Genomic DNA, 54,532 nt, shown 5'->3' with positions numbered 1-54,532 from the left:
GGGGAGTCCAGCAGGTAGCAGGAGGACATCTGCGGGTGCCGGGTGCCGGAGTTGAAGAGCGTGGGGGAGGAGGGCAGATAGTCGAGCCGGCTCATCAGCCCGTACAGCGCCGCCACTTCGTCCACGGCGCGCTGCGACTCGTCCTCGGCCAGCCCGGCCGCGACCCGCAGCATGAAGTGCTGCGGCGTCTCGATGACCTGACGGGTGTGCGGGTGGCGCAGCAGGTAGCGGCTGTGCAGGGTCCGCAGCCCGAAGTAGCCGAAGCGGTCGTCCGCGCCGTCGGCCAGCGAGCGCTCCACCAGCGTGTCGAGGGCAGCCGCGTGGGTGGCGACGAACGCGGCGGTACGGTCCGCGATCAGGCCCTCGCGGTGCCCGACGGCTACCGAGGCGGAGAAGGAGACCGCGCCCTCGCCGGCCGCCTCGTCCGCGATGGCGAGGGTCAGCAGCCGGGCGGCGAGCCGGGAGTAGGCGGGGTCCTCGGAGATCAGCCCCGCGGCGGCCTCGGTGGCCAGCGACCGCAGCTCGGCCTCGTCGGCGCGGGCGCTGCGGCCACGCAGCGCGGCGGCGGCGACCCGGCCGGGGTCGGTGGCGGGCAGATCGGCGGTCAGGTCGGTCAGGGTCCGCAGCAGCGCGGTACCCGGTCCGTCCTGTGCGGCGGCCTCGGACTCGGCTGCTGCGGACGCGGCGACTGAAGCCGGATCGGCTGGCGCGATGGTCACGTGGTGCTCTCCCTCGCTCGGCTCTGGGCCGGCGGGGAACGGGGCAGCCCTGCGGAAGCACACCCGGGGCAGGGCAGCACTCCGCACGGCGTCCACCGGCCCAACCGCGAGGCCCGGACGTCTGGGCATCCGGTTCGGTCGAGCCGGATGCGCTGCCGGCAGGTCATCGGACTGACTCGGGGGTGCACAAAAGCGCACTGAATACACCGTTGCGGGACAGTTCCGGATTCGCACCGGATTCCCCTGCGGCGACAGCGAGGACGAGCATACATGTGGGGGCTGCCCGATGACGCAGCCCCCATATGTTGTGTCGCGCGTTCGAGTCGGGCCCACAGAACGGGCCGTGCGGCCCTTTCCCGGGCCGGTCGGCCGGATCACGCCGACGGCCCGCCGCGCCCCGTTGCGGGGGGCTCGACGGGCCGTCGGAAGGCCGTGGGCGGCGGTCGTCAGTGGCCGCCCGGAGCCCCCGCGGTGGCCGGCGGGAGCTCGGTGGCGACACCCGGGTCGCCCGCGTCGGCGGTGTAGTCGGCCGGGGAGGTCTCGTCGGTCCCGGCGGGTGCCTTCAGGGCGTTCAGGACGAAGGTGAGCACCACCGTCACCACCACGTTCAGCACGAACGCGGTGAGGCCGATGTAGCCGATCTCGCCGATCCCCGGGATCTCCTTGGACGAGCCGCCGAAGTGCGCCTGGGTCGGGCTGGCGACCCCGTACGCGGCCACCGTCCCGTACACCATGCCGGCCGCCCAGCCCGCGAGCAGTGCCCAGCGGTGGAACCAGCGGGTGAACAGGCCGCCGACCAGGGCCGGCATCGTCTGGAGGATCCAGATGCCGCCGAGCAGCTGGAAGTTGATCGCGACCGTCTTGTCCATGGTGAGGACGAAGGCCAGCGCGCCGACCTTGACCAGCAGCGACACCAGCTTGGAGACCTTGGTCTCCTGCTCCGGGGTCGCGTCCGGCTTCAGGAAGTCCTTGTAGATGTTGCGGGTGAACAGGTTGGCCGCGGCGATCGACATGATCGCGGCGGGTACCAGCGCGCCGATGCCGATGGCGGCGAACGCGACGCCCGCGAACCAGTCCGGGAACATGTCCTCGAACAGCTGCGGGATGGCCAGCTGGCCGTTGTCCACCTTGATGCCGGCGGCGATGGCCATGAAGCCGAGCAGCGCCAGCAGACCCAGCATCAGCGAGTACAGCGGCAGGATCGTGGTGTTGCGCCGGATCACGTTGCGGCTGCGACTGGAGAGCGTCGCCGTGATCGAGTGCGGATACATGAACAGCGCCAGTGCCGAGCCCAGCGCCAGGGTGGCGTAACCCCACCGGCCCGCCTCACCGGGCGCGAGTCCGGCCACCGGTTTCCCGGCCGCCTCGTTCTTCTGCGAGAACGCCTCGCCCGCCTTGGCGAAGATGTCGTCGAAGCCGCCGAGCTTGATCGGGATGTAGATGATCGCCACCGCGATGACCAGGTAGATCAGCCCGTCCTTGACGAACGCGATCAGCGCGGGCGCGCGCAGCCCGGACGAGTAGGTGTACGCGGCGAGCACCGCGAACGCGATCAGCAGCGGCAGGTCCTTGACGAACCAGTGGGTGTTCTCGCCGCCGCCGACGCCCATCACGTCCAGCACCGCCTGGATGCCGACCAGTTGGAGCGCGATGTACGGCATCGTGGCGAGGATGCCGGTGACGGCGACCGCCAGCGAGAGGCCCTTCGAGCCGAAGCGCCCGCGGACGAAGTCCGAGGTGGTCACGTACCCGTGCTTGTGCGAGACCGACCACAGCCGCGGCAGGAAGGTGAAGATCAGCGGGTACACGAGGATCGTGTACGGCACGGCGAAGAAGCCCGCCGCGCCCGCCGTGTAGATCAGCGCGGGAACGGCGACGAAGGTGTACGCGGTGTACAGGTCGCCGCCCAGCAGGAACCAGGTGACCCAGGTGCCGAAGGACCGTCCGCCCAGGCCCCATTCGTCGAGGCTGGCCTCGTTCTCGGCCCTGCGCCAGCGCGCGGCCAGGAAGCCCATGACCGTGACGGCCACGAAGAAGAAGATGAAGACGCCGAGCGCGACGCCGTTCACACCGTCCTTCATGCCGACGCACCTCCCTTGCGGGCGCGCTGGTCACGCTGCCACAGCTTGTACGCGGTCATCGTGAGCGCGGTGGAGAGGAGTACCCAGAGCATCTGGTACCAGTAGAAGAACGGAATGCCGATGAAGGTGGGGTCCACCTTCGCGTACGAACTCACCCAGAGCATCGCCACGAAGGGCGCGACGAGGCAGAGGGCGATGACCACTCTCACCGGTGTGACGGTCGGTGGCTTTCCTTCTGTGTCTGCTGGCATGCGGCGACTCCGTCCCCTCGCTGATCACCTTGTGATGCGCAGGAAATCTAGGGGAGGGCTCCGGTCACCGTCACCCCCTGCCCGCATTTCGGTCCGGCAACGGTCGGTCGATCGGGTATCCGTGCTCGAAATCCGGCCAGATGTACGGTGGTTGGTCCGTACCAGGCCGTGCGAAAGGCCCCCGCGGAGTGATGCGTTCCACGGGGGCCTTTCGGTGGTGCGGACTCAGTCCGTGGGCCGCTTCAGGCGCGCCACGAACTTGTACCGGTCGCCGCGGTAGACCGAGCGCACCCACTCCACCGGTTCGCCCCGTCCGTCGATCGAGTGCCGGGAGAGCATCAGCATCGGCAGGCCCACGTCCGTACCGAGCAGCCCGGCCTCGCGCGGGGTGGCCAGCGAGGTCTCGATGGTCTCCTCGGCCTCGGCCAGCCGGACGTCGTACACCTCCGCCAGCGCGGTGTAGAGGGAGGTGTACTTCACCAGCGAACGGCGCAGCGCCGGAAAGCGTTTGGCCGAAAGGTGGGTGGTCTCGATCGCCATCGGCTCGCCGCTGGCGAGCCGCAGCCGCTCGATCCGCAGCACCCGGCCGCCCGCGGTGATGTCGAGCAGCCCCGCGAGGGTGTCGTCGGCCGTCACATAGCCGATGTCCAGCAGCTGGGACGTCGGCTCAAGACCCTGGGCGCGCATGTCCTCGGTGTACGAGGTCAGTTGCAGGGCCTGCGAGACCTTCGGCTTGGCCACGAAGGTGCCCTTGCCCTGGATGCGCTCCAGCCGGCCCTCGACGACCAACTCCTGGAGCGCCTGGCGCACGGTGGTGCGCGAGGTGTCGAACTCGGCGGCCAGGGTCCGCTCCGGCGGCACCGGAGTGCCCGGCGGCATGGTGTCCGTCATGTCGAGCAGATGTCGCTTCAGCCGGTAGTACTTCGGGACGCGCGCCGTCCGCGTGGCCGCGCCCGTCTCGTTCTCCGTACTGCCCCCGTCGGCACCCATGGTCCGCCCTCCCGACGCTTGCGTTGCTGCCGTCACCGGCTCCTCCGTCTGTCGCGGCTCACATGGTGGCACGGTCCGGTCACGGCTGGTCGCCCTCCCTTAGGTGTCGGTCCTATAACGGACGCGAGTGCACTTCTTATACACCCTTGACACCCCTAAAGGTCTAGGCCAAGCTCCCCGTACTGGTCTAAACCATTAAAGACCAGGTCCAGCCCCAGCAGTACTCGTCGAATGTCTTCGCGGTGGGCGGGGTTGCAGTATCCCTGAGGAGGGTTTGGCGTGAAGCGCAAGCTCATCGCGGCGATCGGCGTCGCGGGCATGATGATCGGCCTTGCGGCGTGTGGGTCCGACGACGGCGGCGACAGCGGCAAGAAGGCCGGTCCGGACGCGTACAAGGGCCAGACCCTGACGGTGTGGACGATGTCCGGCTCGAACCCGGACGGTTGGACCAAGACGGTCACCGAGGAGTTCGAGAAGAAGACCAAGGCCAAGCTGAAGATCGAGGTCCAGGACTGGAACGGCATTCAGCAGAAGGTCACCACCGCCCTCTCCGAGTCCAACCCGCCGGACGTCCTGGAGATCGGCAACACCCAGACCCCGGCGTACGCCAAGACCGGCGGCCTCGCCGACCTCGGTGACCTGAAGAAGGAGATCGGCTCCGCCTGGGCCGACGGCGTCAACCAGCCCTCCATCTACGACGGCAAGCAGTACGCCCTGCCGTGGTACGTGGGCAACCGCGTCGTCATGTACAACAAGAAGGTCTTCAAGGACGCCGGCATCACCGAGACGCCGAAGACCCGCGCCGACCTCTTCAAGGCCTTCGAGGCCATCGAGAAGAAGGGCGACGCCGAGCCGGTCTACCTGCCCGGCCAGAACTGGTACTTCTTCGACGGCCTGCTCGTCGGCAAGGGCGTCGAGCCGGTCAAGAAGGAAGGCGACAAGTACGTCTCCAACCTGGCCGACCCCAAGGTCGGCGAGGCCATGGAGCTGTACAAGAAGTACCAGTCCTTCTCCAAGGCCCCCAAAGACAAGGACGAGGCCACCCCGCAGCAGGCCGAGGTCTTCGCCAAGGGCAAGACCGGCGCCATCTTCGCGATGGGCTACGAGGCCGGCACGGCCATCAAGGCCAACCCGAAGCTCAAGGACGACATCGGCTTCTTCACCATCCCCGGTGAGACCGCCGACAAGCCCGAGGGCGTCTTCCTCGGCGGCTCGAACCTCGCCGTGGCCGCGGGCAGCAAGAACCAGGACCTGGCCAAGGAGTTCCTGAAGATCGCGCTCTCCGAGAAGAACGACGGCGCGCTCATCAAGGAGGCCGGCTGGTCCCCGAAGAACGACGCCATGCAGAAGTACACCGTCGGCCAGCCCGCCGCCGAGGCCGCCGGTCCGGCCGCCGCCAAGTCCGGTGGCACCACGCCGCTGATCCCGGAGTGGGCGCCGGTCGAGAACCCCCCGAACCCGATCAAGACCTACATGACGCTGGTTCTGCAGGGCAAGTCGTCCGCCGAGGCCGCCAAGCAGGTCGAGGGCGAGCTCAACAAGCGCCTCAGCCAGCAGCAGTAGTCGCAGAAGCGCGTCCCGCGCCGGGGCGGCGGGTCCAGACCCGCCGCCCCGGCTGTACGCACCGTTCCGTGTAGGGCTTTGTTGGAAGAGATGGCGAGCATGGCAGTGCAGACCGAACCCTCGGATGTGGCCAAGACGGCCGCAGCCCGCGGGCAGGACGGGAAACCACCCGTCGGGCAGCACGGGGGCAGCAAGCGGAAACTGGGCATCGGCGCAGCGCCGTACCTGTTGATGGTCCCCGCACTCGCGGTGACGGCGCTCTTCCTCGGGTACCCCCTGGTGAAGAACGTCATGCTGTCGTTCCAGAACCTCAATATGGGACAGCTGATCCAGCATGTCACCGAGTGGAACGGCTTCAAGAACTACCAGGAGATCCTCACCGGTGAGGACTTCTGGCGAGTCACGCTCCGCACGATCGTGTTCACCGGCGTCAACGTCGTCCTGATCATGGTCTTCGGCACCCTGATCGGTCTGCTGCTCGCCCGCCTCGGCAAGCGGATGCGGTTCACGCTGTTGATCGGCCTGGTGCTCGCCTGGGCGATGCCGGTCGTGGCCGCCTCCACCGTGTTCCAGTGGCTGTTCGCCTCGCGCTTCGGCGTGGTCAACTACGTGCTGGACCACCTCGGCTGGCACTCGATGGCCGAGTACAACTGGACCGGATCGCAGTTCTCCACGTTCTTCGTGGTCACCCTGCTGATCGTCTGGCAGTCCATCCCGTTCGTGGCGATCAACCTGTACGCGGCGACCACGACGATCGCCAAGGAGCTGTACGAGGCCGCCTCGCTCGACGGCGCCGGCGTCTGGAAGAGCTTCACCTCGGTGACGTTCCCGTTCCTGCGGCCCTTCCTCTACGCCACGACCTTCCTCGAAGTCATCTGGGTCTTCAAGGCGTTCCCGCAGATCTTCACCCTCAACGAGGGCGGCCCCAACCGCCTCACCGAGACGCTGCCGGTCTACGCCTTCGTCGAGGGCGTCGGCAACCAGCACTACGGCATGGGCGCGGCGATCTCGCTGCTGACCATCCTGATCATGCTGGGGCTGACCTCGTACTACCTCCGCATCGTTCTCAAGCAAGAGGAGGACGAGCTGTGAAGCGCTCACTGTTCGGCCGCATCTGGCCCAACGCGACGGCGATCATCCTCTTCGCCGGCCTGGTCTTCCCCGTCTACTGGATGTTCAGCACGGCGTTCAAGCCGACCGGCGACATCATCACCGAGAAGCCGGTCTGGTTCCCGACCGACGTCACGTTCGAGCACTTCAAGACGGCGTACCACGCACCGGACTTCCTGAAGCTGGTCGGGAATTCGCTCACCGTCACCCTGCTCGCCGTGACCTTCTCGCTGATCATCGCGCTCTTCGCGTCGTTCGCGCTGGCCCGGATGCGGTTCAAGGGCCGCAAGGGCCTGATCCTGGTCTTCATGATCGCCCAGATGGCGCCGTGGGAAGTCATGGTCATCGCGATCTACATGCTGGTCCGCGACGCGGACATGCTCAACAGCCTGGTCCCGCTGACCCTCTTCTACATGGTGATGGTGCTCCCCTTCACGGTCCTGACGCTGCGCGGATACGTTGCCGCGGTGCCCAAGGAACTGGAGGAGTCCGCCATGGTCGACGGCTGCACCCGCCCGCAGGCGTTCGTCAAGGTGATCCTGCCGCTGCTCGCCCCCGGCCTGATGGCCACCTCGCTCTTCGGCTTCATCACCGCGTGGAACGAATTCCCCCTGGTCCTGATCCTCAACAAGGACCCCGAGGCCAAGACGCTGCCGCTCTGGCTCTCCCAGTTCCAGAGCCAGTTCGGCGACGACTGGGGCGCCACCATGGCGGCGGCCTCGATCTTCGCCATCCCGATCCTCATCCTGTTCGTCTTCCTGCAGCGCAAGGCCGTCAGCGGCCTCACCGACGGTGCCGTGAAGGGATAACGCCGCCATGACCACCCTGATATCCGCCACCGACACCGTCACCCGCGACGCGCTCGCCGTCCTGCAGCCCGGATTCACCGGCACCACCGCCCCGGACTGGGTGCTGCGCCGGGTCGACGAAGGACTCGCCTCCGTCGCCCTGTTCGGCCGCAACATCCGCACGCCCGAGCAGGTCACCGCGCTCACCGCCCAGCTCAGGGCCGAGCGCGACGACCTCCTCGTCGCCATCGACGAGGAGGGCGGTGACGTCACCCGCCTGGAGGTGCGCACCGGCTCCTCGTTCCCCGGCAACCTCGCCCTCGGACACGTGGACGACCTCGCCCTGACCCGCGCGGTCGCCCAGGAGCTCGGCCGCCGGCTCGCCGAGTGCGGCGTCAACCTCAACTGGGCGCCGTCCGCCGACGTCAACTCCAACCCCGGTAACCCGATCATCGGCGTACGGTCCTTCGGCGCCGACACCGCACTCGTGGCCCGGCACACCGCCGCGTACATCGAGGGCCTCCAGGCCGCCGGGGTCGCCGCCTGCACCAAGCACTTCCCGGGGCACGGCGACACCGCGATCGACTCGCACCACGCGATGCCGCGCATCGACGTGGACCTGGAGACCCTGCACGCCCGTGAGCTGGTGCCCTTCCGGGCTGCCATCGCGGCGGGCTCCAAGTGCGTGATGAGCGCGCACATCCTGCTGCCGGCGCTCGACCCGGACCGCCCCGCGACGGTGAGCCCGCGGATCCTCACCGGGCTGCTGCGCCAGGAGCTGGGCTACGACGGCCTGATCGTCACCGACGCCGTGGAGATGCAGGCCATCGCCGCGACGTACGGCATCGAGCAGGGCTCCGTCCTGGCGATCGCCGCGGGGGCCGACGCGCTCTGCGTGGGCGGCGGCCTGGAGGACGACGGCACGGTGCTCCGGCTGCGCGACGCGCTGGTCGGGGCGGTGCGCAGCGGTGAACTTTCCGAGGAGCGGCTCGCCGACGCGGCCGCACGGGTACGCGCCCTCGCGTCGTGGACGCAGGGGGCCGCGGGGGCCGGTTCGGGGCCGGGCGCGGCAACGCAGGAGGGGACCGCGTCCGGCACCAAAATCGGCTCCGACATCGGCCTGGTCGCCGCCCGCCGGGCGGTCCGGGCGACCGGATCCGCCGCGCCGCTGACCGAGCCCGCGTACGTCGCCGCGTTCACCTCGGCGTCGAACATCGCCGTCGGCGACGAGACCCCCTGGGGTGTCGCCGCGGAGCTGGGCCGGCTGCTGCCGGGCACGGAGACCGACACGTACAGCAGCGAGACCGGGGCGCCCGCCGCCGCGGTGCTGCGGGCGGCGGGGGAGCGGCGCATCGTCGTGGTGGTCCGCGACGTCCACCGCCACGCCTGGATGGGCGAGGCGCTCGACGCCCTGGTGGCCGAGCGTCCCGACACGGTCGTCGTCGAGATGGGCGTACCGCAGGCCGCCCCCAGGGGCGCCCTGCACATCGCCACCCACGGCGCGGCCCGCGTCTGCGGTCTCGCGGCGGCGGAGATCGTCGTCAGGGGCGCGGCAGGCCCCACGGTCTGAGCACCGGGTGTGATGCGGGCGGGGGGCCGCGTCACACCCGTCCGCAGTCCGTGCGACGGCATACGAGAGGGCCGGGGCACCCGCGGTGGGTGCCCCGGCCCTCTCGGGTGTGTCCGAAGCTCTACAGGCCCTGCCACGACGGCTTGGCCGCGTACGTGGCGCGGAAGTAGTCCGCCAGCTTCAGCTTCGACGCGGCGGCCTCGTCGACCACCACCGTCGCGTGCGGGTGCAGCTGGAGCGCCGAGGCGGGCACGACCGAGGCGACCGGCCCCTCCACCGTCAGTGCCACGGCGTCCGCCTTGCCCTCGCCGGTGGCCAGCAGGATCGGGTGACGGGACTCCAGGATGGTGCCGATGCCCTGGGTGATCACGTGGTGCGGCACCTGCGATATGTCGTTGTCGAAGAAGCGCGCGTTGTCGACCCGGGTCTGCTCGGTGAGCGTCTTGATCCGGGTGCGGGAGGCGAGCGAGGAGCACGGCTCGTTGAAGCCGATGTGCCCGTCGGTGCCGATGCCGAGGAGCTGGAGGTCCACGCCGCCGGCCTCGGCCAGCGCCTTGTCGTACGCCAGGCAGGCCGCCCGGACGTCCTCGGCGGAGCCGTCGGGGCCCATGAAGGACGCCTCGGACAGGCCGAGCGGTTCGACGACCTCGCGCAGCACCACCGAGCGGTAGGACTCGGGGTGGCCCGCGGGCAGCCCGACGTATTCGTCGAGCTGGCAGATGCGCGCCCGCGAGGCGTCGACGGCGCCGGAGCGGACCCTGGCCGCCAGCGCCTGGTAGATGGGCAGCGGGGTCGAGCCGGTGGCAACGCCGAGAAGTGCGTCGGGCTTGCGGCTCAGCAGGGCGCCGATGGCCTCCGCGATGAGTTCGCCGCCTGCCTTGGCGTCCGGGACGATGACAACTTCCACGCTGGGCCTGCCGATCTGAAGAGTGGAGTCAGGTGGTATAGACCAATAGGCTTCCAATCTAGCAGAACCCGGTAACGCGGGCACGGCCGGACGCACCCGGGCCGGCCGCGGTCCGCTGGCGGCCCTTTGGGGCCCCGTGGTCGGCTGGCCCGAACGGTGTTGCCGACGCACCTGGAGCCCGCTGGGAGGCACTCGACATGTCCGCCACTTCTGCGGCCCAGGAGAGCGAGCAGCCGGGCCGGATCATGTCCGGCGAGATGGCCGAGCAGCCCGCGATGCTGCGGCGCATCCTTGACGAGGGCGCCCCCAGGATCCGCGAGACGGCCGCCGGGATCGCGGCGAGGAAGCCGCGCTTCGTCCTGCTCACCGCCCGGGGCACCTCGGACAACGCCGCGCTGTACGCCAAGTACCTGCTGGAGATCCGGCTGGGCCTGCCCTGCGGCCTGGCGTCGATGTCGACCACCACCGCGTACGGCGCCAAGCCCGATCTCCGGGACGTCCTGGTCGTCACCGTCAGCCAGTCCGGCGGCTCGCCCGACCTGGTGGACTCGACCAGGGCGGCGCGCGAGGCCGGTGCGATCACCCTGGCGGTCACCAACAACCGGGACTCGCCGCTGGCCGCCGTATCCGAGCACCACATCGACATCCTGGCCGGCCCGGAGAAGGCCCTGCCGGCCACCAAGACGTACACCGCCTCGCTGCTGTCCCTCTACCTCTTCGTGGAGGGGCTGGCCGGCGGCGACGGCTCGGCCGCCGCCGTCCTGCCGGAGCGGGCCGGGGAGATCCTGGCCCGCAGAGCCGAGGTCAAGGCCCTGGCCTCGCGCTACCGGTTCGCCGAGCGCATGGTCATCACCTCGCGCGGCTACGGCTATCCGACCGCCAAGGAGGCCGCCCTGAAGCTGATGGAGACCAGCTACATCCCGGCGCTCTCGTACTCGGGCGCCGATCTGCTGCACGGCCCGCTCGCCATGGTCGACAACATCTCCCCGGTGATCGCCGTGGTCACCGACGGCCGGGGCGGCGAGGCGCTCCAGCCGGTCCTGGACCGGCTGCGCGGCCGCGGCGCGGACCTCTTCTGGTCGGCCCGAAGGCCCAGGTCGAGGCGGCCTCCGCGGGCTTCGTGCTGCCGACCGCCGGGGTGGCCGAGGAGGTGCAGCCGGTGCTGGAGATCCTGCCGCTGCAGATGCTGGCGTACGAGGTGACGATCGCCCGCGGGCAGGACCCGGACGCGCCGCGCGCGCTGGCCAAGGTCACCGAGACCCGCTGAACGGCCTCCGGGAACACCCGCGGGCCACGGCGCCGGGACGGGACCCTCGGCCCGTCCGGCACCGCAGCCCGGAGTAAGACCGGCCGTCACGGCCGGTCAGGCCGGCCGGCGGTGTGCGGTGCCCCCGGCCGGGGGAGAGGTACCGGCGCGGTCAGGGCAGAGAGCGCGGTACCTCGATCCGCCCTCCTGTGCGGGGAGAGCGGAAGCTCTGTCTTCAGCATTGTGGACTAGACCATTCGCCCGTGTCCATCCGTCGGAGGGCCGTAATTTTCCGGGCCCCTCACCTTGCACGTACGGTCCGGTCGTTCGGTTCGGAACCATTGCCCGTCCGCGGGTACGCTCGCACACGTGCCCTCCATGAACGACCTCGTCCGCCAGCACACAGCCCTCGGTGACACCGACCTGGAGTGGCTGCACCTGCTGGTCTCGGAGTGGCAGCTGCTCTCCGACCTGTCCTTCGCCGACCTCGTGCTCTGGGTGCCCACCCGCGACGGTACCCGTTATGTGTCGGTGGCCCAGATGCGCCCCAACACCGGCCCCACCTCCTACCAGGACGACATGGTCGGACACCTGGTGCCGCGCGGCCGCCGCCCGCTGCTGGACGCGGCGCTGGACGAGGGCCGGATCGTGCGCGAGGGCGACCCGGAGTGGCGCGAGGAGGTGCCGGTACGGGTCGAGTCGATCCCCGTACGCAGGGAGGGCCGGGTCCTCGGGGTGATCGCCCGTAACACCAACCTGCTCACCGTCCGCACCCCGTCCAGGCTGGAGCTCACCTACCTCCAGTCGGCCTCCGACCTGGCCCAGATGATCGCCGCGGGGTCCTTCCCCTTCCCCGGCCAGCAGGTCGACATGGACGCCTCGCCGCGCGTCGGCGACGGGCTGATCAGGCTCGACGCCGACGGGGTCGTGCAGTACGCCAGCCCCAACGGCCTCTCCGCCTACCACCGCCTCGGCCTCGCCGCCGATCTGGTCGGCCAGCACCTGGGCGGCATCACCGCCGAACTCGCCCCCTCCCGGGGCCCGGTGGACGAGGCGCTGGTCAAACTGGCCAGCGGCTACGCGCCCCGGGAGTTCGAAGTCGAGTGCGCGGGCGGGGTGATCCAGCTCCGGGCGATCCCGCTCAAGCCCAAGGGCGTGCGCATCGGCTCCCTGGTCCTGCTCCGGGACGTCACGGAACTCCGCCGCCGCGAACGCGAGTTGATCACCAAGGACGCCACTATCCGGGAGATCCACCACCGGGTGAAGAACAACCTCCAGACCGTTGCCGCCCTGTTGCGGCTCCAGGCCCGGCGGATGGACTCGGTGCGTGGCCGCGAGGCGCTCAACGAGGCGGTACGGCGCGTCGGTTCGATCGCCATCGTCCATGAGACGCTGTCCCAGAATCTGGACGAGCGGGTGGAGTTCGACGAGATCGCCGACCGCGTCATCGCGATGGTCGCCGAGATCTCGCCGGGCAAGGTCACCTGCCGCCGGACGGGACGCTTCGGCATCCTCGACGCCGAAGTGGCCACCCCGCTGGCGATGGTGCTCACGGAGGTCCTGCAGAACGCCCTGGAACACGCCTTCACCCTCGCCGAGTCCGGCACCGTCGAGGTGTCCGCGGTGCGTGGCGGTGCCTCCGCCGGGACGCGGCTGCTGATCACGGTCCAGGACGACGGATGCGGTCTGCCGGAGGGCTTCGACCCGCAGCGCGCCGGCAATCTGGGGCTCCAGATCGTCAGGACGCTGGTGGAGGGCGAGTTGGGCGGGACCTTCGGCATGGTCCCGGCCCCCGAGCGCGGCACCCAGGTCGTGCTCGACATCCCGGTCCGGTCCGAGAAGTAGCTCCGTCCGCGAAGCAGCCCCGTCCGCCCCGCCGGTACGGGCGGGGCGCCCCGAACACAGCAGCGAGCCCGGACCGTTGTTCACGGTCCGGGCTCGCTGGTCATGCATGCGCTTCGGGGGTACTGCGCGCTGCGACTCGGGGGGCGGGGTTGTGCGTACGCTCTGTACGCGCCGCCTGGCTGAGGCTCGTAGCGGTGGCGTCGGTCAGGCGCTGGCGTTACGCGCCCGGTTGCGAGCGGCGCGGCGCTTCATCGCGCGGCGCTCGTCCTCGCTGAGGCCACCCCAGACGCCGGAGTCCTGGCCGGACTCGAGCGCCCACTGCAGGCACTGCTCCATGACGGGGCAGCGACGGCAGACGGCCTTGGCTTCCTCGATCTGCAGCAGCGCAGGACCGGTGTTGCCGATGGGGAAGAACAGCTCGGGGTCTTCCTCACGACAAACGGCGTTGTGACGCCAGTCCATGGCTGCTACCTCTCCTTGGTATTACATACTGTTGCTTGTGAATGTGAACGCTTTCACGAATCCCCCCGCAGACGACAGGCCGACGCCCAGATGAACTGGTTGTGGTCTGTGAAGTGAGGAGGGGTTCTGGCTCTCAGTGGAGGCCGGTGTTGCGGGCCGTCCCGATCGCCATGTAGAGATTCGCAAACCTCAGCGGCGGATACAACCCCTTCTGGAAACTTTTTTTGATTCCTCGGTGTCGACTAGGTCACAGCCGTACTTCTATGGGGTGGAGCCCAGCCCAAACGTTCGAGTTAAAGGACTTTGGTCCCTTCCACTCACACAATCACACGCAGTGCACGGCGTACGCCTGTGAACGTCACACTTGTGCGCACTCCCAGGTGGTCGCCGTCCATCTGGAAGGGCAGCGGAACCTTTGAATGCAAGGTGAAGTCCGTGAGGTCGTGAAGTGAAACGGCGTGCTTGCCGGACGGGCCCTTCTCCGGGCTCGAAGTGAGCAGCTGGGTGCCGTACCGGGCGACCGACGGAGTGGAGAGCCGCTTCAGCCCGAGCACGTCCAGTCCGGTGTCGAAAGTGGCCTTCGGGGACGCGTACAACGGACGATTGCCCAGGTAGGACCAGGGGGCGGTGTTGGAAATTATGGACAGCGCCAGATCGGTGACCGGATCCTGCCCCGGGGTTTCCAATGTCATCACGCCATGCCTGCGGTGCGGCTCGTCGATGAACTGCCGGACCACCTGGCGTACGTAAAGGGCGTGCGTCGAGCGCTTTCCGCGTTCGCGTTGCTGTTCGACCCGGCCGACCACGCCCGCGTCGAATCCGAGTCCGGCGCAGAAAGTGAACCAGCGTTCCGGGACCGACTCGTCCTCGGTGCCCGGGGTGCCGGCCGCGAGACCGAGGCCGACCGTGCGTTCGGTCCGGTTGGCGAGTGCGTCCAGGATCGCGCCGGTCGCCTCCACCGCGTCGTTGGGCAGTCCCAGGGCGCGCGCGAACACATTGGTGGAGCCGCCGGGAACCACCGCGAGGCTCGGCAGGCCCTCCGGATCGGGGCCTTTATGGAGCAGACCGTTGACGACCTCGTTGACGGTGCCGTCGCCGCCCAGGGCGACCACCAGATCGATGTCGTCGGAGTCCGCGGCCCGCCGCCCCAGGTCCCGGGCGTGGCCGCGGTATTCCGTGGTCACGGCCTCCAGCTTCATCTCGCTGGCCAGCGCGTGGATGAGCACGTCACGGGTCCGCGCACTGGTGGTGGTAGCAGCTGGATTGACCACGAGGAGTGCGCGCATGACCGCCAGACTACCTACCGCGCGGTATCACTCTGAAGTCCCGCCCCATGACCTTTACGCACGGTGACGGCACACTGCCGATTCCGACCCCGGCTTCGCTTTCGCGGCGCCGGGATGCCAACCTGCAAGGGTGAGTACTCAGCAGAACACGCCCGACTCGTCGCCCGCGCCGAGGCTCGAACCGGCGAAGCCGAGCAGGATCACTCTCGTTGCCGGACTCACCGCCCTGGAAGGGGCGGCGCTCGCCATCGGCGGGATCTACATGCTGGTGATGGGTCTGCTCGGGCGCCCCGAGAGCCCCCAGCAGGCGGAGATGGGCGGCCTGACGCTGATCGCGCTCGCCGCGATCCCGCTGGCCGCCGCCCGCGGTCTGCTGCGGCGGCGCAGCTGGAGCCGAGGCCCCGCGCTCATCACGCAGATCATCGCGCTCCCGGTGGCGTGGACGCTGCTGAGGTCGCAGGGCGTGCTGATCCCGGCCGGGATCGTGCTGGCCGCGGTGACCCTGACGTCGCTCTACCAGCTGGTCAGGCCGACGACGGTCGAGGCGCTCGGCATCCGTCGGCCGGGCACCACGCCGGAGGGCTGAGCCGCCGGGCGTGGTGCCCGGCCGGCGGCGGCGCCGCGAGCGGACCCGCCCGCCGCGCCCTCGCCCCTCGGCCACTCCTGCGGCTACTCCTCGACGAGCAGCCGCTCGCGCAGCTGCGCCAGCGTGCGGGCCAGCAGCCGCGAGACATGCATCTGCGAGATGCCGACCTCCTGCGCAATCTGCGACTGGGTCATGTTGCCGAAGAAGCGCAGCAGCAGGATCCGCTTCTCGCGTGGCGGCAGGTCCTCCAGCAGCGGCTTGAGCGACTCCCGGTACTCGACGCCCTCCAGCGCCTCGTCCTCGGAACCCAGCGTGTCCGCGACCGCGGGGGACTCGTCGTCCGTGTCCGGCACGTCCAGCGAGAGCGTGCTGTACGCATTGGCCGATTCCAGGCCCTCCAGGACCTCTTCCTCGGAGATGCCCAGCCGCTCCGCCAGCTCGTGGACCGTCGGCGAGCGGCCGTGCTGCTGGGACAGCTCGGCGGTCGCCGTGGTCAGCGAGAGCCGCAGCTCCTGGAGCCGGCGCGGCACCCGGACCGCCCAGCCCTTGTCACGGAAGTGGCGCTTGATCTCGCCCACGACCGTGGGGGTCGCGTACGTCGAGAACTCCACGCCGCGGTCCGGGTCGAACCGGTCCACCGACTTGATCAGGCCGATCGTGGCGACCTGGGTCAGGTCGTCCAGCGGCTCGCCGCGATTGCGGAACCGGCGGGCCAGGTGCTCCACGAGCGGCAGATGCATCCGCACCAGCCGATTGCGCAGCTCCGCCTTCTCGGGCGACCCGTCGGGAAGCGCGCGCAGTTCGATGAACAGCGCCCGCGCCCCGCTGCGGTCATGTGGATCGTGGTGCCCGTGCTCGCTCATCTGGCCTGCCCGCTCCGCCTGCGAATGCTCCACCGCGACCGTACGGCCCACGGGCCCGTTCGCCCCGTCCACCGGATGGGGCAGGGCCTGCTGCTCCGGGATGCCTGCTGCGCGCACCACCCCTGGTCGCATCGTTTCGTCCCGCACAGGACCGTCCCCGTTCCCGTTGCTCACGCCGGCCCGGGTCCCGCGCCGCGCTGTTTGTAGAGGCTGATGCTGACCGTACGGTCGTCGGCCACCGAGGAGTCGACCTTGCCGGCCAGTGCGGAGAGCACCGTCCAGGCGAAGGTGTCGCGCTCCGGTGCCCGGCCGTCCGTCGTCGGTGCGGCCACCGTCACCTCAAGGGAATCCTCGACGAGCCGGAAGACGCAGCTGAGGACGGAGCCCGGCACGGCCTGCTGAAGCAGGATCGCGCAGGCCTCGTCGACCGCGATGCGAAGATCCTCGATCTCGTCGAGAGTGAAGTCCAAGCGCGCTGCGAGACCGGCCGTGGCCGTACGCAGCACCGACAGGTAGGCACCCGCAGCGGGCAGCCGGACCTCTACGAAGTCCTGATTCCCGGGCTCGCCTGCGATCTGGGACACCCTCACCTCCAAGGTGGCACAAACTCTTTCGAGGATCCGGGAAGGGTGCCCCGGAGCCATGTGGTACGTCTTCGGTTCTGGTCCGCGACGCTATCGCGACCCATGATGCCGTGTCGCCAGAGCCCCAGCCCATGGCTGTCACTCATGGTAAGCCCATGAGTACACACAGTGGCTAGGGGTCTGCGGCGGTCAATTACGAACAACCGGCGCCGGTTTGACGTACCCAGACGTCAGACGATCGAACCGTCCTCGAAGCACCAACGCCAGCTCTCGCCGGGTTCGAAGCTCCGCATCACCGGATGACCGGTCTCCTTGAAGTGTCCCGTGGCGTGCTGGAGGGGTGACGAATCGCAGCAGCCGACGTTGCCGCAGACCAGGCAGAGCCGCAGCTGCACGGGGTGGGTGCCCGCGGCCAGGCAGCCCGGACAGGTCACGCTCAGCGGGACCGGTTCGGGGCGCGGCAGTGCGGACACGTGAGGGCAGTCACTCATGATTGTCAGGTTACGACGGATACGTGGCCCGTGAATTGCGGATGCGAGGACCGTGGAATGGACGTATTGCCGCTGGTGGGACTGGTCGCGGCCAGTGCGGCGGTGGCGGGCGCCGCCCGCCGCACCCCCGTGCCGGCCCCCCTGCTGCTGGTCACGGTGGGGCTGATCGCCTCCTATCTGCCGGGGGTGCCCACGTACACCCTGGACGCGCACATCGTGCTGCCACTGCTGCTGCCGCCGTTGCTCTACACGGCGGCCGTCGACAGCTCGTACCTCGACCTGCGGGCCAACCTCCGGCCGGTCGCGCTGCTCTCGATCGGCTACGTCCTGTTCGCGACCGTCGCGGTCGGCTGGCTGGCGTACCGCCTGGTGCCCGGCTTGCCGCTGACCGCCGCGCTGGTGCTCGGCGCGGTCGTGGCCCCGCCGGACGCGGTCACGGCCGCCGCGATCGCGCGCCGGGTCGGGCTGCCCGGCCGGGTCACGACGATCCTCCAGGGGGAGTCCCTGGTGAACGACGCCACGGCGATCACCGCCTACAAGGTGGCGATCGCCGCCGCCGTGGGCGAGGGCATGAGCTGGGGCGCGGGGATCGGCGAGTTCTTCCTGGCCGCCGTCGGCGGTGTGGTGGTCGGCCTGGCGCTGATGGTGCCGCTGCACTGGCTCCGTACCCATCTCAGGGAATCGCTGCTCCAGAACACGCTGTCGTTGCTGATCCCTTTCGTGGCGTACGCGGCGGCCGAACGCGTACACGCCTCCGGGGTGCTCGCCGTGGTCGTGGTGGCGCTCTACCTGGGCCACCGGTCCTGGCAGGTCGACTTCGCGACCCGGCTCCAGGAGGGGGCGGTCTGGAAGATGGTCGCGTTCATCCTGGAGTCCGCGGTCTTCGCGCTGATCGGGCTCCAGCTGCCCTTCGTACTGAAGGGGCTCGGCGCGTACGCGGTGGGCGACGCCGTCCGGTACGCGGTGCTCGTGTTCCTCGCCGTCGTCGTGGTCCGGTTCATCTGGGTCTATCCGGCGACGTATCTGCCCCGGTGGCTGTCGCGACGGATCAGGGAGCGCGAGCCCGACACCAACTGGACCGCGCCGCTGATCGTCGGCTGGGCCGGGATGCGCGGGGTCGTCTCGCTCGCCATCGCCTTCTCCATCCCGTTCGTGACGACCGACGGCAGCCCCTTCCCGGCCCGCAACCTGGTGCTCTTCCTGACGTTCACCACGGTCATCGGCACCCTGGTCGTGCAGGGGCTCAGCCTGCCGCTGCTGGTGCGGGTGCTGAAGCTCCCCGGACGGGACGCGAAGGCGGAGACGCTGGCCGAGGCGCAGGCCCAGAGCGAGGCCTCGGCGGCCGCCGAGGCACGGCTGGAGGAACTTCTGGCCGACCGGCGCAACCAGCTGCCCGGCCCCCTCGCCGACCGGCTGCGCACCGTCCTGGAACGCCGCCGCAACGCCGTCTGGGAGCGGCTGGGCGCGGCCAATCCGGTGACCGGGGAGTCGGCGGACGACACCTACCGGCGCCTGGCCGGGGAGATGATCGACGCCGAACGGGAGGTCTTCGTGACGCTGCGGGACGAGCGGCGGATCGACGATGAGATGCTGCGGACGCTGCTCAGACGGCTCGACCTGGAGGAGGCGGCCGCCTACCGGGAGGAGTCGGACGCCCCCTGAGGGCTGCCCGTGACGACCGCCGCCACCGCGGTTCCCGGGGCGAACGCGCCCTCCCCGGCCAGTTCGGTGAGCGCGTACAGCAGCTTGGCGACATACAGCCGCTCGACGGGCAGGCCGTGGCGCTGCTCGAAGTCGTCGGCGAAGGCGTGCAGCGCCGGGGTCGTACGTGCGTAGCCGCCGAAGTGGAAGCGCTCCTCCAGCGACCACGTCCCGGCCGGACCGCCGAAGGCCTCCTCCTGGAGCCCCCGCACCGCGTCCCCCAGGAAGCCGCCGCGCAGCACCGGAACGCCGAGGGCGCGCTGCCCCGGCGCCAGCCCGGCGGCGAGACCGGCGAGGGTGCCCCCGGTGCCGCAGGCCACCGCGACCGCGTCGGCCCGCCCGCGCAGCTCCCGCCCCAGCTCCGCGCAGCCCTGTGCGGCCAGGGCGTTGCTGCCGCCCTCCGGGACGACACAGCAGTCCCCGAAGCGGCCTCGCAGCCCCGCCAGGACCTCCGGATCGCCCTTCGCGCGGTACGTCGTACGGTCCACGAAGTGCAGGGTCATCCCGTCGGCGGCGCACCGGGCGAGCGAGGGGTTCAACGGCCGGCCGGCCAGCTCCTCCCCGCGCACCACCCCGACGGTGGGAAAGCCGAGCAGCCGCCCGGCGGCGGCGGTGGCCCGCAGATGGTTGGAGTAGGCGCCGCCGAAGGTCAGCACGGTGCGCCCGGCGGCGGCCCGCAGGTTGAGGGAGAGCTTGCGCCATTTGTTGCCCGGCAGATCCGGGTGGATCAGATCGTCACGCTTGAGCAGCAGCCGGACGCCGTGGCGGGCGAAGCGTTCGTCCTCGACCGGTTGCAGGGGCGAGGGGAGCACCGGCCGCAGCCGGGAGAGGTCGAGTGCTTCGGAGGGCATGGCGCAATTGTCGCCGTACCGGACGGCCGCCGGTCACTTGAGGCGGTCGTGGATGCGGGCCCGCATCGAGTCCATCGTGAAGCCGCGCGGGTCGATCTTGCCCGGCTGCCACTCCTTGTGGCCGATCACCGAGCGGGAGTTCCAGTCGTGGTGGCGGCAGATCGCGGCGGCGGTCTTCTCGATGGCTTCGAGCTGGGCGTCGGGCCAGGGGTCCTTGCCGTCGCCGAGGTTCTCGCACTCGAAGCCGTAGAAGTGCCTGTTCCCGTCGGTGTTGGCCTCGTTGTCGCCCGGGAGGCGCTTCTCGGCGACGACGGCGCGCAGTACGTCGTCGTCGCCGAGTCCGGCGTGGTTGGCGCGGCCGTGGCCGACCAGGTGGACCCGGCCGTCCTTGGCGATCACGCCGTGGCAGAGCGGGCCGGGCAGATCCGGGTAGCCGTCGCGGCAGATGCGCACGGTGGCCGCGGTGCCGCTGGTGACCGTGTGGTGGATCATCACGCCGTTGACGGGGCCCCAGGGGCCCTTGTGGTTGCGGTTGTGGGTGCGCCAGTCGCCCACCTGGACGACGGTGAGCCCCTCGTTCATCAGGACTTCCAGGAACCTGCTCGCGGACATGGGTGAGGACATGGCCGTCTCCTTCGTACGTGGGGGGAACGGGCCTTGATCCGCTTTTACCGGAATGCCGCTCTCCGGGCCATGCCTTCGGTTGCTGTTCGGACGGTGTGCGATCCGAACCGGTCAAATCCGCGAGCAGTGGGCCGGATTCAGTCCTTCGCCGGCCGCATGCCGATGCAACCCTGCGTCAGCCGCGTGCCGGTTCAGTCCTTGCGCCGGCCGCGGGCCGGTTCAGTCCTGCGCCAGCCACATGTCCGGGCCGAACACCTCGTAGTGGATGTCGGTCGCCGGGACGCCCTTGGCCAGCAGCTGGGTGCGTACGGAGCGCATGAAGGGCAGCGGGCCGCAGAGGTAGGCGTGGGTGCCGGGGGCGACGGCGAGGCCGCTCAGGTCGACCCGGCCGGTGCGGTCGGCGGGGTGGCCGGGCTCGGGGTGCTCGTACCAGAAGTGGGCGGCGGCGTCGGGGAGTTTGCCGGTGAGCAGGGTGTGGTCGGTGCGCATCGCGTGGGTGGCGGGGGAGCGGTCGCCGTGCACGACGGTGACCGGGGCGCGGTGGGCGGTCGCCGCGAGGTCCTCCAGCATCGAGAGCATCGGGGTGCAGCCGATGCCCGCGGAGGCGAGCAGCAGCGGTGCGTCGGCGGAGTCGAGCACCAGATCGCCGTACGGGGCGGAGACACGCACGAGGTCACCGGCCTCCACCTCGGTGTGCAGATGGCGCGAGACCTCGCCGTCGGGCGAGCCGCCGCCCCGTACCCGCTTGACGGTGATCGAGCGGGTACGCGAGCCGGGGGCGCAGGAGAGGCTGTACTGGCGTATCTGGCGGGCCCCGTCCGGGAGTTCCACCTGTACGGAGACGTACTGGCCGGGCCGGAAGGCGGGCGCGGGCGCGCCGTCGGCCGGGCGGAGCTGGAAGGTGGCGACGTCGGCGGTCTCCTCGATCCGGGTGACCACCTCCCACTCGCGCCACACGTCACCGGCGACGACGCCCTGCTGCGCGTACAGCCGCTGCTCGATCGAGATCAGGGCGCCGGCCATCAGCCAGTAGACCTCGTCCCAGGCGGCGGCGACCTCCGGGGTGACCGCGTCGCCGAGCACCTCGGCGATGGCGGCGAAGAGATGGGTGTGCACGATCTCGTACTGGGCGGGAGTGACGCCGAGCGAGGCGTGCTTGTGGGCGATCCGGCCGAGCATCACGTCGGGGCGGGTGTCCGGGTGCTCGATCAGCTGGGTGGCGAAGGCGGCTATGGAGCCCGCGAGGGCCTGCCGCTGGGCGCCGGACGCCTGGTTGCCGCGGTTGAAGAGGTCGCGCAGCAGCTCGGGGTGGGCGTCGAAGAGCTTGCGGTAGAAGAGATCGGCGATGTCCCCGACGGCCGCGCCCACGGCGGGGAGGGTGGCGCGGACGGTGGCGGTCGACGTCTCGGAGAGCATCGGGACTCCTTGCGGTTAAATTGGTATCTAAGATTCGTATTTTTGGGCAGCGCGAAGCCGGGCGGTGGGCCCGTGGTGCGTCGCGTGGTGTGCGGTGGCTCAGCCGGTGTCCGGGCGGCCGCTGCTGATGCCGATCAGCAGCGGTCCGGTGGGGGACGCGACGAGTTCGGTGACGGTGAGTGGATCGAGCGAGGCGTAGAAGGCCTCCTCCGCTTGGCGCAGCGCGCCGCGCAGCCGGCAGGCCGAGCGCAGGGGACACGGGGCGGCGCCCTCGCAGTCGACCACGTCCCCGGGGCCTTCGAGCTCCCGGACGAGCCCGCCGATCGAGGCGGAGCGGCCCGCTCCGGTGAGGCTGAGTCCGCCGCCGCGGCCCCGCCGCGCCTCGATGAGCCCGAGGTGCTGGAGCTTGGCGACGACCTTCGCGGCGTGGGTGTACGGCACCTGCATGGTGGCCGCCACCTCCCGGGTGGTCGGCGGATCATCGTTCTCCACGACGGCGAGGCGCATCAGCACGCGCAGCGCCACGTCGGTGAATCTCGTCAGCCGCATGGCAGTCACCGTAGATAAGTTGCATCGAAGATGCAACTTAAGAGGTCGACGGGAAAATCGCTGAGCGTAGTGCCCAGCCCAAAGCCGATTAGTCACACTCTTTTGTGTAATGGCGCGACCGCGCTCCGTGCTGAAAGGCTTCTTCTCGCAGGTCAGCCGAAGAATCGAGAGGAAGACCACAGATGTCCGTTGGCGAAGAGGTTCAGAACGTGTCGTTGCCGCCGCAGCAGAGTCTGGGTACGGCAGCGGCGCGGAACCTCGCGACGACCACCAAGTCCGCCCCGCAGATGCAGGAGATCACCTCGCGGTGGCTGCTGAAGATGCTGCCGTGGGTGCAGGTGCAAGGTGGTACCTACCGGGTGAACCGCCGGCTGAGCTACTCGGTCGGGGACGGCAGGGTGACCTTCGTGCAGACCGGGGACCGGGTCGCGGTCATCCCCGCCGAGCTCGGTGAGCTCCCCGCCCTGCGGGACTTCGGCGACGAGGAAGTGCTGGGCGAGCTCGCCCGGCGGTGCGAGCAGCGCCAGATCGCGGCGGGGCAGGTGCTGGCCGCGTCGGGGGACGCGGCGGACAGCGTCTATCTGCTGGCGCACGGCAAGGTCGAGAAGATCGGCACCGGCCCCTACGGGGACGAGACGGTGCTCGGGGTCCACGCCGACGGGGCCTACTTCGGGGACCAGGCACTGGTCGACGGCGAGGCCGTCTGGGAGTACACCGCCCGTGCCGTCACCGCCTGTACGGTGCTGACGCTGAGCCGGGCCGATGTGCTGAACCTGGCCGATCGGGCGGACTCGCTCCGCGAACACCTCGCCGGGCTGCTCGACATCCCGCACCAGCGCACCAACAAGTACGGCGAGGCCGCGATCGACCTCTCCGCCGGCCATGTCGGCGAGGCCGTCGTCCCGCACACGTACGTCGACTACGACGCGGCGCCCCGCGAGTACGAACTGAGCGTCGCCCAGACCGTGCTGAAGGTCCACAGCCGGGTCGCCGACCTCTACAACCAGCCGATGAACCAGACCGAGCAGCAGTTGCGGCTCACTGTCGAGGCGCTGCGCGAGCGCCAGGAGCACGAGCTGATCAACCACCGCGAGTTCGGGCTGCTCAACAACTGCGACTACGGGCAGCGCATCCAGCCTCACGACGGTGCTCCCAGCCCCGACGACATGGACGAACTGCTCTCGCGCCGCCGCGGTTCGAAGCTCTTCCTCGCCCACCCGAGGGCCATCGCCGCGTTCGGCCGCGAGTGCAACAAGCGCGGTCTGGTGCCGGAGAGCGTCGACATCGGCGGACACCATGTGCCGGCCTGGCGCGGGGTGCCGATCTTCCCGTGCAACAAGATCCCGGTCACCGACGCGCGGACCACGTCGATCATCTGCATGAGGACGGGTGAGGCCGAGCAGGGCGTCATCGGACTCCAGCAGACCGGCATCCCCGACGAGATCGAGCCCAGCCTCTCGGTCCGTTTCATGGGGATCGACGAGCAGGCGATCATCTCCTATCTGGTGACGGCCTACTACTCCGCGGCGATCCTCGTGCCGGACGCCCTGGGCGTACTGGAAAACGTCGAGGTCAGCCGCTGGCGGTAGCCCCTCGGGGGCCCGGACGACGATGTCCGGGCCCCGTCAACCTCCGCCACCGGGCAGCCGTGCCCGGGGCGGCCTCGGGAGGACGCCCCAGTGAAGACCCACCACGCACCCCAACCACCCACACCCAGGCCCCCGGGCGATGACGCCCCGGGCGTCGCCGCGGCTCCGGGCGCCCCTGCGACCCCGGGCGTCGCCGACCAGGGCACCCGCCCGGACACCCCTTCGGCACAGGGCCAGGAGGCCGAGGTCCTCCTCGAAGCGACCCGGGCCCTCGTCGATCCTCAACTGCGCGCCGCCGTCGAGTCCTTGCCGGGGTCGATCCGCCGCGTCGCGATGTACCACTTCGGCTGGCAGGAGGCCGACGGCACTCCGTCCTCGGGGCCGGCCGGCAAGGCGATCCGGCCCGCCCTGGTCCTCGCCGCCGCCCGCGCGCTGGGCGGCGATCCGGAACGGGCGGTGCGGGCGGCCGTCGCCGTGGAGCTGGCGCACAACTTCACGCTGCTGCACGACGACGTCATCGACGAGGACCGGACCCGCCGGCACCGGCCCACGGCCTGGGCGGTCTTCGGTATCCCCGACGCGGTCATCGCGGGCGACGCCATGCTCGCTCTCGCCCAGCGGCTGCTCGCCGAGGACCCGGACCCCGCCTCGGCCCGCGCCTCGGCGCGGCTCTCCACCTGCATCATCGAGCTGTGCGCGGGCCAGCAGGCCGACTGCGACTTCGAGGGCCGGGGCCCGGAGGAGGTCACGCTCGACGAGTGCCTGACCATGGCCACCGCCAAGACCGGCGCACTGCTCGGCTGCGCCTGCGCGCTGGGCGCGCTGTACGCGGGCGCGGAGGAGCGGGCGGTCCGTGGGATGGACGGCTTCGGCCGCGAGGCGGGCCTCGCCTTCCAGCTCATCGACGACCTGATCGGCATCTGGGGAGACCCGGTACGGACCGGGAAGCCGGTCGGGGCGGATCTCGTCGCCCACAAGAAGTCCCTGCCCGTGGTCGCCGCGCTGACCTCCGGCACCCCGGCCGCGGCCGAACTCGCCACGCTCTACCGGGGATCGATGAACACCCCGGGCGAGGTGAGCGGCGCCGCCGACGCCGTCGAACGGGCCGGCGGCCGGGACTGGGCGCAGATCTGCGCGGCCGACCGGATGGCCCGCGCGGTCAACCACCTGTCCCGGGCGGTTCCAGACCTGGGCGGGGCGGGCGACCTCCTGACCCTGGCGGAGTTCGTCACCCGGCGCACGCACTGACCATGAAGAACTGAGAATCGGGAACCGAACGGTAAGGGGGGCGGAGGTAGGAAAACGGAACAAGGAGAACGGAACGAGGCGCCGAGGTCACAAGGCCCGTGCCAGGAAACGGAGGGCGACCGGGCGACTGTCAGGGGCACGGGCTACAGTCCGTGCCCATGACAGATGAGTCATGGGCAGGGTGGTACCGGGACCGACAGGGTTCCGACGCCGTCGTCCTCACCACCGACGGACAGCAACTACGCCTCCGGACAAGGGGTATCGACTTCGAGGGTGCGAGCTTCGACGGCCTCACTCCGGCCGTCGGTACGCCACCGGCCGACGACAGGTTCGTCCTGGTGGACGGCGCGCTGAGCGACTGCGTCCTGGAGTGGGATCTGCCGCTCCCGGTCATCTGGGACGGAGCCGTTCACCAGGCAACGCTCAGCTGCCTGTTGTCGCTGCGCCGGCCCGATTCGCATCTCAGCCTGGAGCTGCAGTTCGGCGGCGCGGCCTACGCGTCCCGCCGCGCCGAGAGCGACTTCGCGTCCGCACTCGCCACCATCCAGCGCGCCCTGCCGCCCGGCGTACGTCTCCAGACCTGCATCGCCTGCGCCTTCTCGGACTACTTCCCGGCCCCGGCCACGGTGCGCGGACTGTCCGGCGGACTCGCCTGCTTCCGGGGTGCCAAGGACGCCTACCGCGGGGCGGCCGGTGAGGGCGATGTCCGGGAGCTGTGGGACCGGCGCACCGGATTCGTCCAGGAGATCTGGAGCTGCCGCGAGTACGAGCCCCGCCCGGACACCGGCGCGGGCACCGGACACCGAGGCGCCTTCCCGCTGGAACACGCCTGAGCCACCGGCCCGGGGGAAGACGACTGAGCCACCGGCCCGGGGAACATGCCCGAGCCACCGGCCCGGGGTGCATGCCCGAGCCACCGGCCCGGGGTGCATGCCCGAGCCACCGGCCCGGGGTGCATGCCCGAGCGTGCCGCCCAGGGAACACGCCCGAGCGTGCCCGCCCGGACCCCCGTCCCCGCTCAGCCCGGTCCCGGCAGGGAAGTCCCCGGCCGGGAGGGCGGCGTGGTGGCGTGCCAGTCGCCGGTGGCGTCGATGTTGGAAGTGGCGCTGAGGGCCGCGCGGCCGGCGTCGCCGGCGCGCAGCGCGTCGAGGAGGTCCTCGTGCCCGCGGGGGTCCGCGCCGTCGAAGCCGTGGTCCTCCCAGTGGTCCGCCATGGAACGGCGCAGGGCCGGACCGAGGGCGGCGTAGAGGTCGTTCAGCAGGCTGTTGCCGCCACCGGCGGCGACCGCCTGGTGGAAGCCGTGATCGGCCTCGATCCACGCCTCCCGGTCGCGCTGCCGCCAGGCGGTGGCGCGCCGGGTGAGCAGCGCGTCGAGACCGTCGAGCCCTTCGGGGGTGATGCGGGCGGCGGCCAGTCGGGCGGCCTGGGCGTCCAGCCCCTGGCGGACCTCCAGGACCTCGTCCAGCTCGCTGCCGAGGCGCTGGATGGCGCCGGACAGTTCGCTGGTGGCGCGCACATAGGTGCCGTCGCCCTGCCGTGCCTGCAGAAGCCCCGCGTGGATGAGTGCGCGAGTGGCCTCGCGGAGCGTCCCGCGGGCGATCCCGAGCTCTTCGATGAGCGCTGTCTCGGTCGGGATGCGGGCCCCCACCGGCCATCTTCCCGAGGTGATCTCGTCGCGCAGTCGCTGGATGACGTCGTCGACCAGCACCGAGCGGCGGACGGAGGGGAGAGCCACGGATGGTCCTTCCTGGTGGTGGGCGGGTCCGACCTGGTGGTGTGAGCGGGTCAGGCCGGGCGGGCGGGCGTGCGGCAGCCGAGCACGTCGGCTGAGCGGGTGCGGAGGCAGTCGAGCGGGTCGGCTGAGCGGGTACGGAGGCAATCGTACCTTTAAAGGTTGGACGTTAAAGGTCAGACGTTTTATGTTTCTTCCATGCTGCTCACCCGCCGCCCCCCGAACACCACCCCCCGTCCGTCCTCCGCCCGGCCGATGTCCCGTGCCGCCGCGGCCTGGCTGACCGCCGCCGGCGTCGTCCTGATCGCCCTCAATCTGCGGCTCGGCATCAGCAGTACGTCCGCGCTGCTGGAACAGCTCCGGGCCGAGCTGGGATTCGGGCCGTTCGTCGCGTCCCTGATCCCGGCGCTGCCGACGCTGTGCTTCGCGGCGGTCGGCGCGACCAGCGCCATGCTGGCCCGGCGCGTGGGCACCGAGCGTGCCGTCCTGCTGGCGCTGGCGGTGCTGTCCGCGGGCCTGGCCGTGCGCGCGGTGCCCCGGACCTGGGCGTTGCTGGCCGGCACCCTGCTGGGCGCGGCGGGGCTGGCTCTGTGCAACGTTCTGCTGCCCGCGGTGGTCAAGGCGCACTTCCCCGCCCGGGTCGCCCTGATGACCGGGGTGTACACCACCACGATGGCGCTCGGCTCGGCCGTCGCGGCGGCCGCGGCGGTCCCCGTCGCCGACCTGGCTGGGGGCCCCTCGCCGGGGCTGGCTGCCTGGACCCTGCCCGCGGTGCTGGCGCTGGCCGTGTGGGCGCTGCGGCCGGGCTCGTGGCGGGCTGCGGCATGGCGTGCGGACCGCGGCACGGTCTCGGCGTGGAGCGCCGGGCGTACCCGCTTCGGGCTGCTGGTGACCGCGTTCTTCGCCGTGCAGTCCCTCAACAGCTACGCGGTCATCGGCTGGCTGCCCACCGTCCTGTCCGACCACGGGATGAGCCCCGACCGGGCCGGGGTCATGCTGGGGCTGGCGCTGATCGTGGGCGTCCCCTCGACCTTCGTCCTGATGCCGCTCACCAGAACGGCGGCGCGGCTGCGGTCGGCGTTCGTCATGGTCGGCGTCGCGCTGTCGGCCGGATATCTCGGCCTGCTCTGCGCCCCGTTGGCCCTGCCCGTTCTCTGGGCCGTGCTGACCGGCTTCGGGCTGGGGGCGTTTCCGCTGGTCCTGGCCATCATCGGGGCGAGCGGCCGGAGCGCTCAGGAGACCGCGGCGCTGTCGACCTTCTCGCAGAGCACCGGCTATCTCCTCGCCTCGGTGGGCCCTCTGGGCATCGGGCTGCTGCGCTCGGCCACCGGCGGCTGGGCGCTTCCCCTGGCCGTACTGCTCGCGCTCGCCGCACTCCAGCTGTTCATCGGACTGCGCCTGACCCTGACCCGTACCGAGCCCGAGGGCCCGTAGGCCGATCCGGAGGTCCGGTGGGCCGCTCCGAAAGCCGGCAGGCCGCCCCGACGGGGGCCACCCCGTCCTACGAGGCGGCCCCCTTCGGTGCGGTGCGTCCGGACCGTGGGAGGTCAGGAGGCGCTGTGCGCGAACTTGGCCGCGAAGCCGTACTGCCACAGGTAGTTGACCTGGCTGCGCTCGTTCGAGTCGGGGTACGGGTTGGTGCAGGACGGGCCGGGGCCGCCGCCCGACATCAGCTGGCTGCACGGGCCGGAGTAGGTGTCCGGAAGGCCGAGCACATGCCCGGTCTCGTGCGTGGTGACGCGGGTCGAGTCGTACTGCTGGTTCTGCGCGTAGTCCAGGAAGATGTACCCGTTGCCGTGTCCGTCGGTGCTCGCGTACGAGCCCCTGGAGTCATTGCCCTCGTAGTAGGTGAAGTCGGCGTTCGAGCCCTCCTGCAGCCGGACGGTGGAGACGGAGCTGTTCCAGATCTGCGCGCTGTTGGCTATCTGGGTACGGAAGCTCGGCGCGTTGGCCGCGCTGTAGACGACGGTGACCGACTGGGCGCCGGGGTTGGCCGCCCGCTTCTCCGCCACGGACTTGGCGACCGCTTCGAAGAACGCCTTGTTCGCGGCGGCGTTCTCGTGCGAGCCGGCGTAGGCGGTGTACCCCGCCCGCGCCTCGGAAGCGGTGCTGGCGGGTGCTGCGGCGGGGGCCGAGGAGGCGGCGATCGCGGGTGCTGTGCCGAGCGCGGCCGCGAGGCCGAAGCCGAGGCCGACCACGGCCGACATGACGGTCCTGGGGTGTCTCATGGGGGGTCTCCTACCGGTAACCGGTCCGATGAACCCGTCCGATGATCGGACTCGGACGGGTGCGGTACGGAGAGAGTGTCGGGGAGCGGAAGCCGTGGCGGATGATGCCAACCGGCGATAACACCGCCCTATCGCCGCCCTGTCGCCACCCCGGGTACTGCCGCCGAAGCATCCACCAACTCCAGGTGAATTAAAGGACTTTGAGGCGATTGGGGAGTCTGGTGCGACAGTCGCCCGCCGCCCTACTCTCGACCGCATGGAGCTTGAGGTGAGACACCTCAGGGCGCTGTGCGCCATCGCGGACACGGGCAGCCTGCACCAAGCCGCCCGCCGACTGGGCGTGAGCCAGCCCTCCCTGACCACCCAGCTGCGCCGGATCGAGAACACCCTGGGCGCCGAACTGTTCAGCCGCGAACGGACCGGCTGCCGCCCGACGTTGCTCGGCCGCGCCGTCCTCAGCCGGGCCCGTCCCCTGGTCGACGGACTGACCGCACTGGTCAGCGACGCGAAGGCGGAGGCCGACGCGGTCCGGGCCTCCGGGCCGCGGCTGCGTATCGGCTGCACCGCGAGCCGGGTCATCGGCGGCTGGCTGCGCAGGCTGCGGCTCCGACTGCCCGGCACCGACATCTCGCTGCGGGTCGACGTCTCGGCCCGCGCCCTGCTGCGCGACATCGCGACGGGCGGGCTCGACGTCGCCTTCGTCCACGAGGTCGAGGGCTGCCCGCTGGCCGTCCCGGAAGGCCTGGAACAGCGCGTGCTCCTGGACCGCGAACCGCAGTTCATCTCCATGTCCAGGGATCATCCGGCCGCCGCCCGGCCCGTCGTCGACCTGGTCGATCTGGCCGGTGACCGGTGGATGGTCGACCCCACGGTGGACGGTGAATGGGACGGGCTGCGCCGGGTGTTCGGCGAGGCCGGGCTCGCGCCGACCGTCCTGCACGGCGACTACCTCACCGCCGCTTCCCTCGTCGTGCTCGGCGAGGCGGTCGCCCCCTGCCAGCCCACCTCCGGGCCGCGCGACGACATGGCGATCCGCCCGCTGCGCGACGACCCCTTGGCCGTACGGCTGCTGCTGGTGTCCCGGCCGGGCGCCGACATGGCGACGGTGTACGAGGAGTTGGAGGCGGCCTACCGGGAGGCGGCCCGGCGCGCGGCCGGGTACCACCAGTGGCTGCTGCGCAACCGCAGCCCGCTCGCCCGTACCCCCTGAAGCTCCGGTTCCCGATTCCGCCGAGAGCGAGGACCGGTTCCCAGCGGGCCGCCCGGCGGGCAGAGTCGGTCGCATGAGGCTTCTGATGCTGGGCGGTACGGAGTTCGTGGGGCGGGCGGTCGTCGAGGCGGCCCTGGCGCGGGGCTGGGAGGTCACGGTGTTCCACCGCGGCCGGCACGCCCCTGCGCCGGGTGTGGCGGAGCTCCTCGGCGATCGCACCACCGAGGACGGTCTCGCCGCGCTGGCCGGCCCCGGTGAGGTCCCCGGCGGCGGGTACGCCTGGGACCTGGTGGTCGACACCTGGAGCGGCGCCCCCTCGGCCGTTCGGGACGCGGCCCGCCTGCTGGCGGACCGGGCCGCCCGGTACGCGTACGTCTCCAGCCGTTCCGTGTACGACCACTCGGCCCCGGCCGGTCTCGCGGAGGAGGGCACGCTGGTGGCCGGTGCCTCGCCCGACGCGGGCGGGGACGTCTCGTACCCGCTGGCGAAGCGCGGCGGCGAACTGGCCGCGCTCGACGCCTTCGGAGACCGGGCCCTGTTCGCCCGCGCGGGGCTGATTCTGGGCCCCTGGGAGAACATCGGCAGGCTGCCCTGGTGGCTGGGGCGGATCGCCCGCGGCGGACCCGTACTGGCCCCGGGCACACCGGACGTGGCGCTTCAGTACATCGACGCCCGCGACCTCGCGAACTGGCTGCTGGACGCGGCCGACAGCGGTCTGCACGGGCCGTACGACCTGGTCGGCCGCGCGGGGCACGCCACCATGGGCCAACTGCTGGACGCCTGTGTACGTGCCACCGGCTCCGACGCCGAACTGCGCTGGACACCCGCGGAGACGATTCTCGCGGCCGGTGTGGAGCCATGGACCGATCTGCCGGTCTGGCTGCCGCCGGGCGAGCTGTACGAAGCGATCCACGGGGGCGACGTCAGCAGGGCGTACGCGACCGGTCTGCGCTGCCGCCCGGTCGAGGAGACCGTCGCCGACACCTGGAAGTGGCTGGTGGAGCTGGGCGGGGTGGCCCCGCAGCGGCCGGACCGGCCCGCGGTCGGCCTGGATCCGGCAAAGGAGGCGGAGTTGCTGGCGGGAGACGCCTGACGCGGAGCGGCTGAGGCACGGCCCCTGACGCTCCGTCAGGGGCTGCCGACGCGCTGCCCCGGTACCGTCCCGCGTATCCGGGGCCATCGGGGTGGTCCGGGCGTGGCAGCCCTGTCGTTTGGTAGGCAAAGCTGCATATTGCCCTTTATGGCAACACATGCGCGTAAGCGCGGCAACGGTATCCGGGCGGCGGTGGCGATGACGGCCGCCGCGGCAATGGTGGGCACGATGGCGTCCATCGCTCTTGCCGACCAGCTGCCCGGCGGGCTCGGCCCGTGTCTGGGCGGCGACTGCCCGTCGACCTGGCTCGATCCGAACAACGGGCCGGTGACTCATCACGACAGCAACATCAATGTCTTCGTCGGCGGCGACTTCCTGGTCCGGGAGGCCGCCGCCGAGGCCGAGGGGAAGATCGTCACCCTCGGGCAGTTCGACATGAACAAGCGCGAGGGCGCCTCGCAGATCTACAACGTCGGTGTGGCGGGTGTGGGTTCGCGGGTGCCGCCGCCGGACGGCTCCGACTACCTGACCGTGGGCGGGCCGCTGTCCGTCGCGGCCGGGCAGCGGCTGCTCGCCGAGGAGGGCGCGAACCACGGCGTGGTGAAGTACGCCGGGACGCTGAGCGGCACGGTGATCCCGGACCCCCTGCACGACGCGGCGGGCACGGCCCCGTACACGGCCCTGCGCGACGGGTTGACCGCCGCCAGTCACTGCTACGCGTACGACGACAACGAGGACCACCGGCGCCCCGCCACGGGCACCGTGGTGAGCGCCGGTTCCGAGACCGTCTTCACCGGTGACGGCACCTCGGCCCTTCAGGTCTTCGCTCTCGATGCCGACGTGGCAACGGACCGGGACGGCCCGCAGGGCATCACGTTCGCGGCGATCCCGGACGGCGCGAGCGTCCTCGTCAATGTCTACGGCAGTGCCCGCAGCATCAACACGTACATGGGCTCGCTGCCCCAGGACGGGCTCCGCGAACGCCTGATGTGGAACTTCCCGGACGCCACCGACGTCCGGCTGGAGGGCACCGCCCAGTTCCAGGGCAGCGTGCTCATCGGGCAGCGGTCGAGTCTGGCGACCCTGAGTATGAGCGGCACCAACGGCCGCTTCTACACCGCCGGTTCGCTGACCCACACCTCGTCGGGCCAGTCGGGCGGCCAGGAGCTGCACGCCTATCCCTTCGACGGCGATCTGCCGGCCTGCGGCAAGGAACCGACGCCGACACCCACGCCCACGGACACGCCGACACCCACGGACACGGACACGCCCACGGACACGCCGAAACCCACGCCGACCCCGACCTCCACCCCCACCCCGACCCCCACCCACTCACCGGGGCCGAAGCCCACCCCGACCCACACCTGGCCGCAGCGGCCCGACGGGCCGGACAAGCCCGGGACCTGGCCGGACGAGCCCCATTCCGGAGGGGAGCTCCCGCACACGGGCACGCGCGGCGGTGAGTGGATTCTCGGCGGCATCGCCGCCACTCTGATCGTGGCCGGATCGGCGGCCACGCTGATGGCCCGGAGGGCCCGCCGACGCGGTTAGTTTTGGCCCATGGCCGAACTGCTGCACCTCACCGAAGGCCCCCTGTGGGAGGCGGCCCGCGGGATCGGGACGTACGAGATGTCCACCCGCGGCCGCACCCTGCACGAAGAGGGCTTCATCCACTGCTCGCTGCCGCACCAGCTCCCCGGCGTGGCCGAGATGCTGTACGGCGCCGGGAGCGGGGCCGGGACCGGCGACCAGGAACTCGTGGTCCTCGTCATCGATCCCGACCGGCTCCCGGCGCCCGTACGGTACGAGTCCGTCGCGCCCGGCGGCGAGGAGTTCCCGCACATCTACGGCCCCGTCCCGGTGGACGCGGTCGTGGAAGTGCGCCCCTGGCTGCGCAAGGAAGGCGATTCCGCATGAAGAACCCACCCCCCACCGGCCCGGAGAACCCGGACGCCCCCATCGTCGCCGTCACCGGTGCGAGCGGCGCCGTCGGCGGCCGGGTCGCGCGGCGCCTGACGCGGGCCGGCGTGCCCGTGCGGCTCCTCGGGCGCGACCCGTCCCGGCTGCCCGAGCTGCCCGGCGCCGTCGCCGCACCGCCGGCCCCGTACGGCGACGGCGAGGCGATGCGCCGGGCCCTGGCCGGGGCGCACACACTGTTCCTCGTCTCGGCGCACGAGAGCCCGTACCGGGTGCGCGAGCACACGACGGCCGTGGACGCGGCGGTCGCCGTGGGCGTCGAACGCATCGTGTACGTCTCGTTCCTGGGCGCCGCGCCCGACGCCACGTTCACCTTCGCCCGGGACCACTGGCACACCGAGGCGCACATCCGGGCCGCCGATGTCCGGTACACGTTCCTGCGCGACAGCCTGTACCTGGCCGGGATCCCGGCGATGACCGGCGCCGACGGGGTGCTGCGCGGCCCCGGTGGCGACGGCCGGGTGGCGGCGGTGGCGCACGACGACATCGCGGACGCCGCGGTCGCCGTCCTGCTGGCCGACACCGAGAGCGCCGACACCCGCTACGACGGGATCACCTACGACCTCACGGGCCCCGAGGCGTTCACTCTCACCGAGGCGGCCGAGGAGCTGAGCAGGGTCACCGGCCGGACCATCAGCTACGTGGCGGAGACCCACGAGGAGGCCTACGCCTCCCGGGCGCACTACGGCGCCGAGGACTGGGAGGTGGCAGGCTGGGTGACGTCGTACGAGGCCATCGCGACCGGCGAGATGGCCACGGTCTCGGATGCCGTACCGGACCTCACCGGGCATCCGGCGACGAGTCTGGCCACGTTCCTGCGGGAACATCCGGACTGCTACCGGCATCTGCTGACGACGGACTGACCCCGCGGTGGGCGGTGCCGGAGAGAGGAAGGGGCTCGCGCTCATGCGTACCCGGACTCCGTGGGGCCCCTGGGATCCGGCTCCGCCGGACGAGGCCGCCCGCCTCTTCGCGCCGCTGCGTGTCCCCTGGTGGATCGCCGGGGGATACGCGGTCGAGTTCGCCGTGGGCCGTGCCTTCCGGGACCACGCCGACATCGACGTACTGCTGCTCCGCCGCGACCAGCTCGCCGTCCAGCGGCTCCTGGCGGGCTGGGAGTGGTGGGCCGCGGACCCGCCGGGCACCCTGCGCCCCTGGCTCCCCGGCGAGGTCCTGCCGCCGCACGTGCACGACATCTGGTGCCGTCCCGGCCCCGCCGAGCCCTGGCGCATCCAGCTCATGCTCGACGACACCGACGGCGACGACTGGCTGTTCCGGCGCGATCCCCGCATCCGCCTGCCACTGGACCGGCTCGGCCGCCGCACCGCGGACGGCGTTCCGTACCTCCGCCCCGAGGTGCAGCTCCTGTACAAGGCGGGGGCCCCGCGCCCCAAGGACGAGCGGGACTTCGCGGAGCTGCTGCCGGTACTCGACGCGGACCAGCGCGCCTGGCTGACCGGGGCCATCGCCCTGGCCCAGGACGCCGGGCACCCGTGGGCGGTCCGCCTGCGCTCCCGTCCGGCGGGCTGACGGGGCGCGAACCGCCGGGCGGGGGCGGGCGGTTCGCGCGTCAGTTCACGTACGCGCCCGCGCGCGCCGCAGCCTCGGCGGCCCGGGCGGCCCGGTCCGCCGCCGCCTCGTCGAGCAGGCCGCCGCCGGCCAGCAGCCGGTAGTAGAGCGGCGCCGACACGGCGCGGATCACCTCGTCCGCGTCGGTGCCCGCGGGCAGTTCGCCGCGCTCGACGGCCTCGGTGACGCAGCCGGCCCACTCCTTGACGCGGATCGCGTAGAACCGGTGCAGCGCCTCGGCGGTGCGCGGATCGCAGGTGGCCGCGGCGATCACGGACCTGAAGAGCGCGCCCTGCCGGGGGTCGGAGAGGGTCGTGGCCACCAGTCGGGCGTTGGCTCTGAGGTCCTCGGTCAGCGAGCCCGTCGCGGTACGGGGCGAGGACTGCTCGGCCATGTCGTCGAGCAGGTCCGCGATCAGGCCGGTGGGGGTGGACCAGCGCCGGTAGACGGTCGTCTTGCCGACCTCCGCGCGGCGCGCGACATCGGCGAGGTCCAGCCGGTCGAAGCCGTGCTCGGCCAGGGCGTCGCCCGCCGCCCGCAGGACCGATTCACGGACCCGGGCGGTACGGCCACCGGGCCGCACGCTGCCGGGCTCCACGCTGCCGGGATCCACACCATCAGAACCCATAACGGGTCTCCAGTTCCATTAGTGGCCGTTCCTTTGCTACGGTGACTCCACCTTAACGGAACCACGGTCCCGTTAGAACCTCTCTGTGGAGGAACCCCATCATGTCCGCATCCAGTCAGGCCCCGGCTCCGGCCGGCACGTCCGACGCCGCCGCTCTCGCCGCCGCTCCCACCTCCGCTCCCGCCTCCGATTCCGTCGCTCCCGACGCCTGCCCGTCCGGAATCCGTATGACCGGGCGGCAGAAACTTGTCCTGACCCTCCTCCTCGGCGCCCAGTTCATGATCGCCGTGGACTTCTCGATCCTGAACGTCGCACTGCCGGTCGTCGGCGCGGGGCTCGGCTTCTCCCTCTCCCATCTCCAGTGGATCGCCACCGCGTTCGCGCTCGCCGCCGCCGGCTTCACCCTGCTCTTCGGCCGTATCGCGGATCTCGTCGGCCGCAAGCGGCTGTTCCTCGCCGGCATGGTCGTGCTCGGCCTCTCCTCCGCCCTCGGCGGTCTCGCCAACTCACCCGAAGTGCTGCTCGTGGCAAGGGTGTTGCAGGGACTCGCGACGGCGGCCGTCACCCCGGCCGGGCTCGCGTTGCTGACCACCGCCTTCAAGGAGGGCCCGCTGCGGGAACGCGCCCTGGGGCTCAACGGGGCGCTGATGTCCGCCGGATTCACCGCCGGGGCCATCCTCGGCGGCCTGCTCACCGATCTGCTCTCGTGGCGCTGGGCGTTCTTCATCAACGTGCCGGTGGCCGCCCTGGTGGTCGCCCTCGCCCCGGCCGTCATCACCGACTCGCGGCCCGCCGCGCGCCCCCGGCTCGACATCCCCGGAGCCGTGACCGTCACCGGCGGCCTGCTCCTCCTCGTCTACGGGCTGACGCAGGCCGGCGAGTCCGGCTGGACCGGGCCCACCACCCTCGCGGCGCTCCTCGCCGGGCTCGTGCTCCTCGTCGCCTTCCTCGCGGTCGAGAAGCGGGCCGCGGCACCGCTGGTCCCCGTACACATCCTGAAGCGGCGCAGCGTCATCTGGGGCAACACCGCCGGTCTGATCGCCTTCGTCACCGAGACCTCGCTGGTCTTCCTGCTCACCCTCTACCTCCAGGAAGTCCTCGGCTACTCGCCGCTCGCCACCGGTCTCGCCTTCGGGGTCCTCGGCATCGGCACCGTGATCGGCGGCACCCTCGGCGGCCGTGCCGTCGGCCGGTTCGGGAACCGTAGGACCATCGTCACCGGCGGGGTCGTCCAGGCCGTCGCCACCCTGTCCCTGGTGGCGCTCGGAACGTCGGGGGAGTGGATCGCGCTCCTGCTGGTGGCCACCTTCGTCGGCGGCGTCGGCAACATGCTGATGATCGTCGGCTTCATGGTCACCGCGACCTCCGGCCTCCCCGACGAGGAACAGGGCCTGGCCACCGGCCTCGCCACCATGACCCAGCAGGTCGGCATCACCCTGGGCATCCCGGTCATGAGCGCCGTCGCCACCGCCCGGATGTCCGCACTCGGCGACACCGGCCCCGAGGGTGTTCTCTCGGGCGTCGCGGTCGCGATCCTGGTCAACTCGGCTCTGGTGGCGGTCGGGGCGCTGCTCGCGGGCGCCTTCCTCGGGCCACGGCGGGCGGGGGCCGGGACACGTCGGTGAGAAGTGGTGCGCGGTGGCCGGGGAGTGGCGACGCCGGGCAGCGGATCCGACCGGTCCCGGGCAACGGATCCGACGGATCCAGGCCCCCGCATCACCGCTTCCCCAGCCCGGCATCGCCGCTTCCCGCTTCCCGCTTCCCGCCCTCCGCTTCCCGTCCCCGCCCACCTGCTTCCCGGTGTGTCTCAGCCCTCGTCGTGGGCCTTCCGCAGCGCGGCGATGTCCAGCTTCTTCATGGTCAGCATCGCCCGCGTGGTCCTGGCGGCCCTCGCCCCGTCCGGATCGGTGGCCAGTGCCAGCAGCACCTCGGGCACGACCTGCCAGGAGACGCCGTATCTGTCCTTCACCCAGCCGCAGGGCCCCTCCTCGCCCCCGTCGGTGAGAGCGCCCCAGTAGTAGTCAACCTCGGCCTGGTCCGCACAGCGGATCTGGAACGAGACGGCCTCATTGAATGTGAACTCCGGACCGCCGTTCAGCCCGACGAACCTCTGGCCGTTCAGCTCGAACTCGACCGTCATCACGGATCCGGCGGGCCCCGGCCCCGCCTCGTTGTAGCGGGCGATCCCGCCGAGGCGGGAGTTCTTGAAGACCGAGACGTAGTACTCCGCCGCCTCCTCTGCCTGTCCGTCGAACCACAGACATGTGGTGAAGCCCTCGGTGGTCATCGCTGTCTCCCCTCGTTCACGCAGCCCCGTCGCCTGCGCAGGTCCACCCATACCGACCGATCCCGTCCCGAAAACTCATCGCTGTACTGAGGGTGGTCGAAGGGGGACGGGTATCGGCCGACTTCATATGGTCCCTGCGGATGGCTCGAAATCGCCTCGGCGACACGGCTGCACTCCACACCTAACGGCCGGGCGGGTGGGACCGGAGCGGTGGGATCGGGCCGGTTGGTTCGGTCATGGCCGGAGCCCCGTGACCGCACGGCGGGCGTAGGTCATACCCAGGTCCGACCCCGAGGTCCGGGCCCTGGACCGATGACCGAGCCGGGGGAGCGGCGCCGCTCGGAGCGTGCGGTGGCGGAGGAACGCCTGAGGATCGCCGGGGAGTTGCACGACATCGTCTCGCACAACCTGAGCCTCATCGCCGTCAAGGCGGGCGTCGCCGGACATGTCGCGGACGCCGATCCGCAGGAGGCGGGGGACGCGCTGAGGATCATCGAGGAGACGAGCCGGTCCGCGCCGGCCGGGATGCGGCGCACACTCGGTGTACTGCACGGCCAGGGCGTGTCCGTCGGCTCGGATGTGCCGCTCGGCCGGGGTGCGTCGCCCGGTCCGGACGCGCCTCTCGGCCCGGTTCCGGATCTCGGCAGCCTGGACGCGCCGGGCGTCGAGGCGGGGCGGGCGGGGGCGGACATCCGCTTCGCGGTCCACGGTGCGGAGGGGCCGGCCGAGGGTGTGCGGGTGGCCGTCCACCGGATCGTCCAGGAGGCCATCACCAACGTCGTACGGCACGCCTCCCCGACCCGCTGCCGGGTCACGGTCGGGGCGGACGCGCGCGAGGTCCGTATCGACGTCGTCGACGAAGGACCGCCGGTGGGCCGTCGACGGGCCGGACACGAACTTCCCGGCGGACACGGTCTGTTGGGGATGCGGGAACGGGCCATGATGTACGGCGGCAGCTCCGAGGCGGGGCCCCGCCCGGAGGGCGGCTTCGCGGTGTCCGTCCGACTGCCGATCGACGGGGAGCGGAACACATGACCGACGGAGCGCCGGTCCGGGTGCCGGCCGCGGACGACCAGGCCATGGTGCGCGGCAGTTTCCGCGTACTGGTCGACCACACGCCCGGCATGACGCCGGTGGGGGAGGCGGCGACCGGCGCGGAAGCCGTCGAACTGGCACGCCGCGAACGGCCGGACGTGGTGCTGATGGACATCCGCATGCCGGAACTCGCGCAGCACCTCCAGTTGAGCCAGGCCACGGTCAAGACGCACATCGGCCGCCTGCTCGCCGAACTCCGGGCGCGCGACCGCGCCCAACTCGTCATCGTCGCCTACGAGACCGGCCTCGTCGGCGCCCGCGGACGCGACGTGTGAGCCGCCGCGCCGAGCAGCTCCCAGGAGGGCCGGACCTCAGACGGTGACCTTGGGATCCGCCGGCCCGAGGTACCGCACGGCGGTCCGTTCGGCATGCGGACCGAGCAGCCCCCGCAGCTCCTCCGCCGCGCCCCTGACGAGGTCGCCGTCGTGGCCGGCGCGGAGGGTTTCGAGTACGAGGACGACGCGGTCGGAGTCCTCGGTGACCCGGGTGCGGTGAGCGTCGCGGTGGTTCCAGTGCCGGGTCAGCACACCGGTGGCGTCCGCGTAGACGATCTCGCCCGGCTTGGGGTTCTCGACGACGTCGGGCTCGCCGAGCGGGGTGAACTCCTCGCCGCCGTCCGCGTACCGGATGTCGACATCACCGTCGACGTGGGCCAGGTCGAATGCCCCGGCGGGCAGACCGTGACGGACGGAGACGGCGTTGTAGGAGTCGACCGCCGGGTTGATGCGCGGCAGGGTGCCCCGCTTCGCGAAGCGGCGGCCGAGCGCGTCGACACTGGGCCGGATGCGGCGCGGATTGGTGCCGAAGGAGCGGTAGGCGGTGTGCCACGCCTCGATGCGCGGGTCGGTCTCGTCGGCGGGCCGCCAGACACCGTCGGCGAGCCGCTGCTCCAGGTCCTCCAGAGCGGCGGCGGTGTCGGGCCAGGGCTCTCGGCCGCGCAGGCCGGTGGCGGTGACCAGGGCGATGAGGGTGTCGGGGAAGGCGCCCGTGACGTCGGGGGCGAGGCGGAAGGCGGGCATGGGCGGTATTCCGTTTCTGGTTGCGCGGGTACGTGGGTGGGGCGGGGGAGTCGTTCAGGTCAGGGCGAGGAGGCCGACGGCGACGGCGGCGGTGCCCAGGCCGACGAGCTGGCCGCGGTGGATGCGCTCGGCGAGCACACCGCGGGCGAGCAGGACCGTGCCGGCCGGGTAGAGGGCGGTTATCACGGCGACGACGGTCAGGTCCCCGCTGCGGGCGGCGAGCAGGAACATCAGGTTCGCCAGCGAGTCCAGGACGCCCGCGGCGGCCGACATCGCGTAGGCGGGCCGCTCGGGGCCGAGCTTGCGGAACATCAGCCCGGCGGCGGCCAGGGTGACGGCGGAGGAGACCGCCCGGCCGACGATCAGCGGCGCCACGCCGCTGTCGGCGGGCGCCTGGTGCAGGAAGATCAGCTGGAGGGCTATGGCGGCACCCGCGCCGAGGGCCAGCAGCAGCGCGGTACGGGACGGGCGCGCGACACCGGCGCCGTGCCCGGCGCTGACCAGCACCACCGCGAACAGCGCGAGCGGCAGGCCCGCCAGCCCGGCGGCCCCCAGATGCTCGCCCTGGAACAGCCCCACACCGACCGGCAGCGCGGCGGAGACCAGCGCGGTCACCGGCGAGAGCACGTTCATCGGGCCGATCGCCAGGGTGCGGTAGAGCAGCGCGAACGCGGCGGCGGAGACGACCCCCGACGCCGCACCCCAGCCGAGGGCGCCGACGCTGAACGAGGCCCCGAGCACCGGCCACAGCAGCAGCTCGACCGCGAGCGAGGCCGGAGCGGCGATCATCACGGTACGCAGGACATGGGCCTTGCGGGCACCGAGACCGCCGAGGAAGTCGGCGCACCCGTACGCGAGTGAACTGCCCAGAGCCAGAAGCAGAGCGATCACAGCACATCCCTTACTATCATTGGAACGACCGAACCGTACAACGGATCGACCGGTCGGTGTCAACCAATCGACCGCACGGTTCATTCCAGTGGTGCCGTGGCGAGGATGGAGATCAGATGGCCGAGACGGCTGCGGCCCTGCGGACGGTCGCCCACAACGTCAGGGCTGCGCGGACCCGCGCGGGCCTGTCCCTGGACGAACTCGGCCGGCGCGCCCAGGTCAGCAAGGGCGCCCTGGTGGCGCTGGAGAGAGCCCAGGGCAACCCCAACCTGGCCACCCTGGTCCGACTGGCCGACACCCTCGGCATCTCGGTCTCCGCTCTGATGCAGGGCCCGCCCGAGGGCCGCGTCCGCGTCGTGGCCGCCGACGCCGTCGCACCCCTGTGGACCGGAGCGCAGGGCGGCGAGGCCCGGCTCATGCTCACCACCTCGGGCCCGGCCCCGGTGGAGATCTGGCGCTGGCGACTGGAGCCCGGCGAGGAGTACCCCAGCCACCCCCACCAGGCCGGGGTCACCGAGACCATCAGCGTCACCGCCGGCCGGATGACCCTGGTCGTCGACGGCACGGAGCACCCCGTCGAGGCCGGACAGACCGCCACTTTCGACGGCGACTCCGCCCACACGTACCGGGGCGCCGGTACCGGGACCTGCCACCTGGTCATGACGGTCCATCTGCCACCGGGACCCAATTCCGCACCCTGATCAAACACAACTCACAACGCGCAACGAAGGTGCGGATCGAATCCGATCCGATGAATGCCGCCGTTTGCGATACGGCACTGAGCGTCTTGCCGGGTCACGGGAATTCCCATCGCCGGGCAGGTCGTCGGGCATGTCCGGCGAGGGCTCGATGGGTGAGCGCGCGCATCATCCACGACCCTGTCATGGAGCTGTCCGGTCACGTGGTCGCGGGCGGGTCGCTGCGGACGGCGTCGGCGTCCCACTGGGCGCGGTTCAGCAGGTGCCGCATGCCGCCCGGGGCCGCCTCTCCGGCCCACTCGGTGATGGTCCACCAGCTCTTCCGGGTCAGGCCCGCGAGCAGTCCGGGCATCAACCGCTGTACCCGGCAGTGGGGTTCGACACGCGCGTACCGGCCTGCTGTCCGATCCGTCAGGCCTTTGTACGCGTCCTGCCGGCGGGCAGGGTCTACGCTGTGACCCGCGGTCACTGCGCGATCTTCTCTCTTCACGCACCGATGACCAACGGTGGCCGCATCTGTCGGCGAACCTGGAGCAGCCAATGACCTCGCCCGGCCCCGTCACCCGAGATCTGCTCGAAACCTTTGACGACGTACGTTCCAGAATCTTCGCTCGTCTCGACGGCCTCACCGACACCGAATACCTCTGGGAGCCCGTCGCCTCGTGCATGACGCTCCGGGCGGACGAGAACGGCGTGTTCCGCGCCGACCCACGGCCCGCAGGAGATGTCCGTCCGGCACCGTTCACGACGATCGCGTGGCGTATCTGGCACATCGGGGCGGACTGCCTGCGCGGCTACGGCCGCTTCTTCGAGGACGAATCCCCGAGCGGTGACCGGCACCTGTGGCCGGGCACGGCGACCGAAGGCGTCCAGACGCTGGCCAATGACTGGTCCCGATTCCGAGCCCGCGTCGAATTCCTCGGCGATGACCGTCTCCTCCAACCCATGGGCCCCCGCGCCGGCGCCTACGCTCACGAGAGCTACCTGCTGCTGGCCCTCCACGCCCTGGACGAAGCCGCTCACCACGGTGCCGAACTCGGCGTCCTCCGCGACCTCTACTTCCACGGCTTCACCGCGGAACAAGGGATGCGCGGCGACGAAGCCAGCACGACGACCTGACACACAGCCAGGCAACCGGACCACGCCCTACCGCTGGAGTACTGGGCTTCCAGCGGCGCACCGCGGACTGGAGCCTCCTGACTCGGAGACACGCCTGTCGCCCTCTCGATCGCCACGGGCACACCTGCCAAGTCCCCCTGCAGGGTGGGCCGCTCATCTCGCCGCCCGAGAACGCATCCGCCCTGGCCGGCAGGCGCCGTTCCCGCAGCGATGAGCAAACATGTTGGCCCGCTGTCGGCGAGCTGCGAAGATGCGTTTGTTTCCCAGGCGGACCTCGACCTCGCCCATGGACATCTGCTCCTGGGTGACCTGGACGGCACCGAGGAGATGCTCGGCTTCGTCCTTACAGCCTCGCCGGAGCGCATGTCGGCCAGCATCGTGCGCCGGCTCATTGTTCTCGGGCGGGAGCTGGAGGGGCCGCAGTACGGTGGAGCCGCGCAGGCGGTACACCTGCGCGAACGACTCCAGCACACGGCCGTCCGTGCGTCCCTGCCCGCCGCCCACGATGCAGCTGTCACCGACCGCTCCCGCCTGGCAGGCAGCGCCTGCAACGGAGACCAGGACCTGGCCGGGCAGTCGCTCTACCTGTGGCAGACGCCTCGGTACGACCTGCCCGGCCTCGTCGCTGAGCGGCTGGGCGACGTGCGCGGGCGCGTCGTCGACATCGGCTGCGGCAACGGCAAGGTCATCCAGCGGCTCCGCCAGGACCGCCCCGATCTGTCCCTGCTCGGCCTCGACATTGCCCCCGGAACTCTTGCCGGTGTCCCTGGCTCGGTTGCCGTGGCGGACGCGATGAGGCTTCCGCTGGCGGCGGGGAGCATCGATTCCGCTCTTGCGCTTCACATGCTCTACCACGTGCCCGATATTCCCCAGGCGGTCAGGGAACTGGCCCGGGTCGTGGCCCGCGACGGGCTGCTGGTCGCCTCCACCAACGGCGACCGCGACAAGGCCGAACTAGACGACCTCTGGCAGCGGGCCGCTGGCGACGTCCTCGGTATCGAGCGCGGTCCGGCCAGGATCTCGCTCAGTGCCCGCTTCTCCCTGGAGAAGGCTCCGGTCTTCCTCAGTGAGGAGTTCAGCCGGGTGGAGGTCGTCGAACTGCCGGGGACCATCGCGGTCCACGACCCGGAGCCTGTCATCGCCCACATGGCTTCGTACCGCGCCTGGGCGGACCAGCACGACGTGCCCTTCGACGCGACCATCGACCGCGCCCGCACACTCGTTGCCGACCACATCGTCCGCTACGGCGCGTACGAGATCACTTGCCTTGGAGGGATCCTCGTCTGCCGCCGCTGAGATCAGTCCAGCGGCGGCCAGGGCCCGTCCAGCAGGCGGCCCGCCTCCTCGACGATCTGTTCCGCCAGGTGTTCCCGGTCTCCCTGTCGGATCGCCGCCCAGTCGTTGTAGGCGTCGGTTTTCTCGACCAGTGGCTTGAGCTGCTGCGGGCGGGCCAGTGCGCCCCACCCTTCGTACGTGATCAGGTCACCGCCGGCGCCGGGGTCCAGGCTGCCGTTCACGATCAGATCGAGCCACCAGCGCATGAGTTCCCAGCGGGCCGCTTCCCAGGGGAGGTCGGTGGTGTCGGCCGGGAGGTTCTGGAGCAGGCCGAGTTCGCTCAGCACCTGGTCGAAAAGGGCGTCGGCCTGCTCGTGCTCGGAGCGTGACAGGCCGGCGAAGAGGGGAAGGGACTCCGTCTCGACGTCTAGGGCCAGGGCCGTGAGCCCGGCTTCGATGAGCTGCTCCGGGTGGTGTCGGCGGCCGATCAGGCGTTCCAGGGCCAGCATCCGGATGCAGTCGACGGCCTCCTGCGCGGTCATGGCATACGGCGTGAACGGCGTGGGCGCGGTGACGTCGATGCCCGGTCCGCCCTCGACGAAGTACGACCAGAAGTCGACGGTCGCGTGGGTGAGGAGGCCGCTCGATCGGCCGGCGAATTCGTGGTGGACGTAGTCGGTGAGGTCGTTCCCGTAGAGGATGATGTCGGTCTGGTAGATGGACAGGACGGGGTGTCCGTGCTCGCCCGCCGTGCCGGGCAGGTAGCGGTGCCCGTAGACCGGGACCAGCTGCGGCACGCTCTCCAGTTCGGTCCTGGCGACGCGCAGTGCCTCGGATTTCTCCGCCGGCCTCGACGGCCAGGCGGGATGCCAGAACCCGTTGCGCTCCATGTCGAAGAGCACCCCGTCCACCGGCCACGCCAGCCGCCCGGCCAGGTCCTCGGGGTCGCCGTCGCGCCAGTCGGGCCACCGCGACGAGCCCCGCGGGAGTCCGGCGGCGAGGAAGACCCGGTGATCCGCCGAGAAGGTGAAGCCGAACCGCGCCTCGACCGCGTCGAGCTCCCCCTCGGTGAGCCCCGGTCTGATCTCGGTTCGGAGCATGCCCTGAAGGGAGCGGGCGGCTTCCAGGGTCAGTCGTGGGGTCGACGGCGTGTTCACGCGCGCCAGCGTAGTGAGCGGTACGGCCCGTACATGCCAGGAGGTTGTGGCAGCCCGTTACCTCATCGCGTATTCGCTGCGACGGACTGCGACGACCTCGGTACCGTGGCGCCATGACGGACAGGGGAGAGCCGCAGGTCGTTGCGAACCGATGGGCCGATGTTTCGGATCCGGTGCCGGGAGGGCGTGGTATCTTCCGGGACTTCTGTTCCTGCTTCGACCAGTCCCGTCCCCGTCCGCGAGCCCGCGCCGGGTTTCACGCCGAGCGGCAGGACCCCACCGCGCCGGGCTGGCGGCGTCTTCTGGAGCTGGTCGAGGAGGCTGCTGCCGACGGGCGCGAGGAGTTCAAGCCGCTGATCGAGTTGAGCCCGGAGGAGCGCCGGCAGGTCATTACCCTGCCGCCGAGCATCGCCAAACTGACGGCGGTCAGGCACCTCGTGCTCTACGGCAGCAACCTGGTCCGGGTTCCGCCCGAGATCGGGGCTATGAGCGGCCTGGAGGAGTTCACCCCGTACACCTCCTACCGGTTGCACTGGTTCCCCTACGAGATCACCCGCTGCCGACGGCTGGCCCGCAGTACGGTGAGCACGCGAGCCCTCTTCGGCAACTTCAAGCTCCGGCCGCCCTTCCCGAAGCTGACGTCGTCCCCGGACTCCCTCGCGGGCCTCGATCCGGAACGTCTGGATCCCGGGCGCTGGGGTCCCACAGCCCTCCAAGGCTGCAGCGTCTGCGACGGCCCGATTCCACAAGGCGGACTCCAGCAGGTGTGGATCTCCCTGCGCGTGGCCACAGACGTGCTGCCGCTGCTGGTCAATGCCTGCTCGTCGGAGTGCGTCGCCTCCCTCCCCGGCGGTACTGACAACTACATCCCCACAGCCCACAGGGGCGGTCGAGTCGACCAGCCGCCGTCCTACTGGGACTGATCGGGAGGACGGCTCTGGAAGCTCCATCACCGTCCAGAGAGTGGTCCTTCCGCAGGCGGTGTTCGGTTTGGCTTCACGGACGGTGGGGTGGATGCGGTGCGAGGCGCGGGCTTCGATCGGCCGATGCCTACGGTTCCTTGCCGGCGCGCTGCTTGTACCCGCTTGTTGGGCTGGGCCGCGATGCGCCAGATCAGGACCTGGGCCGGGTGCTCAGCCGTGTCTGGTTCGCGTTCGGCCGCTTGGGCCAAGAGCTGGCGCGGGTGATGGCCGCCGGACTCGGCACGGGCGAGGGCGGTGACGAGGGCCGGCCAGGCCGGGTCGGTGAGGATGCGCTCGGCTTGGGCGGGGATGGCGTGGCGGATCGCGGCCTCGAAGCGATCGGCGTTTTGTTGGCGGGGTGTGCTGCGGGCGAGCTCGGTCAGGACGGGAGCGGCGTCCTGCTCGTAGCCGGTCTGGAGGTGGTGGAGAGCCTGTTCGGCTGCGGATGCTTGCTGTTCGTGGCCGCGTTGGGCGTGCCAGTGGGAGGCGGCTCGGGCCAGGTGGAGGGCGGCGAAGAGCACGGCGACGGCGAGGCCGCCTGGGCGTGCGAGGCGTAGGCGAGTTCCTTGGCGGCTTCTCGGAGGGCGGTGGCGGCTTGGTGGTCGGCGCGGATTGCCGACCGGCGAGCTCGGTTGAACGCCACTGCCGCTGCTTGGAGTTCTGCCCGGCGCGGACCATGCGTGGTGAGGGCCAGGTTGTGGAGGACATCGCCGAAGGCGGCCAGGTGGGCTTGGGCTATGGCGTCGTTGGCGGAGTCGACGGCTGTGTGGGTGGCGTGCAAAGCGGATGCGGCCCTGTGCCATGCCTGCGCCGGGTCCACCACCTGCCGGGGGCGGTCCGCCACATCCTGGTCGGGGAGGCGTTCGCGTAGGCGTTTGGTTGCGATGGAGGTGTGATGGCAGGCGACAGGCCCGAGTCCGGCGAGGTGCCGCTGCTCTACAGCGAGGGGAACGTGGCAGCGCGGGTCGCCTTGGAGCGTGAGGTCCGGGGATGGAGCACGACCGAGCTGGCGGAACGTGTGACCAGCGTCGGCGTGAAGATGAACCAGACTGCGGTCTGGCGCATCGAGAACGGCACCCCGCGCCGCCGCATCAACCTCGACGAGGCCCTCGCCTTCGCGCGGGTCTTCGAGCTCCCCCTCGAAGAGCTCATGTCGCAGCCCCTGGAGGGGCTCGACATCGACAGCCGGCGGCTCGTCCAAGAGGCCGTCGAAGCGTTCTACGAGGCCCGAGAGGCGCGCGACCGCCTCCATCACGCCGTCGTCGCCATTGCCGACCACATCAAGGCCCATCCCGACAGCTCGCGGGCGATCCACGAGCAGTGCCTCCGCCTCATGGGCGACGAGCGGGACGCTCGCACGCTCAGCGGCGACATCGAGGACGGCGGCCACTACTGACAACCGACATGAAGGAGAGGCCACTGGGCCAACGTTCAGAAGCGCCCCAACGGCAAATGGCGGGCCCGCTACCGCGACCTCGACGGGAAAGAGCACGCCCGCCACTTCGATCGCAAGCTCGACGCCCAGCGTTGACTCGACGAGGTCACGGCGAGCATGGTCACCGGCCAGTACGTCGATCCGCGCGCCGGCCGCGTCACCTTCGAGAAGTACGCCGAGAGGCGGGAGGGCTCGCTCATCGCCAGTGAGGCGGGCGAGCGCATCACCGACAACACGCTGCGGCTCCACCTCGTACCGGCGCTGGGAGCCCGCTCCATGGCGGCGATACGCCGCAACGACATCCAGGTGTTGTTCAAGGGCCTGTCCGACCAACTCGGTCCCGGCAGTGTGCGGAACGTCTACGACGTGCTCGTACGCGTCATGACCGCCGCCGTGGACGACAAGGTCATCGCCTCCAGCCCGTGCCGCAGGATCACTCTCCCCGCCATGTCGGACGAGGAGGTCACCCCGCCCGCGGCCGAGCAGGTCCAGGCGATGGCGCGGGTGATGCCGCCGTACATCCGCGCGGCCATCGTCACCCTTGCCGGCTCAGGGCTGCGTATTGGAGAGTTGCTCGGCTTGAAGGTCTCGGATGTCGACTTCAAGACCGGCGCCATTCGCGTCGAGCGCCAGCGGCTCCAGTCCGGGAAGATCGGCCCGCCGAAGACCGCCAAGTCCCGGCGTACGGTCCCGGTCGGCGAGGTCGTCACCGACGTGCTCCTCGCGCATCTTGCCGCCCGCCCGTCCAAGGACTGGCTGTTCACGATGGAGGAGGGGGAGCCGCTCAACTACCGGCGGTGGAAGACCGAGTGGAATGGGTCCGTCGCGCGCTCCAGACGGCCGAGAATAAGGCCGCCGAGCGAGAGGGCCGTAAGGCCGCCGGGCTGCCGCACATGGTCACCCACGACCTGCGGCACTTCTACGCCTCCGCGCTCATCGCCGGCGGCGCGGGCGTCAAGCAGGTGCAGCTGGTTCTCCGACACGCGTCCGCCGCCATCACGCCGCGGATCCCCGCCCACCTGCCATCTGTGGCCGGGCGAAGAAGACCGCCCCCGCTCCGTCATGGACGCCGTTCTCGGCGCCCTGCGGAGCGGGGGCGGGCAGGCAGGCGATGCGACCCGCGAATCCGCAGGTCGAACAGCCCAGCCATCGATCAGGCCTTCTTGGTCTCCTAGTAATGGGGCGGGTCGGTGACCTGCGGGGAGCTTCCCTGCGGGTCGCTGACCTGGCCTTTTGCTGATGGCTAGCGATGGGGTATGACGGTCGTGATCGGCTGTCCTGCGGACTGTGTGCGGACTGGTGCGGGACCGCGCGCGAGCGTGGGAGCGTGGGAGCCACCGGGTGTGGGTCGTTGAGGTGCCTCGTGGTGCTCGTGCACCGGCTGGCGGAGGTTCAGTACGTCGTCCGATGCATCGGTCTCCTCGTCATACCGCACCGGATGCAGCTGCCTTCCTTCGGCGGCCAAGACCGCCACGGTCAGGAGCGCCGTATGGCTCCCGACGCGAACAGCTGGACTAGAGTCGAGGCGAGATGCACCGCCATGACCGCCTCCTGCACGGTCTCGTCCCGGGTCTCTTGCAGGTTGCCGTGACGGCTAGTCTGTCCCGTCCACAGCAGGTCCATCATGCTCTCCACTACCGCCAGGCCCTCTGTCCCGGACGTGCCGATGATCGGCACGCTGAGCTTTGCCTGCACCTGGCGGAACTCCCCGAGCATCGTGCCTAGCGTCGCCTTGGCGTGCTTCGGCTGCAGGGTGGCGTGCGCGGCTGACTCGACCGCCTTGATTGCCTCGCTGTACGCCTTCACCGGATCGGGCTGCAGCGCGTACACGGCGTCGAGGGCCTGCCGCAGGTGACGGGTGGCCGAACCGCGCTCGGGCTGGTCCGCTGCCTTGGCGGCCTCGTCGGTGACCGCCGCCACTGCCGAGTCGACGCGCCGCACCAGGGCTCGCCCGTCAGCCCGGATCGTGTAGAGAGAGCCAGCGTCGTTGAGGAGCCGCTGCAATGGGACGCGATACTGCGTGTCGGGCAGGGAGTTCGCCGTGATGAGGGCAGCCTGCCACGTCGGGAGTCCTGCCGTCACCGGAGTGTTCTGCCATCCGCCGGTGGGCACCAGGTCGAGCAGTGCGTCAGTAACGTCCAGCAGCTTCTCGGTCGGAGTCCAGTAGGCGATGCGTTCGCCGGTGCCGACGTCCTCGTGACCGCTCTCCTCGGTGTACAGAACGACGTCGATCCGGACGGCGGCCCGCTCGGCGGCACCGGTATACCTCTCGGTCGTGGTGCGGACCCACTCCCTGAGCGGGAGTTCGAGGCTGGCGGGGACGCCGTCCCGCAGGGCACGAGCAGCAGGAGCATCGCGGTCGGACAGAGGCGTCCACTGGTCATCGGTCACCTGGCAAACGGTAGAGCTCCGCGCGGTCGTGCCGCATACGGGTTTCCGTTCGACCGCGTGCACTGTCTTCCGCCTTAGCACTGCGAACAGGTCCAGGAAGTCATCGACCGCCTGCGCCTCTAGCTGCCGCACCATCGCCGTCAGCAGTGTGGTCCGCTGCGGCTCCGGCGCCCACTCGATCGTCTGTGCCTTGCTCAGCGCGAACGCGGAGATTTCCTCCACCCGCTCCCTTGCGGTCCCCGTCGACTTCACGGAGGCGTCGCAACCCTCCAGCTCCGAGACCCGCCTGCCCTCCGGCGCCAGCAACAGTACGGCCAGCGCCGGCGCGAGCACGGGATCGGCCCGGTACGCTGCCCTGGTCACCGCGTCGTACAGGCGCCGTTCGGCCGCCGTCTGGGCCTCCGGCACCTGCCGGGCCAGCACCGAGACACCCAGCAGCAGCCCCTGTTCTCCCTCAGCCACGTCACCGCGTGGTTGAACAGCACCATCGGCCCCTCGGCGTGCGTCCACGCCCGCCCGTACAGGCAGCTGCGAAACTCCCGCCCCCGCTCCTGGTCGGTGAAATCGCGGTACTCGAACCGCTTCTGGATCTTGTCGGCGTGCACTCACACCCGGTCACGCCCCTGGGCCGCCGCTGGTCTCACCCGTCAGTTCCTGGTCGGCGGCGTCCAGGGATTGGCCAAGGGAGGTCGTCGATCGTCATGCCATTTTCCCGATCTTTCGGAGGAGATGCCTCTGACATGGCACGCAGGCTTGCTTCCGGGACACCATTAAAGAGTCCCTCTTCACGAATAAGTCCGTCGGCATTAGACATTGCAGGTCGGTCGCGTGTCACGGGCTGGGCGAGACGGATTCCTTGAAGTGGTGACTCCTCGGGATGCTGGTATATGTACTTTCGAGCCCCCATGGCTGTTTCTTGGTTGATACTTTGTGCGATCTTCGTCGATCCTGAAACAGCGAAGTCGGGAATTTCCATGCCCTCCCGGAGGTTTTTTGGTTGAATTGTGAGGGCGTGGCGGCGGCTGAGTGGGACCAAGAATAGGTCAGCTGTGAAAATGCCCACTCCTTGCCATGCGGGATAATCAGGTGCGACGGCAAGTGAAACGGGGTGGTCGGATGTGATTATTGAGCGTCGGTTGAATTTGAACAGCGTCCACTGGCAGTCGTTGAGGTAGGCGGCGGTGCTGGGTAGGAGATTCATCAGCAACCGGATGTGGTCCTTGGTGTCGGCGGTCATGTCGGGACCGCCCGGCTTAGTCAGGTCATGCCACTCGATGTCAAGCTCCTCGTCGCCGATGACGCGTCCCTCGGCCTCCTGAATTCGCGAACGCAGTGCCTCTTTCCCTGAGACTCCGACGAGGAGTCGAATCATTTCAGCGTTGTGATTCTTCTGATTCTGCCGTATCTGCTCGGCCCTTAGGTGCTGCAGGGCAATCCATGTGGCGAAAGATTTCCGGTGTTCACCTTGGATCGGCCAAGTCCCTGAGAGGATAATCTTCAGCGCCTCGGCGGCAGGGCTCTCGATTTTACTGAAGGCCCTCTCGAAGAAATCTGACAAAGAGCCATCGGGAAGTGTTACTGTATAGAAGTCCTTAATGACGCTCGCATCGCCAGTTGAAAGAACGGGTGCGGGGGCGCCAGGGAGTGAAACTCGGCGAATTCTTCCGGCGTCATCTGCGAAGCCGTTCAAGTAGAACTTGGAGACGGTGTGCTGTCTCCTAACTCGGTTGCTCAAGCCTTACTCCTGCGTCTGGTTGAGGAAGCGAATGGGCAGTGGGGCCGTGGTGAGGATCGTGCCGCGCTTACGGGAATGAGACCGAGGGGGAACCGATTTCCTTAGTTAACGCACGCTTGGATCCATACAGGGTCCCTACAGGGGGCACTCAATCTGGATGGCGATGGCACCGAGGGCTTCCTTCTCTGGGCGTAGATAGCGCAGATGTCAGCCAGTTGCTGGTCGCGGCGGGCGGTGGGGTTGACGTTTGTTGGGACCTCGCCGTCGAGGAGGGCTTCGAAGTCGGGGTACTCGGTGACGCGGAGAACGTTCACGTCGCAGGTCTCGTCGGTGCCTTTGATGCTGAAGCGGATGGTATCGCCCGCAGCGAGGTCGGCGAGGTGCGGATACTTGACCCGCACCTCAACCGTCTTGGTGCCTGCGGCGACGAGCCCGAAGTACTGGCGGTAGAGGTTGAGTTCGCGGACGCGGGCGGGTGCGGTCGGTCATCGGGAGGGAACGCTCCTGGGGGGATGGTGCGGGTGTCGAGCATCCAAGGGGCGGTGCTCTCAGGCAAGGGGGGCACGGCTTCAGCGGCGTGGAGTTGCCGGCCAGCAGCCTCGCTCCTGCCGATTTGATCAGGATCGGAAAATGCGTGCAGTCTCTGCCGTCCCGAGTTAAGGTACGGCAGAACTCACGCCAGAGGGACCATCATGCTCGGAAAGTTCAAACGTACGCGTCACGTCGACGGCGATTTCCTCACGCGCGCAATCGAAGATGCTGTGCTGGACCAGATTCGAAAAGGTTTGGATCCTGAGCGCGTCAGCGACCTGCTCTCCACTGCGGTCCCCGGTGTGATTGACGAATTGGCGCCTCAGTTGGCTGCCGCGATGATAAGGGACAAGCGAACGCTCCGAGCGAATAAGCGCATAGATCGTCGGTTCGATCGGAGACTCCAGAAGAAGTGGGGTAAAGCCCTCGATCTTTACTGGGTCCTTCATTCGGTGTGTGCCGAATTGGGCGAGAAGGAAGCGCATAAGGAGCGGGAGAACCTGGCACCCACTCGGGGGCACACGCTGGAAGCCCTTACGGGTCTTCATGTCACTGCTTGCCGCGTAGCAGGTGAGGTTCTTACCCTTCTCTCGCATGGGCATCCAAGGGGTGCCATGGCGCGATGCCGCACGCTTCATGAGACGGCTGTCATCGCTTGCGTGATTGCGGACGCAGCCGTGGACCCTGACCATCATGACCTAGCCGAACGATTTCTTGATCACGAAATCGTGGGATTGAGGCGTGACGCTCTCCAGTTTCAAAGGGATCACGTGACTCTTGGTGAGGAGCCGCTTGAGCAGGCGTACGTTGACGAACTCGAAAGGCGATACGCCAAAGTGCTCGCGAAATATGGGCAGAGCTTCAAGCGTGATTACGGATGGGCCAAGAGATTTTCACCGGACGATAACCTTCGGAAGCTGGAGGAGAAAACCTCCCTGAGCCACGTGCGCCCCTATTATCAATGGGCAAGCAGTGAGGTGCATTGTGGTGCCAGGGGGCTCGCTCAGAACTTCATAGAATACCGAGGGCTTGTCCTGCGGGACATCGGAAAAGTTAATGTAGGGCTTATCGATCCGGCGATCATGGCGCTAAACTCGTTGATTCAGGTTACGTTCTCCCTTGCGGTTAGCGGAGCTCCGGAAGGTCCGGATATCGAGGCGCTTCTTTGCGTGCGGGCGATTGAGGAAATGAGGTCGGCTTGTTCGCGTGCCTTTGAGGATGTGCAAGTCGAAATTGATCGTGCCGAGGAGCGAATTGCGAAGCGCATACAGAGGAAGAATGTCAGCAGCTGACTGGCAGCGTCTGCTTGCCACTTGCTTTGCGTCGGGTGGGTACGGGGTCAGTTTTGCCAAGCTCGTACCGGCGTCCTCGACGAGGGGTTCTGCTGTCCCTCCCCTCATGCATGCTCTGCTGAGAACGGATCGCCGCCCACCAGGAGGCGGGTCCATTGGGTGCAGGGCCGCCCTGGCGACTGGTCGCGCAGCAGTTGACGCTTCTAATGCCAGCCGTCGAGGGAGACCTCCGGGCCTCCCGTGAGGTATCGGTGAAGGGCGCTTGAAGTGGTGTCGACGAAATGCTCGGGTACTGCGTCGGCGTCGACCCAGCGGACCTGGGAGTGCTTGCGGGGTTCGCGGTTTTCGGGTTCGCCGGTCCATTCGTGGGCGGCGAAGACGACGGTGAGGAAGCCGTTGGGGGCTTCGACGCCCCAGGCGCCGTGGATGATGTGGGCAACCTTGAGGGACTCGGGCTTGACCGTGAGGCCGGTCTCCTCGTAGAGCTCGCGGACGGCGGTCTCGGTGATGGGTTCGCCCGGCTCGCTCTTGCCGACGGGGAGGTCCCACATGCCCTGGGCGAACTTGGCGTTCTCGCTGCGCTGGAGGAGGACGACGCGGTTGGTGGCCTTGTCGTGGACGATGACGGCCGCGACCAGCAGGGTCATGGATTCGAGCGCCGGCTTGAGGGCCTTCGGCTGATCGTCGGTCTGCTGGGTCACGGTGTTCCCTTCGGCGGGTGGGTTGTTGGGCATGTTAGGCGAGGGCTTCGCGGGCGCGGCGGGCGAGATCGGTGGCGCCGGGAACGCGGCGGGGGTCTGTACAGCGAACGGTGGGACTCGGTTGATTGTTTCTACCGGCGTCCGGCGGTGAGTCGGCCGTCGAAGGTGATGTCGAAGGCGTTGAGTG

The 54,532-nt window shown here is 70.1% G+C and carries 53 protein-coding genes, 4 pseudogenes and 1 riboswitch (1 of these 58 cut by a window edge); of the genes and pseudogenes, 29 read left to right on the top strand and 28 right to left on the bottom strand.

Annotation, left to right across the window (positions count from 1 at the left end):
- The 4 genes from ABZ622_RS08930 to ABZ622_RS08915 all read right to left on the bottom strand — a co-directional run.
- On the bottom strand, positions 1-719 hold the beginning of the coding sequence (locus tag ABZ622_RS08930; RefSeq protein WP_360541700.1) for a ribonucleoside-diphosphate reductase subunit alpha. 1,693 nt of this gene lie to the left of the window's left edge; only the first 719 of its 2,412 coding nucleotides appear in the window; it begins with the start codon at positions 717-719; its stop codon lies off the left edge, out of view.
- Positions 720-858: 139 nt separating this feature from the next.
- Positions 859-1,000: riboswitch (cobalamin riboswitch) on the bottom strand.
- Positions 1,001-1,165: 165 nt separating this feature from the next.
- On the bottom strand, positions 1,166-2,800 hold the full coding sequence (gene mctP, locus ABZ622_RS08925; RefSeq protein WP_360541699.1) for a monocarboxylate uptake permease MctP: 1,635 nt from the start codon (positions 2,798-2,800) through the stop codon (positions 1,166-1,168).
- Positions 2,797-3,051 carry a DUF3311 domain-containing protein gene (locus ABZ622_RS08920; RefSeq protein WP_360541698.1) on the bottom strand — a complete coding sequence of 85 codons (255 nt, stop codon included), beginning with the start codon at positions 3,049-3,051 and terminating at the stop codon, positions 2,797-2,799. The genes mctP and ABZ622_RS08920 overlap by 4 nt, the downstream gene beginning before the upstream one ends.
- Positions 3,052-3,276: 225 nt before the next feature.
- On the bottom strand, positions 3,277-4,041 hold the full coding sequence (locus ABZ622_RS08915) for a GntR family transcriptional regulator (protein WP_266912364.1): 765 nt from the start codon (positions 4,039-4,041) through the stop codon (positions 3,277-3,279).
- A 279-nt stretch (positions 4,042-4,320) separates the two neighbouring features.
- Here ABZ622_RS08915 and ABZ622_RS08910 point away from each other — a divergent pair, with 279 nt between their 5' ends.
- From ABZ622_RS08910 to ABZ622_RS08895, 4 genes are all read left to right on the top strand, one after another.
- Positions 4,321-5,604 carry an extracellular solute-binding protein gene (locus ABZ622_RS08910; protein ID WP_360541697.1) on the top strand — a complete coding sequence of 428 codons (1,284 nt, stop codon included), beginning with the start codon at positions 4,321-4,323 and terminating at the stop codon, positions 5,602-5,604.
- Between the two features lie 99 nt (positions 5,605-5,703).
- Positions 5,704-6,696 (top strand): sugar ABC transporter permease, encoded by a 993-nt coding sequence (locus tag ABZ622_RS08905; protein WP_360541696.1) that lies wholly within the window; start codon positions 5,704-5,706, stop codon positions 6,694-6,696.
- Entirely contained in the window at positions 6,693-7,523 is an 831-nt protein-coding gene (locus tag ABZ622_RS08900; protein ID WP_360541695.1) for a carbohydrate ABC transporter permease, read from the top strand. Before ABZ622_RS08905 ends, ABZ622_RS08900 begins: the two co-directional genes overlap by 4 nt.
- Positions 7,524-7,530: 7 nt before the next feature.
- On the top strand, positions 7,531-9,072 hold the full coding sequence (locus ABZ622_RS08895) for a glycoside hydrolase family 3 protein (RefSeq protein ID WP_360541694.1): 1,542 nt from the start codon (positions 7,531-7,533) through the stop codon (positions 9,070-9,072).
- A gap of 121 nt (positions 9,073-9,193) precedes the next feature.
- On the opposite strand, the gene nagB is transcribed toward ABZ622_RS08895, so the two are convergent.
- Positions 9,194-9,979, bottom strand: a complete 786-nt coding sequence (nagB, locus tag ABZ622_RS08890; RefSeq protein WP_360541693.1) for a glucosamine-6-phosphate deaminase — start codon at positions 9,977-9,979, stop codon at positions 9,194-9,196.
- A gap of 197 nt (positions 9,980-10,176) precedes the next feature.
- Here nagB and ABZ622_RS08885 point away from each other — a divergent pair.
- Both ABZ622_RS08885 and ABZ622_RS08880 read left to right on the top strand, forming a co-directional pair.
- Positions 10,177-11,246: pseudogene (locus ABZ622_RS08885) on the top strand (SIS domain-containing protein).
- 357 nt (positions 11,247-11,603) lie between these two features.
- The gene (locus ABZ622_RS08880) at positions 11,604-13,070 is read left to right on the top strand and encodes a histidine kinase N-terminal domain-containing protein (RefSeq protein WP_360541912.1); all 1,467 of its coding nucleotides are present in this window, start codon (positions 11,604-11,606) and stop codon (positions 13,068-13,070) included.
- A gap of 204 nt (positions 13,071-13,274) precedes the next feature.
- Here the strand turns inward: ABZ622_RS08880 and ABZ622_RS08875 are convergent, their stop codons facing one another.
- Entirely contained in the window at positions 13,275-13,532 is a 258-nt protein-coding gene (locus ABZ622_RS08875) for a WhiB family transcriptional regulator (protein ID WP_003953983.1), read from the bottom strand.
- A gap of 317 nt (positions 13,533-13,849) precedes the next feature.
- Complete coding sequence (locus tag ABZ622_RS08870) at positions 13,850-14,818, bottom strand: diacylglycerol kinase family protein (RefSeq protein WP_360541692.1); 969 nt, start codon at positions 14,816-14,818, stop codon at positions 13,850-13,852.
- 130 nt (positions 14,819-14,948) lie between these two features.
- On the opposite strand from ABZ622_RS08870, the gene ABZ622_RS08865 reads away from it, so the two are divergent.
- The gene (locus ABZ622_RS08865; RefSeq protein ID WP_360541691.1) at positions 14,949-15,404 is read left to right on the top strand and encodes a hypothetical protein; all 456 of its coding nucleotides are present in this window, start codon (positions 14,949-14,951) and stop codon (positions 15,402-15,404) included.
- 83 nt (positions 15,405-15,487) lie between these two features.
- On the opposite strand, the gene ABZ622_RS08860 is transcribed toward ABZ622_RS08865, so the two are convergent.
- From ABZ622_RS08860 to ABZ622_RS08850, 3 genes are all read right to left on the bottom strand, one after another.
- On the bottom strand, positions 15,488-16,414 hold the full coding sequence (locus ABZ622_RS08860; RefSeq protein ID WP_360541690.1) for an RNA polymerase sigma factor SigF: 927 nt from the start codon (positions 16,412-16,414) through the stop codon (positions 15,488-15,490).
- 23 nt (positions 16,415-16,437) lie between these two features.
- Complete coding sequence (locus ABZ622_RS08855) at positions 16,438-16,851, bottom strand: anti-sigma regulatory factor (RefSeq protein ID WP_072483809.1); 414 nt, start codon at positions 16,849-16,851, stop codon at positions 16,438-16,440.
- A 230-nt stretch (positions 16,852-17,081) separates the two neighbouring features.
- Positions 17,082-17,342: a UBP-type zinc finger domain-containing protein gene (locus tag ABZ622_RS08850; RefSeq protein WP_360541689.1), complete on the bottom strand. Its 261-nt coding sequence runs from the start codon at positions 17,340-17,342 to the stop codon at positions 17,082-17,084.
- Positions 17,343-17,399: 57 nt separating this feature from the next.
- Here ABZ622_RS08850 and ABZ622_RS08845 point away from each other — a divergent pair, with 57 nt between their 5' ends.
- Positions 17,400-19,004 carry a Na+/H+ antiporter gene (locus tag ABZ622_RS08845; protein WP_360541688.1) on the top strand — a complete coding sequence of 535 codons (1,605 nt, stop codon included), beginning with the start codon at positions 17,400-17,402 and terminating at the stop codon, positions 19,002-19,004.
- Here ABZ622_RS08845 and ABZ622_RS08840 read toward each other — a convergent pair.
- The 4 genes from ABZ622_RS08840 to ABZ622_RS08825 form a co-directional block, all read right to left on the bottom strand.
- The gene (locus tag ABZ622_RS08840) at positions 18,977-19,894 is read right to left on the bottom strand and encodes a pyridoxal-phosphate dependent enzyme (protein ID WP_360541687.1); all 918 of its coding nucleotides are present in this window, start codon (positions 19,892-19,894) and stop codon (positions 18,977-18,979) included. The genes ABZ622_RS08845 and ABZ622_RS08840 overlap by 28 nt on opposite strands.
- 33 nt (positions 19,895-19,927) lie before the next feature.
- Positions 19,928-20,518, bottom strand: coding sequence for an N-acetylmuramoyl-L-alanine amidase (locus ABZ622_RS08835; RefSeq protein WP_360541686.1), 591 nt, complete (start codon positions 20,516-20,518; stop codon positions 19,928-19,930).
- A gap of 219 nt (positions 20,519-20,737) precedes the next feature.
- Positions 20,738-21,934: a globin domain-containing protein gene (locus ABZ622_RS08830; RefSeq protein ID WP_360541685.1), complete on the bottom strand. Its 1,197-nt coding sequence runs from the start codon at positions 21,932-21,934 to the stop codon at positions 20,738-20,740.
- A gap of 99 nt (positions 21,935-22,033) precedes the next feature.
- Positions 22,034-22,483: an Rrf2 family transcriptional regulator gene (locus ABZ622_RS08825; protein ID WP_360541684.1), complete on the bottom strand. Its 450-nt coding sequence runs from the start codon at positions 22,481-22,483 to the stop codon at positions 22,034-22,036.
- Between the two features lie 182 nt (positions 22,484-22,665).
- Between ABZ622_RS08825 and ABZ622_RS08820 the strand changes: the two genes are divergently transcribed.
- The 3 genes from ABZ622_RS08820 to ABZ622_RS08810 all read left to right on the top strand — a co-directional run bounded on the left by ABZ622_RS08820 (position 22,666) and on the right by ABZ622_RS08810 (position 26,153).
- On the top strand, positions 22,666-24,072 hold the full coding sequence (locus ABZ622_RS08820; RefSeq protein ID WP_266912337.1) for a family 2B encapsulin nanocompartment shell protein: 1,407 nt from the start codon (positions 22,666-22,668) through the stop codon (positions 24,070-24,072).
- Positions 24,073-24,162: 90 nt separating this feature from the next.
- Positions 24,163-25,320 carry a family 2 encapsulin nanocompartment cargo protein polyprenyl transferase gene (locus ABZ622_RS08815; RefSeq protein ID WP_360541683.1) on the top strand — a complete coding sequence of 386 codons (1,158 nt, stop codon included), beginning with the start codon at positions 24,163-24,165 and terminating at the stop codon, positions 25,318-25,320.
- A 158-nt stretch (positions 25,321-25,478) separates the two neighbouring features.
- On the top strand, positions 25,479-26,153 hold the full coding sequence (locus ABZ622_RS08810) for a DUF6304 family protein (protein WP_360541682.1): 675 nt from the start codon (positions 25,479-25,481) through the stop codon (positions 26,151-26,153).
- Positions 26,154-26,338: 185 nt separating this feature from the next.
- Here ABZ622_RS08810 and ABZ622_RS08805 read toward each other — a convergent pair whose 3' ends face one another.
- Positions 26,339-27,055 carry an FCD domain-containing protein gene (locus ABZ622_RS08805; protein WP_360541681.1) on the bottom strand — a complete coding sequence of 239 codons (717 nt, stop codon included), beginning with the start codon at positions 27,053-27,055 and terminating at the stop codon, positions 26,339-26,341.
- Positions 27,056-27,250: 195 nt separating this feature from the next.
- Between ABZ622_RS08805 and ABZ622_RS08800 the strand changes: the two genes are divergently transcribed.
- Positions 27,251-28,486: an MFS transporter gene (locus tag ABZ622_RS08800; RefSeq protein ID WP_360541680.1), complete on the top strand. Its 1,236-nt coding sequence runs from the start codon at positions 27,251-27,253 to the stop codon at positions 28,484-28,486.
- Positions 28,487-28,599: 113 nt separating this feature from the next.
- Here the strand turns inward: ABZ622_RS08800 and snpA are convergent, their stop codons facing one another.
- Positions 28,600-29,280 carry a snapalysin gene (gene snpA, locus ABZ622_RS08795; RefSeq protein ID WP_360541679.1) on the bottom strand — a complete coding sequence of 227 codons (681 nt, stop codon included), beginning with the start codon at positions 29,278-29,280 and terminating at the stop codon, positions 28,600-28,602.
- 256 nt (positions 29,281-29,536) lie between these two features.
- Here snpA and ABZ622_RS08790 point away from each other — a divergent pair, with 256 nt between their 5' ends.
- From ABZ622_RS08790 to ABZ622_RS08765, 6 genes are all read left to right on the top strand, one after another.
- Positions 29,537-30,490 (top strand): LysR family transcriptional regulator, encoded by a 954-nt coding sequence (locus ABZ622_RS08790; protein ID WP_266912325.1) that lies wholly within the window; start codon positions 29,537-29,539, stop codon positions 30,488-30,490.
- An 85-nt stretch (positions 30,491-30,575) separates the two neighbouring features.
- Positions 30,576-31,583, top strand: a complete 1,008-nt coding sequence (locus ABZ622_RS08785) for an NAD-dependent epimerase/dehydratase family protein (protein WP_360541911.1) — start codon at positions 30,576-30,578, stop codon at positions 31,581-31,583.
- 147 nt (positions 31,584-31,730) lie between these two features.
- On the top strand, positions 31,731-33,134 hold the full coding sequence (locus tag ABZ622_RS08780) for a choice-of-anchor A family protein (protein ID WP_360541678.1): 1,404 nt from the start codon (positions 31,731-31,733) through the stop codon (positions 33,132-33,134).
- Between the two features lie 9 nt (positions 33,135-33,143).
- Positions 33,144-33,500, top strand: a complete 357-nt coding sequence (locus ABZ622_RS08775; protein WP_360541677.1) for a DUF952 domain-containing protein — start codon at positions 33,144-33,146, stop codon at positions 33,498-33,500.
- Complete coding sequence (locus tag ABZ622_RS08770; RefSeq protein WP_360541676.1) at positions 33,497-34,423, top strand: NAD(P)H-binding protein; 927 nt, start codon at positions 33,497-33,499, stop codon at positions 34,421-34,423. The genes ABZ622_RS08775 and ABZ622_RS08770 overlap by 4 nt, the downstream gene beginning before the upstream one ends.
- 43 nt (positions 34,424-34,466) lie before the next feature.
- Positions 34,467-35,090, top strand: a complete 624-nt coding sequence (locus ABZ622_RS08765; RefSeq protein WP_360541675.1) for an amino acid transporter — start codon at positions 34,467-34,469, stop codon at positions 35,088-35,090.
- A 40-nt stretch (positions 35,091-35,130) separates the two neighbouring features.
- Here ABZ622_RS08765 and ABZ622_RS08760 read toward each other — a convergent pair whose 3' ends face one another.
- Positions 35,131-35,757, bottom strand: coding sequence for a TetR/AcrR family transcriptional regulator (locus tag ABZ622_RS08760; RefSeq protein WP_360541674.1), 627 nt, complete (start codon positions 35,755-35,757; stop codon positions 35,131-35,133).
- Between the two features lie 101 nt (positions 35,758-35,858).
- Between ABZ622_RS08760 and ABZ622_RS08755 the strand changes: the two genes are divergently transcribed.
- Positions 35,859-37,382: an MFS transporter gene (locus tag ABZ622_RS08755; protein ID WP_360541673.1), complete on the top strand. Its 1,524-nt coding sequence runs from the start codon at positions 35,859-35,861 to the stop codon at positions 37,380-37,382.
- Positions 37,383-37,564: 182 nt separating this feature from the next.
- On the opposite strand, the gene ABZ622_RS08750 is transcribed toward ABZ622_RS08755, so the two are convergent.
- Positions 37,565-38,044 carry a VOC family protein gene (locus ABZ622_RS08750; RefSeq protein WP_360541672.1) on the bottom strand — a complete coding sequence of 160 codons (480 nt, stop codon included), beginning with the start codon at positions 38,042-38,044 and terminating at the stop codon, positions 37,565-37,567.
- A gap of 312 nt (positions 38,045-38,356) precedes the next feature.
- Between ABZ622_RS08750 and ABZ622_RS08745 the strand changes: the two genes are divergently transcribed.
- Together ABZ622_RS08745 and ABZ622_RS08740 are read left to right on the top strand one after the other, a co-directional pair.
- Positions 38,357-39,079: a histidine kinase gene (locus ABZ622_RS08745; protein ID WP_360541671.1), complete on the top strand. Its 723-nt coding sequence runs from the start codon at positions 38,357-38,359 to the stop codon at positions 39,077-39,079.
- Complete coding sequence (locus ABZ622_RS08740; protein ID WP_360541670.1) at positions 39,076-39,414, top strand: response regulator; 339 nt, start codon at positions 39,076-39,078, stop codon at positions 39,412-39,414. Before ABZ622_RS08745 ends, ABZ622_RS08740 begins: the two co-directional genes overlap by 4 nt.
- 36 nt (positions 39,415-39,450) lie before the next feature.
- Here the strand turns inward: ABZ622_RS08740 and ABZ622_RS08735 are convergent, their stop codons facing one another.
- Both ABZ622_RS08735 and ABZ622_RS08730 read right to left on the bottom strand, forming a co-directional pair.
- A complete protein-coding gene (locus ABZ622_RS08735) occupies positions 39,451-40,158 on the bottom strand; it encodes a phenylalanine--tRNA ligase beta subunit-related protein (protein WP_360541669.1) in 708 nt (235 codons plus the stop codon).
- Positions 40,159-40,212: 54 nt separating this feature from the next.
- Positions 40,213-41,049 (bottom strand): EamA family transporter, encoded by an 837-nt coding sequence (locus ABZ622_RS08730; protein ID WP_360541668.1) that lies wholly within the window; start codon positions 41,047-41,049, stop codon positions 40,213-40,215.
- Between the two features lie 116 nt (positions 41,050-41,165).
- Here ABZ622_RS08730 and ABZ622_RS08725 point away from each other — a divergent pair, with 116 nt between their 5' ends.
- Positions 41,166-41,750, top strand: a complete 585-nt coding sequence (locus ABZ622_RS08725; protein ID WP_360541667.1) for an XRE family transcriptional regulator — start codon at positions 41,166-41,168, stop codon at positions 41,748-41,750.
- A 196-nt stretch (positions 41,751-41,946) separates the two neighbouring features.
- On the opposite strand, the gene ABZ622_RS08720 is transcribed toward ABZ622_RS08725, so the two are convergent.
- Entirely contained in the window at positions 41,947-42,099 is a 153-nt protein-coding gene (locus ABZ622_RS08720; RefSeq protein WP_360541666.1) for a hypothetical protein, read from the bottom strand.
- Positions 42,100-42,287: 188 nt separating this feature from the next.
- On the opposite strand from ABZ622_RS08720, the gene ABZ622_RS08715 reads away from it, so the two are divergent.
- A complete protein-coding gene (locus ABZ622_RS08715; protein ID WP_360541665.1) occupies positions 42,288-42,866 on the top strand; it encodes a DinB family protein in 579 nt (192 codons plus the stop codon).
- Between the two features lie 489 nt (positions 42,867-43,355).
- Positions 43,356-44,162 (top strand): class I SAM-dependent methyltransferase, encoded by an 807-nt coding sequence (locus tag ABZ622_RS08710; RefSeq protein WP_360541910.1) that lies wholly within the window; start codon positions 43,356-43,358, stop codon positions 44,160-44,162.
- A 2-nt stretch (positions 44,163-44,164) separates the two neighbouring features.
- Here the strand turns inward: ABZ622_RS08710 and ABZ622_RS08705 are convergent, their stop codons facing one another.
- A complete protein-coding gene (locus tag ABZ622_RS08705; RefSeq protein ID WP_360541664.1) occupies positions 44,165-45,298 on the bottom strand; it encodes a hypothetical protein in 1,134 nt (377 codons plus the stop codon).
- A 113-nt stretch (positions 45,299-45,411) separates the two neighbouring features.
- Here ABZ622_RS08705 and ABZ622_RS08700 point away from each other — a divergent pair, with 113 nt between their 5' ends.
- A complete protein-coding gene (locus ABZ622_RS08700) occupies positions 45,412-46,221 on the top strand; it encodes a leucine-rich repeat domain-containing protein (RefSeq protein ID WP_360541663.1) in 810 nt (269 codons plus the stop codon).
- A 26-nt stretch (positions 46,222-46,247) separates the two neighbouring features.
- Here the strand turns inward: ABZ622_RS08700 and ABZ622_RS08695 are convergent.
- Positions 46,248-47,146 (bottom strand): annotated as a pseudogene (locus ABZ622_RS08695) (mobilization protein); the annotation flags it as partial.
- A gap of 9 nt (positions 47,147-47,155) precedes the next feature.
- Here ABZ622_RS08695 and ABZ622_RS08690 point away from each other — a divergent pair.
- The 3 genes and pseudogenes from ABZ622_RS08690 (at position 47,156) to ABZ622_RS08680 (ending at position 48,870) form a co-directional block, all read left to right on the top strand.
- Positions 47,156-47,656, top strand: coding sequence for a helix-turn-helix transcriptional regulator (locus tag ABZ622_RS08690; protein WP_360541662.1), 501 nt, complete (start codon positions 47,156-47,158; stop codon positions 47,654-47,656).
- 156 nt (positions 47,657-47,812) lie between these two features.
- A pseudogene (locus tag ABZ622_RS08685) lies at positions 47,813-48,520 on the top strand (site-specific integrase); the annotation flags it as partial.
- 68 nt (positions 48,521-48,588) lie between these two features.
- Positions 48,589-48,870 (top strand): hypothetical protein, encoded by a 282-nt coding sequence (locus ABZ622_RS08680; RefSeq protein WP_360541909.1) that lies wholly within the window; start codon positions 48,589-48,591, stop codon positions 48,868-48,870.
- 301 nt (positions 48,871-49,171) lie between these two features.
- Here the strand turns inward: ABZ622_RS08680 and ABZ622_RS08675 are convergent, their stop codons facing one another.
- The 4 genes and pseudogenes from ABZ622_RS08675 to ABZ622_RS08660 all read right to left on the bottom strand — a co-directional run.
- Positions 49,172-50,548, bottom strand: a complete 1,377-nt coding sequence (locus tag ABZ622_RS08675; protein WP_360541923.1) for a hypothetical protein — start codon at positions 50,546-50,548, stop codon at positions 49,172-49,174.
- Complete coding sequence (locus ABZ622_RS08670) at positions 50,446-50,691, bottom strand: DUF4158 domain-containing protein (RefSeq protein WP_360541660.1); 246 nt, start codon at positions 50,689-50,691, stop codon at positions 50,446-50,448. Before ABZ622_RS08670 ends, ABZ622_RS08675 begins: the two co-directional genes overlap by 103 nt.
- 35 nt (positions 50,692-50,726) lie before the next feature.
- Positions 50,727-51,821 carry a DUF4238 domain-containing protein gene (locus ABZ622_RS08665; RefSeq protein ID WP_360541659.1) on the bottom strand — a complete coding sequence of 365 codons (1,095 nt, stop codon included), beginning with the start codon at positions 51,819-51,821 and terminating at the stop codon, positions 50,727-50,729.
- 135 nt (positions 51,822-51,956) lie between these two features.
- Positions 51,957-52,294: pseudogene (locus tag ABZ622_RS08660) on the bottom strand (ASCH domain-containing protein); the annotation flags it as partial.
- 219 nt (positions 52,295-52,513) lie between these two features.
- Between ABZ622_RS08660 and ABZ622_RS08655 the strand changes: the two are divergent.
- Complete coding sequence (locus ABZ622_RS08655; protein ID WP_360541658.1) at positions 52,514-53,644, top strand: DUF5677 domain-containing protein; 1,131 nt, start codon at positions 52,514-52,516, stop codon at positions 53,642-53,644.
- 203 nt (positions 53,645-53,847) lie between these two features.
- Here ABZ622_RS08655 and ABZ622_RS08650 read toward each other — a convergent pair whose 3' ends face one another.
- On the bottom strand, positions 53,848-54,378 hold the full coding sequence (locus ABZ622_RS08650; protein WP_360541657.1) for an NUDIX domain-containing protein: 531 nt from the start codon (positions 54,376-54,378) through the stop codon (positions 53,848-53,850).
- Positions 54,379-54,532: the final 154 nt, after the last annotated feature.

It is taken from the genome of Streptomyces sp. NPDC007164, from assembly GCF_040634135.1.
Classification (GTDB): domain Bacteria; phylum Actinomycetota; class Actinomycetes; order Streptomycetales; family Streptomycetaceae; genus Streptomyces; species Streptomyces sanglieri.
The sequence above is the reverse complement of the archived record's forward strand: the minus strand, read 5'-3'. Positions and strand labels throughout refer to the sequence as shown.

What these genes read in the sequence shown, in the direction of transcription:
- mctP (WP_360541699.1), bottom strand. Translation starts at nt 2,800, where the DNA reads ATGAAGGACGGTGTGAACGGCGTCGCGCTCGGCGTCTTCATCTTCTTC.
- ABZ622_RS08920 (WP_360541698.1), bottom strand. Translation starts at nt 3,051, where the DNA reads ATGCCAGCAGACACAGAAGGAAAGCCACCGACCGTCACACCGGTGAGA.
- ABZ622_RS08915 (WP_266912364.1), bottom strand. Translation starts at nt 4,041, where the DNA reads ATGGGTGCCGACGGGGGCAGTACGGAGAACGAGACGGGCGCGGCCACG.
- ABZ622_RS08905 (WP_360541696.1), top strand. Translation starts at nt 5,704, where the DNA reads ATGGCAGTGCAGACCGAACCCTCGGATGTGGCCAAGACGGCCGCAGCC.
- ABZ622_RS08895 (WP_360541694.1), top strand. Translation starts at nt 7,531, where the DNA reads ATGACCACCCTGATATCCGCCACCGACACCGTCACCCGCGACGCGCTC.
- ABZ622_RS08880 (WP_360541912.1), top strand. Translation starts at nt 11,604, where the DNA reads ATGAACGACCTCGTCCGCCAGCACACAGCCCTCGGTGACACCGACCTG.
- ABZ622_RS08875 (WP_003953983.1), bottom strand. Translation starts at nt 13,532, where the DNA reads ATGGACTGGCGTCACAACGCCGTTTGTCGTGAGGAAGACCCCGAGCTG.
- ABZ622_RS08870 (WP_360541692.1), bottom strand. Translation starts at nt 14,818, where the DNA reads ATGCGCGCACTCCTCGTGGTCAATCCAGCTGCTACCACCACCAGTGCG.
- ABZ622_RS08850 (WP_360541689.1), bottom strand. Translation starts at nt 17,342, where the DNA reads ATGAGTGACTGCCCTCACGTGTCCGCACTGCCGCGCCCCGAACCGGTC.
- ABZ622_RS08845 (WP_360541688.1), top strand. Translation starts at nt 17,400, where the DNA reads ATGGACGTATTGCCGCTGGTGGGACTGGTCGCGGCCAGTGCGGCGGTG.
- ABZ622_RS08840 (WP_360541687.1), bottom strand. Translation starts at nt 19,894, where the DNA reads ATGCCCTCCGAAGCACTCGACCTCTCCCGGCTGCGGCCGGTGCTCCCC.
- ABZ622_RS08835 (WP_360541686.1), bottom strand. Translation starts at nt 20,518, where the DNA reads ATGTCCTCACCCATGTCCGCGAGCAGGTTCCTGGAAGTCCTGATGAAC.
- ABZ622_RS08830 (WP_360541685.1), bottom strand. Translation starts at nt 21,934, where the DNA reads ATGCTCTCCGAGACGTCGACCGCCACCGTCCGCGCCACCCTCCCCGCC.
- ABZ622_RS08825 (WP_360541684.1), bottom strand. Translation starts at nt 22,483, where the DNA reads ATGCGGCTGACGAGATTCACCGACGTGGCGCTGCGCGTGCTGATGCGC.
- ABZ622_RS08820 (WP_266912337.1), top strand. Translation starts at nt 22,666, where the DNA reads ATGTCCGTTGGCGAAGAGGTTCAGAACGTGTCGTTGCCGCCGCAGCAG.
- ABZ622_RS08810 (WP_360541682.1), top strand. Translation starts at nt 25,479, where the DNA reads ATGACAGATGAGTCATGGGCAGGGTGGTACCGGGACCGACAGGGTTCC.
- ABZ622_RS08800 (WP_360541680.1), top strand. Translation starts at nt 27,251, where the DNA reads ATGCTGCTCACCCGCCGCCCCCCGAACACCACCCCCCGTCCGTCCTCC.
- snpA (WP_360541679.1), bottom strand. Translation starts at nt 29,280, where the DNA reads ATGAGACACCCCAGGACCGTCATGTCGGCCGTGGTCGGCCTCGGCTTC.
- ABZ622_RS08790 (WP_266912325.1), top strand. Translation starts at nt 29,537, where the DNA reads ATGGAGCTTGAGGTGAGACACCTCAGGGCGCTGTGCGCCATCGCGGAC.
- ABZ622_RS08785 (WP_360541911.1), top strand. Translation starts at nt 30,576, where the DNA reads ATGCTGGGCGGTACGGAGTTCGTGGGGCGGGCGGTCGTCGAGGCGGCC.
- ABZ622_RS08780 (WP_360541678.1), top strand. Translation starts at nt 31,731, where the DNA reads ATGGCAACACATGCGCGTAAGCGCGGCAACGGTATCCGGGCGGCGGTG.
- ABZ622_RS08775 (WP_360541677.1), top strand. Translation starts at nt 33,144, where the DNA reads ATGGCCGAACTGCTGCACCTCACCGAAGGCCCCCTGTGGGAGGCGGCC.
- ABZ622_RS08770 (WP_360541676.1), top strand. Translation starts at nt 33,497, where the DNA reads ATGAAGAACCCACCCCCCACCGGCCCGGAGAACCCGGACGCCCCCATC.
- ABZ622_RS08765 (WP_360541675.1), top strand. Translation starts at nt 34,467, where the DNA reads ATGCGTACCCGGACTCCGTGGGGCCCCTGGGATCCGGCTCCGCCGGAC.
- ABZ622_RS08760 (WP_360541674.1), bottom strand. Translation starts at nt 35,757, where the DNA reads ATGGGTTCTGATGGTGTGGATCCCGGCAGCGTGGAGCCCGGCAGCGTG.
- ABZ622_RS08755 (WP_360541673.1), top strand. Translation starts at nt 35,859, where the DNA reads ATGTCCGCATCCAGTCAGGCCCCGGCTCCGGCCGGCACGTCCGACGCC.
- ABZ622_RS08750 (WP_360541672.1), bottom strand. Translation starts at nt 38,044, where the DNA reads ATGACCACCGAGGGCTTCACCACATGTCTGTGGTTCGACGGACAGGCA.
- ABZ622_RS08745 (WP_360541671.1), top strand. Translation starts at nt 38,357, where the DNA reads ATGACCGAGCCGGGGGAGCGGCGCCGCTCGGAGCGTGCGGTGGCGGAG.
- ABZ622_RS08740 (WP_360541670.1), top strand. Translation starts at nt 39,076, where the DNA reads ATGACCGACGGAGCGCCGGTCCGGGTGCCGGCCGCGGACGACCAGGCC.
- ABZ622_RS08735 (WP_360541669.1), bottom strand. Translation starts at nt 40,158, where the DNA reads ATGCCCGCCTTCCGCCTCGCCCCCGACGTCACGGGCGCCTTCCCCGAC.
- ABZ622_RS08725 (WP_360541667.1), top strand. Translation starts at nt 41,166, where the DNA reads ATGGCCGAGACGGCTGCGGCCCTGCGGACGGTCGCCCACAACGTCAGG.
- ABZ622_RS08720 (WP_360541666.1), bottom strand. Translation starts at nt 42,099, where the DNA reads ATGCCCGGACTGCTCGCGGGCCTGACCCGGAAGAGCTGGTGGACCATC.
- ABZ622_RS08715 (WP_360541665.1), top strand. Translation starts at nt 42,288, where the DNA reads ATGACCTCGCCCGGCCCCGTCACCCGAGATCTGCTCGAAACCTTTGAC.
- ABZ622_RS08700 (WP_360541663.1), top strand. Translation starts at nt 45,412, where the DNA reads ATGACGGACAGGGGAGAGCCGCAGGTCGTTGCGAACCGATGGGCCGAT.
- ABZ622_RS08690 (WP_360541662.1), top strand. Translation starts at nt 47,156, where the DNA reads ATGGCAGGCGACAGGCCCGAGTCCGGCGAGGTGCCGCTGCTCTACAGC.
- ABZ622_RS08680 (WP_360541909.1), top strand. Translation starts at nt 48,589, where the DNA reads ATGGTCACCCACGACCTGCGGCACTTCTACGCCTCCGCGCTCATCGCC.
- ABZ622_RS08655 (WP_360541658.1), top strand. Translation starts at nt 52,514, where the DNA reads ATGCTCGGAAAGTTCAAACGTACGCGTCACGTCGACGGCGATTTCCTC.
- ABZ622_RS08650 (WP_360541657.1), bottom strand. Translation starts at nt 54,378, where the DNA reads ATGCCCAACAACCCACCCGCCGAAGGGAACACCGTGACCCAGCAGACC.